Origin of the sequence: Proteiniclasticum ruminis DSM 24773 (genome assembly GCF_000701905.1) — a bacterium.
Classification (GTDB): Bacteria; Bacillota; Clostridia; order Clostridiales; family Clostridiaceae; genus Proteiniclasticum; species Proteiniclasticum ruminis.
Genome location: NZ_KL370832.1, coordinates 1 through 57,671, shown reverse-complemented (window position 1 = coordinate 57,671; position 57,671 = coordinate 1). Strand labels below are relative to the sequence as shown.

General features: G+C 38.9%; 47 protein-coding genes and 2 pseudogenes (1 of these 49 running past the window's edge). 9 read left to right on the top strand and 40 right to left on the bottom strand.

Annotated features, from left to right (window positions below):
• The 5 genes from T487_RS0113485 to T487_RS0113465 form a co-directional block, all read right to left on the bottom strand.
• On the bottom strand, positions 1–214 hold the 5' end (the start) of the coding sequence (locus T487_RS0113485; protein WP_031577655.1) for an ABC transporter ATP-binding protein. It extends 494 nt beyond the left edge of the window; 214 of the gene's 708 nt are visible here — the first part of the coding sequence; its start codon is at positions 212–214; its stop codon lies beyond the left edge, outside the window.
• Position 215: 1 nt separating this feature from the next.
• Positions 216–977 carry an ABC transporter ATP-binding protein gene (locus T487_RS0113480; RefSeq protein ID WP_031577654.1) on the bottom strand — a complete coding sequence of 254 codons (762 nt, stop codon included), beginning with the start codon at positions 975–977 and terminating at the stop codon, positions 216–218.
• Positions 978–1,991: a branched-chain amino acid ABC transporter permease gene (locus T487_RS0113475; protein WP_031577653.1), complete on the bottom strand. Its 1,014-nt coding sequence runs from the start codon at positions 1,989–1,991 to the stop codon at positions 978–980.
• The gene (locus T487_RS0113470) at positions 1,991–2,860 is read right to left on the bottom strand and encodes a branched-chain amino acid ABC transporter permease (RefSeq protein ID WP_031577652.1); all 870 of its coding nucleotides are present in this window, start codon (positions 2,858–2,860) and stop codon (positions 1,991–1,993) included. Before T487_RS0113470 ends, T487_RS0113475 begins: the two co-directional genes overlap by 1 nt.
• A 108-nt stretch (positions 2,861–2,968) precedes the next feature.
• Complete coding sequence (locus T487_RS0113465; RefSeq protein ID WP_031577651.1) at positions 2,969–4,159, bottom strand: ABC transporter substrate-binding protein; 1,191 nt, start codon at positions 4,157–4,159, stop codon at positions 2,969–2,971.
• A gap of 279 nt (positions 4,160–4,438) precedes the next feature.
• Here T487_RS0113465 and T487_RS0113460 point away from each other — a divergent pair, with 279 nt between their 5' ends.
• The 7 genes and pseudogenes from T487_RS0113460 to T487_RS0113430 all read left to right on the top strand — a co-directional run bounded on the left by T487_RS0113460 (position 4,439) and on the right by T487_RS0113430 (position 12,242).
• Positions 4,439–6,220, top strand: a complete 1,782-nt coding sequence (locus T487_RS0113460; RefSeq protein ID WP_031577650.1) for a sensor histidine kinase — start codon at positions 4,439–4,441, stop codon at positions 6,218–6,220.
• Positions 6,198–7,742 carry a response regulator transcription factor gene (locus T487_RS0113455; RefSeq protein WP_031577649.1) on the top strand — a complete coding sequence of 515 codons (1,545 nt, stop codon included), beginning with the start codon at positions 6,198–6,200 and terminating at the stop codon, positions 7,740–7,742. The genes T487_RS0113460 and T487_RS0113455 overlap by 23 nt, the downstream gene beginning before the upstream one ends.
• Before the next feature lie 85 nt (positions 7,743–7,827).
• Positions 7,828–8,478, top strand: a complete 651-nt coding sequence (locus T487_RS0113450; protein WP_031577648.1) for a helix-turn-helix domain-containing protein — start codon at positions 7,828–7,830, stop codon at positions 8,476–8,478.
• A gap of 50 nt (positions 8,479–8,528) precedes the next feature.
• Positions 8,529–9,398, top strand: a pseudogene (locus tag T487_RS16310) (IS3 family transposase); the annotation flags it as partial.
• Positions 9,399–9,613: 215 nt separating this feature from the next.
• Complete coding sequence (locus T487_RS0113440) at positions 9,614–10,462, top strand: ketose-bisphosphate aldolase (RefSeq protein ID WP_031577646.1); 849 nt, start codon at positions 9,614–9,616, stop codon at positions 10,460–10,462.
• A 29-nt stretch (positions 10,463–10,491) separates the two neighbouring features.
• Positions 10,492–11,457 carry a 5-dehydro-2-deoxygluconokinase gene (iolC, locus tag T487_RS0113435; protein WP_423219176.1) on the top strand — a complete coding sequence of 322 codons (966 nt, stop codon included), beginning with the start codon at positions 10,492–10,494 and terminating at the stop codon, positions 11,455–11,457.
• Entirely contained in the window at positions 11,454–12,242 is a 789-nt protein-coding gene (locus tag T487_RS0113430) for a 5-deoxy-glucuronate isomerase (RefSeq protein ID WP_051651733.1), read from the top strand. Before iolC ends, T487_RS0113430 begins: the two co-directional genes overlap by 4 nt.
• 40 nt (positions 12,243–12,282) lie before the next feature.
• On the opposite strand, the gene T487_RS0113425 is transcribed toward T487_RS0113430, so the two are convergent.
• Complete coding sequence (locus T487_RS0113425) at positions 12,283–13,008, bottom strand: DeoR/GlpR family DNA-binding transcription regulator (protein WP_162178263.1); 726 nt, start codon at positions 13,006–13,008, stop codon at positions 12,283–12,285.
• Between the two features lie 252 nt (positions 13,009–13,260).
• Here T487_RS0113425 and T487_RS0113420 point away from each other — a divergent pair, with 252 nt between their 5' ends.
• Complete coding sequence (locus T487_RS0113420) at positions 13,261–14,772, top strand: CoA-acylating methylmalonate-semialdehyde dehydrogenase (protein WP_031577640.1); 1,512 nt, start codon at positions 13,261–13,263, stop codon at positions 14,770–14,772.
• A 149-nt stretch (positions 14,773–14,921) separates the two neighbouring features.
• Here T487_RS0113420 and pcp read toward each other — a convergent pair whose 3' ends face one another.
• The 17 genes from pcp to T487_RS0113325 form a co-directional block, all read right to left on the bottom strand.
• Entirely contained in the window at positions 14,922–15,566 is a 645-nt protein-coding gene (gene pcp, locus T487_RS0113415) for a pyroglutamyl-peptidase I (protein ID WP_031577638.1), read from the bottom strand.
• A gap of 356 nt (positions 15,567–15,922) precedes the next feature.
• Positions 15,923–20,737 (bottom strand): LPXTG cell wall anchor domain-containing protein, encoded by a 4,815-nt coding sequence (locus T487_RS0113410; RefSeq protein WP_031577636.1) that lies wholly within the window; start codon positions 20,735–20,737, stop codon positions 15,923–15,925.
• 320 nt (positions 20,738–21,057) lie between these two features.
• Positions 21,058–22,041 carry a hypothetical protein gene (locus tag T487_RS0113405; protein WP_143004659.1) on the bottom strand — a complete coding sequence of 328 codons (984 nt, stop codon included), beginning with the start codon at positions 22,039–22,041 and terminating at the stop codon, positions 21,058–21,060.
• Positions 22,042–22,158: 117 nt separating this feature from the next.
• On the bottom strand, positions 22,159–22,923 hold the full coding sequence (locus T487_RS0113400) for an ATP-binding protein (RefSeq protein ID WP_031577634.1): 765 nt from the start codon (positions 22,921–22,923) through the stop codon (positions 22,159–22,161).
• Entirely contained in the window at positions 22,920–24,479 is a 1,560-nt protein-coding gene (istA, locus tag T487_RS0113395) for an IS21 family transposase (protein WP_031577633.1), read from the bottom strand. Before istA ends, T487_RS0113400 begins: the two co-directional genes overlap by 4 nt.
• Before the next feature lie 323 nt (positions 24,480–24,802).
• The gene (thrB, locus tag T487_RS0113390; protein ID WP_031577632.1) at positions 24,803–25,657 is read right to left on the bottom strand and encodes a homoserine kinase; all 855 of its coding nucleotides are present in this window, start codon (positions 25,655–25,657) and stop codon (positions 24,803–24,805) included.
• Positions 25,650–27,131 carry a threonine synthase gene (gene thrC, locus T487_RS0113385; RefSeq protein WP_031577631.1) on the bottom strand — a complete coding sequence of 494 codons (1,482 nt, stop codon included), beginning with the start codon at positions 27,129–27,131 and terminating at the stop codon, positions 25,650–25,652. Before thrC ends, thrB begins: the two co-directional genes overlap by 8 nt.
• Positions 27,132–27,145: 14 nt before the next feature.
• Entirely contained in the window at positions 27,146–28,351 is a 1,206-nt protein-coding gene (locus T487_RS0113380; protein WP_051651732.1) for a homoserine dehydrogenase, read from the bottom strand.
• Positions 28,348–29,340, bottom strand: coding sequence for an aspartate-semialdehyde dehydrogenase (locus T487_RS0113375; RefSeq protein WP_031577629.1), 993 nt, complete (start codon positions 29,338–29,340; stop codon positions 28,348–28,350). The genes T487_RS0113380 and T487_RS0113375 overlap by 4 nt, the downstream gene beginning before the upstream one ends.
• On the bottom strand, positions 29,327–30,673 hold the full coding sequence (locus T487_RS0113370; RefSeq protein WP_031577628.1) for an aspartate kinase: 1,347 nt from the start codon (positions 30,671–30,673) through the stop codon (positions 29,327–29,329). Before T487_RS0113370 ends, T487_RS0113375 begins: the two co-directional genes overlap by 14 nt.
• 756 nt (positions 30,674–31,429) lie before the next feature.
• The gene (locus T487_RS16075; RefSeq protein WP_143004660.1) at positions 31,430–32,812 is read right to left on the bottom strand and encodes a hypothetical protein; all 1,383 of its coding nucleotides are present in this window, start codon (positions 32,810–32,812) and stop codon (positions 31,430–31,432) included.
• 247 nt (positions 32,813–33,059) lie between these two features.
• On the bottom strand, positions 33,060–34,724 hold the full coding sequence (locus T487_RS0113350) for a diguanylate cyclase (RefSeq protein WP_031577626.1): 1,665 nt from the start codon (positions 34,722–34,724) through the stop codon (positions 33,060–33,062).
• A gap of 72 nt (positions 34,725–34,796) precedes the next feature.
• The gene (locus T487_RS15585) at positions 34,797–34,925 is read right to left on the bottom strand and encodes a cyclic lactone autoinducer peptide (protein ID WP_036909555.1); all 129 of its coding nucleotides are present in this window, start codon (positions 34,923–34,925) and stop codon (positions 34,797–34,799) included.
• Between the two features lie 54 nt (positions 34,926–34,979).
• Positions 34,980–35,657 carry an accessory gene regulator ArgB-like protein gene (locus T487_RS0113340; RefSeq protein ID WP_031577625.1) on the bottom strand — a complete coding sequence of 226 codons (678 nt, stop codon included), beginning with the start codon at positions 35,655–35,657 and terminating at the stop codon, positions 34,980–34,982.
• Positions 35,629–36,114 (bottom strand): hypothetical protein, encoded by a 486-nt coding sequence (locus tag T487_RS0113335; protein WP_031577624.1) that lies wholly within the window; start codon positions 36,112–36,114, stop codon positions 35,629–35,631. Before T487_RS0113335 ends, T487_RS0113340 begins: the two co-directional genes overlap by 29 nt.
• Before the next feature lie 19 nt (positions 36,115–36,133).
• Complete coding sequence (locus T487_RS0113330; RefSeq protein ID WP_031577623.1) at positions 36,134–36,688, bottom strand: DUF5317 family protein; 555 nt, start codon at positions 36,686–36,688, stop codon at positions 36,134–36,136.
• Between the two features lie 347 nt (positions 36,689–37,035).
• Positions 37,036–38,046, bottom strand: a complete 1,011-nt coding sequence (locus T487_RS0113325) for a hypothetical protein (protein ID WP_155953276.1) — start codon at positions 38,044–38,046, stop codon at positions 37,036–37,038.
• A gap of 169 nt (positions 38,047–38,215) precedes the next feature.
• On the opposite strand from T487_RS0113325, the gene T487_RS0113320 reads away from it, so the two are divergent.
• Positions 38,216–39,172: an IS3 family transposase gene (locus T487_RS0113320; RefSeq protein ID WP_031577621.1), complete on the top strand. Its 957-nt coding sequence runs from the start codon at positions 38,216–38,218 to the stop codon at positions 39,170–39,172.
• 359 nt (positions 39,173–39,531) lie between these two features.
• Here the strand turns inward: T487_RS0113320 and T487_RS16070 are convergent, their stop codons facing one another.
• The 17 genes and pseudogenes from T487_RS16070 to T487_RS0113230 all read right to left on the bottom strand — a co-directional run.
• Positions 39,532–40,065, bottom strand: a complete 534-nt coding sequence (locus tag T487_RS16070; protein ID WP_051651730.1) for a hypothetical protein — start codon at positions 40,063–40,065, stop codon at positions 39,532–39,534.
• A gap of 536 nt (positions 40,066–40,601) precedes the next feature.
• Positions 40,602–42,113, bottom strand: a complete 1,512-nt coding sequence (locus T487_RS15580; protein WP_036909553.1) for an MATE family efflux transporter — start codon at positions 42,111–42,113, stop codon at positions 40,602–40,604.
• Positions 42,114–42,845: 732 nt separating this feature from the next.
• Positions 42,846–44,201: a hypothetical protein gene (locus tag T487_RS0113305; protein ID WP_031577619.1), complete on the bottom strand. Its 1,356-nt coding sequence runs from the start codon at positions 44,199–44,201 to the stop codon at positions 42,846–42,848.
• Positions 44,202–44,693: 492 nt separating this feature from the next.
• On the bottom strand, positions 44,694–45,956 hold the full coding sequence (locus T487_RS0113295) for a glycosyltransferase family protein (protein WP_031577617.1): 1,263 nt from the start codon (positions 45,954–45,956) through the stop codon (positions 44,694–44,696).
• Between the two features lie 19 nt (positions 45,957–45,975).
• Positions 45,976–47,085: a nucleotidyltransferase family protein gene (locus T487_RS0113290; protein ID WP_031577616.1), complete on the bottom strand. Its 1,110-nt coding sequence runs from the start codon at positions 47,083–47,085 to the stop codon at positions 45,976–45,978.
• Complete coding sequence (locus T487_RS0113285; protein ID WP_162178262.1) at positions 47,075–48,238, bottom strand: phosphotransferase; 1,164 nt, start codon at positions 48,236–48,238, stop codon at positions 47,075–47,077. Before T487_RS0113285 ends, T487_RS0113290 begins: the two co-directional genes overlap by 11 nt.
• A 4-nt stretch (positions 48,239–48,242) precedes the next feature.
• Complete coding sequence (locus T487_RS0113280; RefSeq protein ID WP_031577614.1) at positions 48,243–48,887, bottom strand: hypothetical protein; 645 nt, start codon at positions 48,885–48,887, stop codon at positions 48,243–48,245.
• A gap of 12 nt (positions 48,888–48,899) precedes the next feature.
• Positions 48,900–49,862: a glycosyltransferase family 2 protein gene (locus T487_RS0113275; RefSeq protein ID WP_242848074.1), complete on the bottom strand. Its 963-nt coding sequence runs from the start codon at positions 49,860–49,862 to the stop codon at positions 48,900–48,902.
• Positions 49,863–49,916: 54 nt separating this feature from the next.
• Positions 49,917–51,050 carry a non-hydrolyzing UDP-N-acetylglucosamine 2-epimerase gene (gene wecB / locus T487_RS0113270; protein ID WP_031577612.1) on the bottom strand — a complete coding sequence of 378 codons (1,134 nt, stop codon included), beginning with the start codon at positions 51,048–51,050 and terminating at the stop codon, positions 49,917–49,919.
• Between the two features lie 3 nt (positions 51,051–51,053).
• Positions 51,054–52,162 (bottom strand): annotated as a pseudogene (locus T487_RS15575) (capsular polysaccharide biosynthesis protein CapF).
• A complete protein-coding gene (locus tag T487_RS0113260; RefSeq protein WP_031577611.1) occupies positions 52,162–53,181 on the bottom strand; it encodes a polysaccharide biosynthesis protein in 1,020 nt (339 codons plus the stop codon). The pseudogene T487_RS15575 and the gene T487_RS0113260 overlap by 1 nt, the downstream one beginning before the upstream one ends.
• 17 nt (positions 53,182–53,198) lie before the next feature.
• Entirely contained in the window at positions 53,199–54,413 is a 1,215-nt protein-coding gene (locus tag T487_RS0113255) for a glycosyltransferase family 4 protein (RefSeq protein WP_207638320.1), read from the bottom strand.
• A 34-nt stretch (positions 54,414–54,447) separates the two neighbouring features.
• Complete coding sequence (locus T487_RS0113250) at positions 54,448–55,491, bottom strand: GNAT family N-acetyltransferase (RefSeq protein ID WP_031577609.1); 1,044 nt, start codon at positions 55,489–55,491, stop codon at positions 54,448–54,450.
• Positions 55,478–56,545, bottom strand: a complete 1,068-nt coding sequence (locus tag T487_RS0113245; RefSeq protein ID WP_031577608.1) for an aspartate aminotransferase family protein — start codon at positions 56,543–56,545, stop codon at positions 55,478–55,480. Before T487_RS0113245 ends, T487_RS0113250 begins: the two co-directional genes overlap by 14 nt.
• Before the next feature lie 10 nt (positions 56,546–56,555).
• Positions 56,556–57,074 carry a GNAT family N-acetyltransferase gene (locus tag T487_RS0113240; RefSeq protein WP_031577607.1) on the bottom strand — a complete coding sequence of 173 codons (519 nt, stop codon included), beginning with the start codon at positions 57,072–57,074 and terminating at the stop codon, positions 56,556–56,558.
• A complete protein-coding gene (locus T487_RS0113235; RefSeq protein ID WP_074542669.1) occupies positions 57,071–57,355 on the bottom strand; it encodes a sugar transferase in 285 nt (94 codons plus the stop codon). The genes T487_RS0113240 and T487_RS0113235 overlap by 4 nt, the downstream gene beginning before the upstream one ends.
• A gap of 120 nt (positions 57,356–57,475) precedes the next feature.
• Positions 57,476–57,671: zinc ribbon domain-containing protein (locus tag T487_RS0113230; RefSeq protein WP_031577605.1), on the bottom strand; the 196-nt coding region annotated here is incomplete at its 5' end.

Genomic DNA, 57,671 nt, shown 5'->3' with positions numbered 1-57,671 from the left:
GTGGCTTCTTTCCATCGATTCTCTCTCCCATAAATCGGACTTCTCCACTACTGATTTTACCCAGTAGCCCTGTAATAGAGCGGAGCATTGTCGTTTTACCTGCTCCATTTCCCCCAATGAGAGTCACTATCTCATTGCTGTTCACCGTTAAATTAACTCCTTTTAACGCATGTATTTCCCCATAGTGAAAATGCAGATCATTAATTTCTAAAATACTAGACAAATTCTCCACCTCCAAGATACGCCTCGATCACTTCTTTATTGCACTGAATGGATGCAGGATCGCCATAGGCAATCTTCTTTCCATAATTTAGTACACAAATATTATCTGTAACTTTCATCACAAGTTTCATGTCATGTTCCACCAGAAGAACGGTGATACCGAGCTTGTTGATTTTTTTGATGAGATCACTCAGCTCCTCCTTCTCTTTCCCGTTCATCCCTGCTGCAGGTTCGTCCAGAAGTAAAAGCTTCGGATCTGATGCCAGAGCTCGTGATATTTCAAGTCTTCTTTGTTCTCCGTAAGATAGGTTACTAGCTTTCATCATAGCTTTATGTTGAAGGTCCATAAACTTAAGGATATCAAGACTCTTTTCTTTAATTCTCTCTTCTTCCTGTTTTTGTGCTGGCGTCTTCAGTAAGGCACCCCAAAGTCCTTCTTTACTCTTAGAATGGCACCCCACCATAACATTCTCCAGAACCGTCATTTTTTTAAATAAGTTGATATTCTGATAGGTTCTCGCTATACCCAGCTGATTGATTCTGTAGGGTTGTGTCCCTTGGACTTCCTCTCCATCAAAAATCACCTTTCCACTTGTCGGTTTATATACACCGCTTACGATATTAAAGAGCGTAGTTTTTCCTGCACCATTGGGACCGATGAGCCCAAATATTTCTCCATCCTGGACTTCGACATTCACTGAATTCACAGCCGTAAGACCACCAAACTTTATTGTTAAATCTTCCAGTCTCAACATTTAGTTCACCTTCCTTTCCTTACGCCTTAGTAAAATCATACGCATCTTCTCATAGATTCCAACTACACCATTTGGCAGATAGAATAGAACTGCCAAAATGAAGAAGGCATAAATCAGCATTTGATAACTTACAAAGCTCTGCATAAGTTCTGTTACAATGACGAGAATTGCAGATCCGATCACGGGACCTAAATAAGATGCAATTCCTCCAAACAGCAGCATCGTCATGAAAATATTACTCTGATTGGACATAAAGGTATCTGGACTGATGAATCCAACAAGATGGGCATAGAATGCACCTGCAAGTCCTGTGAGAAATGCTGAAAGTGAAAAAGCAAGAATTTTATAATACCTGACATTGATTCCCATTCCTGCTGCTGCGTGCGGATTTTCTCTCAGTGCAATGAACGCTCTTCCAACTCTTGAGTTAATCAATCTTTTTTTGCTGATGATCACCAACAACGTCACAAGAGCAAAGAGGAAGAAATAACTTTGATTGGAAACAAAGGTATAGCCGAAAAATGTAATGTTTGGCACATTCATAATCCCAGAAAAACCATTGGTGATCTTATCTGTCACTGAAATGAACATGAACACCATCTGACCAAAAGCAATCGTTAGGAGAGATAAGAAGTGCTTCACAAGCTTAGAAGCAGGAAAAGCGATGATCATACCAAAAAAAGTAGCAAGGAGTGCTGCAAGGATTACAGAGAGGATCACCGGAATACCCAATTTCATGGAAAGAAGCGTGGATCCGTAAGCCCCAATAGCATAAAATCCAGCATGTCCAAAGGACACTTGTCCTGTATATCCAAAAAGGATATCGAGACCACTTACAGCAATGGAATTTATACATATGAAGCACAAAATCAGTGCTAGATATCTTTCCTGTAGCATATAAGCAACCACCGTACCTATGAATAGAACACCTATAACTGCTCCTTTATGTTCTAGAATGGTTCCTCTTAGCACATTCCAAACTGTGGATTTTGTTGGTTTTGATACTTCCTGCATTATTCCATAACCTCCTCATTGAATAGTCCTTTTGGCATAACTATCATCACAAGAATGAGAATGCCGAAGGTGATGAAATCCTTGTAACTCGATGTCAGATATGCAGAAACAAAGGTTTCCAAAAATCCGAAAAACAAACCACCAACTATAGCGCCATACATATTTCCATAACCGCCGACCACTGCACCAGCAAATGCCTTTTGCCCTATCATTGCCCCCATAGATGTGTAGACACCAAAAATCGGACCTACCACAACACCAATGCCTCCGGCGAGCATGGAGGCTATCCCCCAGGATGCTCCTTTTGTTGCAGGTACATTGATACCTAAAGAACTCGCAGCCATTTCATCCATGGCGGAGGCTCTCATAGAAGTACCAAACTTAGACTTTGTCATGAACAGATGAAGGCCAACCATTGCCACGATACCTACCCCAAGTGCAAGAAGATTCTCTGGTACAACACGCATCCCAAATACTTCAACCGTACTTTTGTTGAAAATGGAGGGAAACTGCATCACATTGGAACCCCAGGTAAGCATAGCTGTATTCTGAAGAATCATAGATATCGATATGGTACATAAAATGACATACACCACCTGAGCCCCTTTCGCAAGAAGCTTTGTCACCAGTACTCTTTCGATGAACATACCTAGAAAGAACATGAGAATCATTGTAAGCATCAGTGATACAATAAATGGAAGTCCCATATATTTATAAAAAGTCAACCCCAGAAATGCGCCGAACATCAGCATATCACCCTGAGCCAGCGTCATAAGACCGGAGGCTTTGTAAATCAAGCCATAACCAAGACCTACAAGACCATAAACACTACCGATCATGAGAGCGCCTATAATTAGTTGTGGTATCATATCTTTTCCCCTTTTCTTTTGATGAATTTTGTCAATTTCTCTATTTTTGGTAAAAAAAGGGAGGGGTTGAGATTTCCCTCATCCTCCCCCGTTCATTCAGCGTTGTAGTTAGTTGTTTTTCTTCCATTCACTGAAAAGCACATGCTTTCCACCCTGGATAATATAGCTTCTTGCTGAAGTCAGGCCATCTCCAGACCCATCTGTAAAGTCATAATTTCCACCAATGAGCGGGAAGTCCTTGATGGCAAGGAAAGATTCACGAATGGATTCAGGATCAGTGATGTCCTTTGCATTTTTCAGCGCTTCAGCGATGAGTTTCACAGAATCATATCCTCTATAAACTACGTCAGAGACTGGCAGAGCACCATACTCTTTAACGAAAGCTTCCAGCATTGCTTTTTCTACAGGGTTCGATGCATCTTCAACGGTTGCAGGAATGACTGCCCCAGATCCGAAAATCACATTATCAGATGCCTCACCTGCTACAGATAGAAGATCTGGTACACCCAATGCTTCTGGTCCGTAGATATATCCTTCATACCCATTTCTTCTGAACTGCTTAATAGCCAAAGCAGATTCATTGGTCATTCCATAAATTAGAATACCATCTGGATTCGCACTTAAAATCTTCGCGATTTGACCTGTATAGTCTGTATCTGTGGTCTGATAAATTTCTTCAGCAACCACTTCAATCTGGTCTCCCCATAATGACTTGAAACTTTCCACACCAGATTTTCCATTTTCTGCTGCAACACTTAAAATGCCCACTTTCTTTACTCCCATTTCCAGCATCGCTTCAACAGCTGCTGAATTTGGTAATGATCCGTTTGCTGTTCCTCTAAATAGATACTTGAATCCGGCATTTGTATAAGATGGACTTGTACCAGCTCCTACCTGAAGAACTTTTGCCTCTTCACTGATTTGTGTAGTAGCCAAAATATTCGGTGAGGAGTTTGATGCTGCAATTGCAGTAACCTTATCCACATCAACCAGTCTTGTGACGGCTTTCACTGCTCCTTCTGGCGATGACTTATCATCGTATACCACCAGTTCAAGCTTCTTTCCGTTGATGCCTCCCGCTTCATTAATTTCTTTCATGGCAAGCTTTCCACCCTTTTCCAGCATCTCACCTGCCAAAGCATTGGGACCGGTGATGGTGCCATAAAGACCGATTTTAATAGTTTCAGTGGAAACCTGAGGTGTTTCTCCAGCGGAAGGGTTTTCTGATTTATCCCCACATGCAGCCATGGATAGCCCTGTCATGACGGTGAGTATCAGAGCGATTACTTTTTTGTTCATTAAAAATTCCCCCTTATTTTGTTAACGTATTCATCACGTTGTATTTATCTTAGACGAAGTCGACATCGTTGAAAATGCAATTTGGTTAGCTGAAATAGCAATATTCTAAGTATGGCATTTTTTCTTTTGGTTTTAATTGCACTTTGATTAGGTTTTTGTACTTTCTATTATACGTTTACATTTCGTCTCAATATTTGATTCATTCGATTGTCAAATGATTATGAAATGGATTTCGTTTATGATATCATTCAACTAGTGATAAAAATTGAGGTATGTGCATTGAAAAATTATAAAAAACTACGCCTTTCAGTTCAAAACAAACTTTTCATGATTGTCTTTTTCACCATCGTGTTGCCTATGATTATTGCAGGTACTGTCATGATCAATCAGCAGCGTAAAATGATTCGTGATGAAGCTGTTCGAGCAGCACAAAAAGATATCAACCAGATTTCTGATATTATGTCAAATGAACTCAACCATTTGAAATCTATCTCCAATCTTTTCTACTTAGACTCTGAGATTATATCACTGCTTAGAGCAGAGAATGATTTAATTTCAGATGATGGATTTGCAACTACCATGAATACTGCACTTGATAGCTACAATGCCAGCATGGCAAGAATTGATTTTAAAACGGTCCTTCTTTCCAAAAATGACCGTATATATGGAAGTGCACCCAACATTCAGAAAATGCATGCATATTCATATAAAAACACTCGATGGTATCAGTCTCTAGAAGTTAACCCTTCCAGAATCATTTGGACTTCAGACCGATCATTAGACTTCATATTTTCACTAAACAGCATGACTCATATGTATCTGATACGTGAAATCCATGATCCTGAAACTTGGAAGTCCTTAGGTACATTGATTCTAGGTATCTCTGAGAATGAGATAAGAAAAATGTATTCGGGTTATATCACAAACCAGCAGAGTATTTTTCTGGTGGATGATGAAAACCGTGTGATTTCATACGAGAATAATCTTAAAATAACTACTGCAGTAGAGATGCTGGAGCCTTATCTTTATCAGGTATCAGGATATCAGCTGACAAAAGCTCTGGATAAGGATCTTCTGATGTCACATTATACGATTAACACGAACAAATGGAAGTTATACACTTTTAATGATATGGCATACTTAACTTTCCATTTAACAAAGGCCAATCAATCTTATATCTTTACACTTATTGTATTTTTCATTGTTTCTACTATTTTTTCACTTCTTTTTATCCGAAAATTCTTCTACCCTCTCAAAACACTCAACGACACCATGAAAACTGTGGAGAAAGGGAACTTGGAAGTGGAGGCACCTGTACTACATGATGATGAGATTGGAGATTTATCACTACAGTTCAACTCCATGATTCATCATGTGAAGGATCTGATGAGTGAAATTATGGAAGTGCAGGAACTAAAGAGAAAGGCTGAAATACAGAGTCTTCAGACTCAAATCAACCCACACTTTCTTTATAACACTTTTGCCACCATTAGGTACCTTATCTATACAGAGAAGAAAGAAGATGTGGATAAAATCATCCTTTCATTCATTAAAATTATGAAAAATATTCTTTCTGATACTAAGGAACTGATTTCCATCGAACGAGAAATTGACCTTTTGAAAGACTATGTCTACATACAAAATTATGCTTTCTCAAATAAAGTGCAGGTTCAGTACAATATTGATGAGAGAATCAAGTCTTTCCAAACCATAAAGCTACTACTACAACCCATCATCGAGAATGCATTCCTGCATGGACTAAAGCCAAAAAAGGAGAATGGAATCCTCATCATTAATGGATTCATCCAGGATCAAAAAGTAATTTTTGAAGTTATCGACAACGGTATAGGATTCGATACATCCATCGATTTCTCAAAAACACCCTCTGACTCCACAAGAATTGGATACCGTAATGTTCAGGACCGCATAGAGCTCACCTTCGGATCTCCGTATGGTGCATCGATTGAAAGTAAGCAAAATGAAGGTACAAGAGTTACACTGAAATTACCCATCATCGAGCAAAAGGAGGTTATAATATATGATGAAAATACTACTGGTTGATGATGATCAGCTGATTAGGAACTGGCTTAAACTCTTTCTTGAGCAGCTCGCAGATCAATATGTGTTTGATATTGAAGAGGCAAGTGATGGTATGGAGGCTGTTGAGCTTCTCGAAAGATTTGATGCAGATCTGCTGATTACAGATATTAAAATGCCTCGAATGGATGGCATGGAGCTCGTCCGCTATTTAAAAGAACATAAACCAAATACACGGAGCTGCGTTCTTTCCTCCTATGATGAGTTTGATTATGTTAAAGTTGCGCTTAGAGCGGGTGCACTAGACTATATCTTAAAAGCTGAAATGCGACTGGAGGACATAAGCTCGCTCCTTTCAAAAGTGGAGGCAGACTTAAAGAATGGGACTGAAGTTGAGATTGAAAAAGATATGCTAATAAAAATCAAAAAGCATGAGGAGCTATTTCAAGAAATGAAAAAGCAACCTACATCATATGAAAATTCTGCTTTTCTTTCACTTTTCTCAACAAATCTGACTACAGGCAATCTTCACATTTGCTCCTTTACCACCACTCGGTTCAATCCTGATTCAAGATTTGAAACCTGTGCATATATAAAAACTGTGCTTCACACTATGGGAAGGCATAGTATTGTCTTTCCTGTGGAAGATCAATTTCTCTTACTCTATTGTTCAGATACTCATATTCCTGAGATGCAACGAGAAGAGTTTATAAAAACCGTCACAATCTTAAGCCAAAACCTACAAAAGTATTTAAATATAAAAATCGGCACCATTGTTGATACCATGCTGAAAGATTCTGACGTGCTTTATCTTAAAGTAGTGGAATCTATAGATTTACTGAAGTGTAAAGCATATTATCTCTGGGAGAATTTCCCCATAAATTCAGAAGGCTTCGATTCCTTTAAAAGATCTTCAGCCATTATGCAACTCCAGAAACTCATAGATAATGGCTCATATCAGGAGGCAGTAACTTCTTTAGAATCACACTTAAAGAACATTCATGACGTGCACACTCATCCGAAGAAAGTGCAAGCTTTTCTATCTACATCACTCTCCCTTTTTATAACGAGTGAACTGGTCATAAAATCTGATGATGCGAAGATTGTAGAGCAGCTGGATGAACTTCTGAGAAATGTGCTCAATGCAAAAACTGCAGAAGGGGCACAAGGATCTCTTCATCAGTTTATGCAGATGTTCTTTTCTTTGTGCCAAGATAAACAGCTAGACCTATCCCCTCCTATCAAGAACGCTCTGCAGTATATTAATGCCCATTACCAGACAAAGCTCACACTAGAGGATGTATCTTCTCATGTATACCTTAATAGTTCCTACTTAAGCCAACTATTTAAGAAAGAGATGGGTATTGCATTTGGTGAATACTTGGAAAACATGAGAATCCGATACGCAAAGAATCTAATTAAATCCACCCATCTTTCAATGAATGAGATTTCTGAAAAAGTAGGATTCTCCAGCCAGAACTATTTTACACGTGTATTCAAAAAAGTAACCGGATTGAGTCCTGCTCGATATAAAGAGAAACACTAAGAAAACTGCTTCATCCTTAGTGATATGCTCCCCTTATAGTAGACAGTGAAATAACTAAACTGTTTATGATAAGGGGAGTATTTCTATGGGAAGAAAAGCTAAGTTCAGTCAGGAGAAGAAACTGGAGATAGTAAAGGCATACCTGGAGGGGAAGGCATCGAGCCTTGATCTGAGCAGGCTGTATGGCTGTAATGCCAGCACCGTGAGGTCCTGGGTGGAGAAGTACCAAGTTCTGGGAGAGGACGCTCTCAGGGAGAGCAGCAGGAACCAGTCCTACACTTCCGAGTTCAAACAAATAGTCGCAGAGGAGTATCTGAAAGGTGACATCAGCCTTCGAGCTCTGGCTGTAAAGCACAATATTCGTAACAATAAGCAGATTCAAGACTGGATAAAACGTTATAATGGTCATGAAGAACTCAAGTCCTACAAGAGGACAGATGGAGGAGTCGACATGGCAAAAGGAAGGAAAACAACCTACGAGGAACGGATCGAGATCGTGGAATACTGCATGAAGAACGGAAAAGACTACACTGCTGCTGCAACGAAGTATGAGGTGTCCTACCACCAGGTATACGACTGGGTGAAGAAATACAACAAGGGTGGCGTTGTCTCCCTGAAGGACAACAGGGGCAAAGGCAAGGACATAGAGAACATGGACGAGACAGAACGCCTTGCGGCAGAGAACAGACTTCTCAGAGCAAAGGTGGAACGTCTCGAGATCGAGATCGAGTTTTAAAAAAAACTGGAAGTGGTCCGTATGCGTCTGGAGTCTGGTACAAGGCGGAAGAAATAGCCTACGTGGCCATCCAGGATACTGTGGCGTGCAAGGGGCATCCGGTGTCCCTTCTTTGCGCGGTCGCAGGCGTAGCCCGATCCGGCTACTACAAGTGGCTTAAGAGACCTGAAGCGCAGGGCCCTTCGGAAGAGGATTGGCTGTGCGCGAAGATTCTTGAGTACTACCTGGCCCATAAAAAGACCTTCGGTTACCGCAGGATGACCATGCACATCAACCGGGACCACAAGTGCGCCTACAATCCCAAAAGAATACGCCGTCTGATGAGGCGCATGGGTCTCAAGTCGGTCATCCGACCCAAGAAGAGGACCTATGTCCCTAGCACGCCGGAAATCACCGCGGAGAATATCTTGGGCCGTGACTTTCACGCCGATATGCCGAACCAGAAATGGCTCACCGATGTCACTGAGTTCAAGTATGGCGTCGACAAGAAGGCATACCTCAGCGCGATCCTTGACCTTGGGGATAACAGTATCGTCTCCTTCGTCCTTGGACACAGAAACAACAATGATCTGGTCTTCAAGACCTTTAACCTGGCGGTGCAAGAGAACCCAGACGCAAGTCCGCTGTTCCATAGCGACCGTGGGTTCCAGTACACTTCCAAGGCTTTCCGAAAGATGCTGGACGAAGCAGGCTGCACCCAGAGTATGTCCCGGGTAGGACGATGCCTCGATAACGCACCCATGGAAGGCTTTTGGGGCACTTTGAAATGCGAGATGTACTACCTGAGCAAGTTCAGCACCTATGAGGAACTCGAAGCGGCAGTCGAGGCGTACATCCACTACTACAACAACGGGCGTTACCAGGCAAAGCATAAGAGCCTAGCTCCTCTTGAAGTGAGGAACCAGGCCCTTGCGGCATAGCATCTATTTTTCTTTTTTTCACTGTCCACTTGACAGGGAGCAGTTCATAGAGGACGAAGCAGTTTTCTTAGTTGATATAATTTTATTCAGTAAAATGATTATCTTTTGATTGTATTTTTGTCACATTGGTTATGGATTTGGTTAATTCATTGTTTTGTTCAATTTCAAATGCTACCATGAATATATAAAACAATAAAAGAAATGGCGGTGAATCAATGGCTCTCTATAATATGAAAACTCTGTTGTCTTATGCAGAGGAAAACAATCTCGCAATTGGTGCGTTTAACGTAAGTAACCTTGAAATGGTCTTAGGCGTACTAAAAGCAGCAGAAGAAACGAATACACCGGTGATTCTCCAAATCGCTGAAGGCAGGCTAAACCACTCCCCTCTATCCTATATCGGTCCGATGATGGTTGGTGCGGCTAAAAACGCAAAAGTTCCCGTAGCTGTGCAATTTGATCATGGTGAATCTATGAATCTCATCAGAGAAGCTCTAAATATCGGATTTTCATCGATCATGTTTGATGGGTCCCATTTGCCTTTAGAAGAGAACATCAAGAAAATAAATGAGGTTAGTGCTCTGTGCAAGTCCTATGGTGCTACAACAGAAGCTGAACTAGGAACCATTGGTGGAACAGAGGATGATGGCACGCCAAAAGACATCATTTACACAAACCCTGGTGTTGTTCCCTACTTCCTCGGAAAGACCTCTGTGGATGCTTTAGCCATTGCTATTGGAAATGTCCATGGTGCATATCAGGGAAATCCTCACCTTCAACTCTCTATTCTTGAGGAGGTTCACAAGGACAATAAAACTCCGCTGGTTCTTCATGGTGGCTCAGGGCTTAGTTCTATGGATTATAGAAACTGCATTGACAGGGGAATCCGTAAAATCAACATTGCAACTTCAACCTTTCAGTGCTATGTGAATGCCGTCCAGGAGTATCTTCAATCCCATGAACACTACAACTATTTTAAACTTCATGAACATGTTGTTTTATCCATCATGAAGAATACCATGGATCATATATATATCTTTAATAATAAGGGGGCTATCAATTGAAACAGCATTTTTTTGATGAGACAAGACCTATGGATCTTGTCCTTTTAGGTCGAGCGGCCATAGATTTCAATCCAGTTGATTACTACAAAACTCTATCAGAAAGTACGACTTACCGAAAATATTTGGGTGGATCTCCCGCAAATATTGCTGTTGGTCTTGCGAGACTAAAGAAAAATGTAGGTTTTATCGGAAGAGTATCTGATGACCAGTTTGGTGATTTTATTTTTGAAACATTCCGGTCTGAGTTGGTGGATACCTCACAAATCAAAAGATGTAAGAATGGTGAGAAACTTGGCCTGACTTTTACAGAGATTCTAAATCAGAATGAAAGCAGTATTCTCATGTACCGCAATGCCATTGCTGATTTACAGCTGAGTACGGAAGATATTCATGAAGAGTATATAAAGAATGCCAAAGCTCTTCTGATCTCAGGAACCTCGCTGGCTGCAAGCCCTTCCAGGGAAGCTGCACTTAAAGCTGTACTTCTGGCAAAGAAGACCGGAACACCAATCATATTTGATATTGACTACAGACCCTACAACTGGACAAACGAAGATGAAATCTCTGTGTATTACTCTATGGTTGCCTCCGAGAGCTTTCTAATCATAGGATCCAGAGAAGAGTTTGACTTAACAGAAAGGCTGATACAGCCTGGTATGAACGATCATGAATCTGCTGAATTCTGGTTCAACAGGAACGCTAAAATCGTCGTCATCAAACATGGAAAAGAAGGTTCAACTGCTTATACTGCCTTAGGAGAACATTACAGCATAAAACCTTTTCCAGTGCAGGCACTGAAGTCCTTTGGTGGTGGAGATGGTTATGGATCTGCATTTATTTATGGACTACTAGAAAACTGGCCTATTGAAAACTGTTTGGAACTGGGGTCTGCATCAGCATCCATGCTGGTGAAGAGCCATGGATGCTCTGCAGATATGCCTACTTTAGAAGAAATTAAATCCTTTATCAAATCCTACGAGGAGGACTTAAAATGAATAGAATCCAATTATTTGGCTACCCCATATGCGAAAATAGTGTGAAAACTATTGTCGAAACCACCGGAACCTATAAAAATATGATGATGGATGTTCATGTATATGATTTAAAGAAGGGTGAATCAAATCCTTTTCTCTACGAAAATGATGAAATGGCGATACTGCTCCTACATGGATCCATAGAACTTTCTTACTGTGATAAGACAGTTCTTACTTCGCGCAGTGGCATCTGGGAGGAGAGCGCATCCGCTCTTCATGTGCCAAAACATACTCCCGTCACTGTGAACGCAGTAGAAGACAGCAGTATTCTTGTACAAAGAACACAAAACTCTACAGTATTTAAACCGAAATTTTATGCGAAAGATGAGATTCGAATAGATAGGTTTGGACAAGACCTCTGTGCTGGGAAAGCTGTCCGTGATGTAACCACTATATTTGACTATAGAAACGCCCCTTACTCCAATATGGTACTTGGAGAATCATATACCCATCAGGGAAGCTGGTCCAGTTATATTCCTCATTCTCATGACCAACCCGAAGTATACTACTACCGTTTTGATAAACCTCAAGGGTTCGGTGCATGTTTTGTAGGAGATGAGGTTTTCAAGATAACAGATGGTAGTTTCTCCGCGATCCCTGGTGGAGTGGTACATCCACAAGTGAGTGCTCCAGGTTATCGTATGTATTATGTCTGGATGATCCGCCACTTGCCTGAAAACCCCTGGACGAGCCGAGTGGATGCTCCAGAGCACTTATGGATGATTGGACAACATTTTGTAGAATAAGTGACATTTTAAAAGGATACTTTTACAGTATCCTTTTAAATTATGTGTATAATTTAGTTTGGTTTTGATTCAGATAGCTTACATACTCTTCGGATAGGTTTTGATCTGTCACTAGTTTTTGGATCTTTGAAAAAGGCATATAAGTCATCAATGCAGTTTTTCCTGCCTTATCGCTTGTAGCTAAGAGTATTACTTCACTGCTTCTTTCTATGACTTCGGATTTTATATCAAATTCATCGATAGAAGAATTCGATACACCATTCTCGTTGGAAAAGCCTGTACAGGCCATAAATGCTTTATTGATGTTCATTTTTCTTATGAGATCAACACTGCTTGTCCCCCCCAATGACATGGTGTCACGGCATAGAAAGCCTGAAAGAGCAATTACCTTAATATTTCTAAATTTCACTGCATCCATAATAACCAGCAGGTTATTTGTAATAATTGTAAATGGAATGTCATTAAAATAACCACTCATTTTGCTTGTTGTTGTTCCAGAATCAATAAAGATCACATCTCCTTCTTCTATGAAAGTACTTGCAATCTCAGCAATTCTGCTTTTCTGTTCATAACTTTTCTCTTCTCTTTCACTGTAAGGTGTAATCCTCCCAGTACTTATATACTCCACCCCTCCATAAATTTTTTTGAACAGTGGATCTTTTAAAATCACCTGCAAATCTCTTCTTATGGTGTTCACTGATACTAAAAATTTCGCTTCCAATTCCTCCATACTTACATTTTTATGAAAAGCTATATACTCTTTCATTTTTTCGATTCTCTTTGATTTCATAACGAATCCCTTTCATTTACTCTATTTCTTTTTACCTATATCTAATCATATTTCGAACAATTTTACAATGAGTTGCTCATAAACTAATCAATTTCCACTAGTAATTTCAGTAGATTAACTTGCACTTTCTTTGGTTTGTCTTGATAACCTATTGATTGTGAACGTTTATACCCTATAATAAGAACATACTCATAAGGTAATCACAAAATGATCATTTAGGAGGTCTGTATGTCTGAATTAAAAAAACTGAGTCTCTTCATCAATGGTGAGTTCATCACTTCAAAAACAAAGAATTATACTGATGCATATAACCCCAGCACGGGCGAGGTAATTGCCAAGGTACCCTGCTGCACCAAAGAGGAAGTGCATGATGCGATTTCTGCAGCAAAAGCAGCTTATCCTAGTTGGTCAGAAACTCCTATACTGAAAAGAACACAAATACTTTATAATATGCGAAATCTTATCGAAAAACATATGGATGAACTGACACATCTTGTTGCCTTAGAAAACGGAAAAGTGTGGGACGAAGCGCAGGGAGATGTCCTGAAAGCGAAAGAAGGTACTGAACAAGCCATTGCAGCCCCTTCCCTAAATATGGGTGAAAGTCTCATGAATGCTTCAAAGGGATATGACACAGTAAGCACTCATGAACCTCTTGGAGTTTTCGCCGGGATTGTACCTTTTAACTTCCCTGCTATGATTCCGATGGGTTGGATGGCTCCCATCTGCATCGTTACCGGAAACACAATGGTCATAAAAGCAGCTTCTTTTGTTCCTCAATCCGCATTAAGGTTCGCGGAGCTCTGGAAGGAAGCCGGCCTTCCAGATGGTGTTTTGAATATAGTCACCTGTTCTAGAGAAGAAGCCGAAATACTCCTTACCCATCCTGACATCAGAGGAGTAAGTTTTGTTGGTTCAACAAATGTCGGTAAACATATCTATGCACTTGCAGCTTCTCACGGAAAAAGAGTTCAGGCGCTATGTGAAGCCAAAAACCATTCATTGGTGATGAATGATGCACAAATAGAGCGTACAGCGGCAGGTATTCTAAACTCTGCATTCGGTTGTGCTGGTGAACGCTGTATGGCCCTACCGGTTGTAGTTGTGGAAGACAAGATTGCAGATCGATTGGTCTCTGAACTGGTCAAACAGTCTAAATCCATAAAGATTGGACCAGCCTATGATAAATCATCCAAACTTGGTCCTGTCATAAATGAAATGCATCGAAAATCAATACTACGATGGATAGAAAAAGGTATAGAGGAAGGTGCAGAACTGATACTGGATGGTAGAGACGTAACCATAGAAGGTTATGAAAAGGGCTTCTACTTAGCCCCTACCATATTCGACCACGTAAAGCCTGGAATGTCCATAGGAGAACAGGAAATATTCGGTCCAGTTTTGTGTATCAAGAGAGTTTCCAGTTTTGAGGAAGGATTGGAAGTTATGAATAGTAACCCTCTGGCAAACGGCTCCGTTATTTATACACAGAGCGGCTACTTCTCCAGAGAGTTTGCCATGAGAACAGATGCTGGAATGGTTGGAATTAATGTTGGAATTCCAGTCCCTGTTGGTATGTTCCCCTTCGCTGGCCATAAGAACTCCTTTATTGGTGATCTTCATGCTTTAGGAAAAGATGGATACAAATTCTATACAGAAACAAAGGTGATCACTAGCCATTGGTTTGATGAAGTTGAAGGAAAAAGCACAGATGTTAGCACATGGGATGGTACGATCTGATATCCCATTATGAATAACTATAAATGAATAACTTCTTTTAATTGCACCCCTGCAAATAATCGAAAAGAACTCCTACATGTATTTTTACTGTAGGAGTTCTTTATTTACTTCAATATTGATCTATTCTTTTTTTCCGATATTGGTAATTCTTAGTCAATCTTCCCACCCACTGCCACAATATCCTCATCATGCTTCACAATGGCTGACACTGCCGCTTCCAAAGCTTTTGCAATATCCACCATGGATATGCAAGGTGCAGGTGCGGGTCTTCTTGCCACCTGCTTCGGAATAAAGGGCACATGGATGAAGCCTGCACGGATATTCTTTCCCATCTTTTCTATCTGATACAGCACTCCATACATGATATGGTTGCAGACAAAGGTGCCTGCTGAGTTTGAGAGTGAAGATGGAAGACCTGCAGATCTTATGGCCTCCACCATGGCTTTCACAGGAAGTGTCGTAAAGTAAGCAGGTGCACCATCTTCATAGATGGGCACATCAATGGGCTGATTCCCCTCATTGTCTGGAATTCTCGCATCATCCACGTTGATGGCTACCCTCTCAGGGGTCACTTCAAACCGTCCCCCCGCCTGTCCGATGGATAGCACCACGTCTGGATTCTCTTTTATAATGGCTTCCGCCACCTTATCTATGGACTTTCTGAATACTGTGGGAATCTCCAGCTTCACAATCTCCGCACCATCAATGTGATTTTTCATCAGCTTCACTGCTTCCAAAGCCGGATTGATGGATTCTCCACCAAAGGGGTCAAAAGCTGTGACTAGTATTTTCATCAGATGAAAACCTCCTTTTCGTTCTTTTCTTCTACGATACCATCATTTTTTAAAATTCTCTATGAAACTTAACAACCCATTCTTTTAAAATCTTTCTCTAAAACCCAACAAAGTAATGATGATGGCGTTGTCTTCGTCCGCATGGAACTTCATGTGTCCATTGTAGGAGAAGTTTTTGACTCTTTCCTTTTCAGCTTTATACTCTACTTGATCCTCTTCATGATATGGAAATAGATGGTTTCACCTCATCTCTTTTAATACTCCAGCCATTTCTTCACTCAGCAAGATTTTCACAAAAAAACAGCACTGGAACAGTGTCGTTTTGTTCCAATGCTGTCTTGTGGCTACTTTTTTCTTTATTCTTGTCTTTCTGCTTTCTGTCTTTTTTTATCGGCCTCAGCGAGAATGAATCCACCCAAGGCTATTGCAGCAAGGCCCATCCATAGAGGAGCGTCTTTTTTGCTTCCTGTTTCGGGAAGTTTGTTTTCAGCTTTGATCTTCTCGATCTCAAGAAGAAGTTCCTTAAGTTCTTCCATCTGATCTTCCACCAGCTTCTTTTCTTCAGCCGTTGCCTCAGTGAGATCTAAAGCGGAAAGCTTATCCAAAGATTCTTTTATGGTTTTTTCGTCTTCTATCTTCACCGTATTCTTTGTTAAGGTCTCGGTCTTTTCTGTCAGTGCATTTATTGGGTTCATATGGATCTCATAGACGGTGATGTTCCCAGCCTCATCCATGATTTCAATCTTGTAGTGACCTTCCTTGTTTCCTAACAGGATTGTACCATTTGGTACCACTTCTCCATTGACACGGATTTCTCCGATATTGTCATCGGTGACCATAAGCTTTTGGGAAGTATAGTATTCCCCACCATCTTTTAATCCGAAAACAGCAGGAGCTTCTGTATCAAAGAGCACTTGCTCTGAATGTATCACTATGCTGTTTCCTGCTTCATCTGTGATCTTTGCATAATAGATGAACTGAAACTTGTCTTCAGCCTTCACAGAAATGGCACCTGTATAGTCACTCCAGGTCACCTGAGCCAACTCTTCTTCTGTGAGCTTCTTATCAGCGCGGTAGATCTCTACCTTGTCCACGCCGCTTCGATCATCTTTCGCTTCTACCTTTACTTCTAGGTTGTCCTTAAAGAGTAGGTTCAATGTGAGTACTCTCAGCATGCTCTTCCAAGGAGTCTCCTGAAGTATGATGGTTCCTGTCGGTGCTTCTTTATCGATGCTTTTCACTTCGGTAAGATATGCTTTTGAGACATTCCCAGCTGCGTCTTTCACTAAGATTTCTACTTTTTCATTTTCAGTGAAAGTTTTCTCATTATCTTTCTGCCAGGTTTTTCCGCCGTCGAAGCTGTAGGCGTCTACCGCAAGGCCACTTCCTATATCATTTCCTGTGACTTCTATGGTCACAGATCCGTTGGTCCAGGTTTCTGGTTTTTGAAGAGCACCCACCACCACAGGTTTCACCTGATCGATCTTCGTGACTTCTTCCACTTTCACCTCTGAGAAGTTTCCAACAACATCTTTCACCACGATTTCTACGGCTTCGTTCTTACTGAAGACCTTAGAGTTTTCTTTCTGGAAAGTCTTTCCGCCATCGAAGCTGTAGGCTTCTACCGCAAGGCCGCTTTCCTTATCTTCTGCCTTGACGGTGAGTAGCACTTCGTCTTTTGTCCATGCTGTGGCATTTCCAGCCACTTCCAGAATCGTTGGTTTTGTTTTATCGATGTTTTCCACAGACACTCTTTGAATCTCCGTGATATTTCCCACCTGATCTTTTACTTGAATTTCAAGCACTTCGTTTACGGATATAGATTTTGAGGCTTCTTTCTGCCAGGTTTTTCCTCCGTCGAAGCTGTAGGCTTCCACCGCGAGGCCGCTTTCTTTATCTTCTGCGGTGACTTTTACCACGACCTGATCTTTTGTCCAAGTGTCAGGGGTTTTCTTGATTTCGCTGACAACAGGTGCTTTATGATCCATGTTTTTGATGTCGACGGTTTTGAGAAGCGATAGATTTCCTGCCTTGTCTTTCACCAGGATTTCTACTTTTCCATTTTCAGTGAAGGTTTTTTCATTTTCCTTCTGCCAGGTTTCTCCGCCGTCGAAGCTGTAGCCGTCTAAAGCAAGGCCACTTCCTGTATCATTTCCTGTGACTTCTATGGTCACAGAGCCATTGGTCCAGGTTTCTGGTTTTAGAAGGGCACCCACCACTACAGGTTTCACCTGATCGATCTTCGTGATTTCTTCCACTTTCACCTCTGAGAGGTTTCCAACAACATCTTTCACCACAATTTCTACAGCTGCATTTTTACTGAAGACCTTATAGTTTTCTTTCTGGAAGGTTTTTCCGCCATCGAAGCTGTAGGCGTCTACCGCAAGGCCGCTTTCCTTATCTTCTGCCTTGACGGTGAGTAGCACTTCGTCTTTTGTCCATGCTGTGGCATTTCCAGCCACTTCCAGAATCGTTGGTTTTGTTTTATCGATGTTTTCCACAGACACTCTTTGAATCTCTGTGATATTTCCCACCTGATCTTTTACCTGAATTTCAAGCGCTTCATTTACAGATACAGATTTTGAGGCTTCTTTCTGCCAGGTCTTTCCTCCGTCGAAGCTGTAGGCGTCCACCGCGAGGCCACTTTCTTTATCCTCTGCGCTGACTTCTACCACGACATAATCCTTTGTCCAGGTGTCAGGGGTTTTCTTGATTAAAGTGACCACAGGTGCATTATCATCAATGTTTTGGATGTCAACGGTTTTAAGTAAAGAATGATTTCCTGCCTTGTCTTTCACCAGGATTTCCACTTCTCCATTTTCAGTGAAGGTTTTCTTATTTCCCTTCAGCCAAGTTACTCCGCCATCGAAGCTGTAGGCGTCTAAAGAAAGTCCGCTTTCTTTGTCGTCTGCACTGACACTAAGAAGCACCTCTTTTGTCCACCCCGTAAGGTTTCCTGTGACGTCTAAAATCACAGGTGCTTTTTTATCAATGTTGTCCACGCTGATGGATACTACACTAGATTCATTTCCGGCAGCATCCTTTACCCTGATCCCTAGTCTATCATTTACGTTAAGGGTCTTACTGGGTTCTGCTTGATAGGTTATTCCTCCATCAAAGCTGTAAGCCATGGGAGACAGTCCACTTTCTGCATCCTTTGCGACCACCTGGACCACAACGGTACCATTGGTCCAGTCTGCGGGAGTTCTTACCATACTTTCTATGACAGGTCCTATTTTATCAATCTTGCTGACAATGATTTCTTTCGTCGCTGCATTTCCTTTGACATCTGTCACGGTAATGACATACCTTCCGTTTTCTTCTGCTGTAAAGGAATACTCTGATGTCTCACTGCTTAATGTAACTTCATCTTCTCCATCTTTAGATAGCGTCACTTTTTCAATGCCTCTGTTGTCTGTGGCTTTGAATGTGATGATGGCATTCTCCTTCACCCAGGTTTCAGGGTTTCCTGTGACTTCTTTAATCTCTGGTTTTATCGTGTCCACCGGGAGCCACTGGGCATAGACGGCGGTGGGACTTGTGATCCCTTTTGTAAAATCAAAAAGTTCTCCGCCTGTACTTTCTGTATACCATCCCATGAACTCCAGTCCTTCACTGGAGGGATCCAGTGGTTTCATGGGCTGATCTTCATTTTTCACGGTCTGCTTTCCAGGCATATTATGTACTACGTTTGAAGTGTTTTCTATGAAACGCACTTCATGGACGCTGGCTTCTACTGATACAACACTGATTTTTGCAATACCAGAGTCTACAATAGCGGTTTTCCCATCCATTTCTGCAGTGACTCTACAGAAATAGTAGATCTCTGTGTCCACAGGGAGATCCTCCGGCAGATCATAGCTGTTCCGAGTAGCTCCTGGAATCACGGCTGCTCCCTCTAGACTGTTTTCCTCATTCTGGTACCACTGGTAGGAAAGAGAACCACTTCCCGAAACTGCTCCATCCACCACGGTATTTCCCTGAACCATGAGTTTTCCCTCTACCTGTCCTACTGCATAGGTTCTGGAGGCAGGCTGCTTAGAGATGAACACCGCCAGGTTTTCAATGGCTTCCTGAGCACTTTCAATGTCTGGGTCTAGAGAAGACTCATAGTTGAAGGTGACGGTTTCGCCGGGTTTGATCTCAGGGAACTTAAACTCTAAACCCATACCCATATCAGCATACTGATGTGTTCCATACAAGCTTTCTCCTCTGCTTCTAATCGAAGAGTAATTTTCTGTTCCAACATAGCAACTGATGACCTGTGCTCTATAATCGTTGGTATAGAAAATAAATGGGTTCTGAACCTTCTGTAGCGTTGCCTTATGATTTTCTGGTGTTACGAGGTATGGCGCATCTATACGAGTGGAGGATGCAACAGCCCAGATGCCTCCTGTTCCGTCTTTGAAAAAATAATTATCTGTATTGCTGGATGTGAGGTTCTGATCCGGATCAAAACTCCGGATATAGCTGGCATTATAGAGGGTTTCATCTGTAGTATTTTTCAACGTAATCACCGTGGTGAATCGTTTATCCTCCCGTCCGAAGGAAACATTTTGTGTATATTCTAGCACTTCTGATATAAGTCCTTTATTTTCAGCCTGGAGTAATGACTCCGTGCTTTTGTCTGTAGAAGTTACTGGAGTGTATCCAGTTACACCGCCAGTACCGATCGTAGATACACGGGATTTTAAGGTTGTTTCTCCTTCTTTAGTTGCTGACCATCCCACCATAAAACCCTCATCTATGGTGCCTGGAAGAAAGAAGTCTCTTGTTGTAGGCGGATTTCCTACTTCCCACCCATCCCCATCAGATCGTAACCCGATTCGAGAACCCCAATAATCATTTGGATGAAAGTACTTGGTTCCAGAGATTGGTGCATTCATTGACGTTCCAAAGGAACCTGCCTTAGAAATACCAACTTCAATAAAATCATTGCCTAAGAAAATATCTCCATATGAAGTCGTGTGGCTTCTAGGTCCTATCCCACCTGTTCCGATCCCTTCCGTTCCAGCATCCATAAGCGACGCACCCATCAGAGACATGGGTTCTTTTACTGGCGTGATCTCTTGCGCCTCCGCTGCATGGGTGAGGGGAAGATAAGAGGTGAGGACCATGACAGACAGCCCCAGGGAGATCATCTGCTTTTTTGTGATTTCTCTTCTTTTCATATTCATCCTTCCTTCGATATAGCATTCATTTAACAAGCATCATCATTCAGAATAAATTTTTAACATACTACCTATGTGAAGATGATTTCTTACTCTATTTACTATAGCATTCAGTGAAGGGCTATGAATCTCCATGGCGTGAAATGCAGTTTTTACGCCTTGAATTGTAATCTGATACTTTCTCCTCTACCTTTTACAACGAGAAAAGACCATCATTTATGGTCATGATGGTCTCCAGGATTTACTTTTGCGATCCGTTTCTTTTTTCTTCTTCTAATAGACAGTCTAACTTTGTGATTTCATGAGATCATACACTTTCTTCATTTCTTCTTTTGTGTATTGTGATTCATTGCTAGGTAGACTGTGGACAGAAGAGGTGCTGGTTTCAGTCTGGCCTTTTCTTCCATGTTGAACATCTCTTCAGGAGTATACCCATTATTCTCCCAGATTCTCGTATTGTTCATGAGGTTCATGATGAGTTTTACTATATTATTCAAGTCTTTTTCGCTACTAAATACCAGTCCCATCTCTTCCAATCTCGATATTACTCCCTGAGTACTGTAATTGAACTGGCAAATGTCCACCACGTCCGAAACCAGATCCTCGGCTTTCTCCTGGTTCACTTTGTAATTCTTCGTCAGTTCTTGTACAAACTGATGATATGCATTGTTTTTCTCAAAATAGAAGCCGTCCAGGTAGTTCAGAAGTTCTTCTTTCTCTGGAATGTAGTAGGGCTTTGATCCCTTTTCCCGGATGAAGTAGAGAAACTCCCGATGCTCCAGGATGGAGCTTGAGACAAAGTAGCCTTGATGCACATCAATCCAGGCCTCATCTATTTCCTTGGGCAGTTTTTCTTGGATGCTCTCCACCTCTTTTAGCGTAATCTTTTCGGTGTTTTGCATATTATAGATGTCTACCACTTTCTTTTTATGTACCATGCCGTAGAGATTGCAAAGGGCAATGATGTAGTCACTTACTTCTTTCTTACGTGCTTTTTCTTTTTTTCTATGCGCTCTTTCCTCAGCATCATCCTGAAAAGTCCTTTCACCTACACCTGCATAGCCCCCCGCTCCTCTTAAGTAGTCGCCTTTCTCATTGATCTTGGTTCTCTCTATGGTGAGGTCTGTAAGAATCTGCAAGGCTTCCTCTATGCGGTTTTCCCCATCCACGGGCTTATACTTCCTTTCCATGGAAACCAGGTGGTCTCTTACTTCTAGAATCTCTTCCACACTCCTATCGCCTGTTTTCTCTTCCATCACTTCTTCCATGAAAGTAAGGCATTCATCCATGAGGGTTGTTATCAATTCCTCCTGCTTCCAGTCTATTTCAATTCCGTCTTCTATTTGATTATTTCATCGCAATGATACCGGTCTTAGTGTCAACTAAGACCGGTCATTTACAGTCTGGAGTCCACTAATATTCTATTTGGAGTCCATGTTTAAGTACTCTCTTTTAGCAGAAAAGTACTCCCTCATATTGAACGTCCCTGTTTCAACAAAGATGGAGTTATAGATGATGCGGTCCATCATAGCGTCCGCATGGGCGCCCCCACCAAGCCGTTTATGCCAATTCTCTTTCTTAAACTGGGTGCAGAAAATCGTAGAGGCTGTATCGTGTCTTCGCTCAATGAGTTCAAAGAGGAAAAACTGTTCATTTTCAGAGATTTCCTCAAGCAGCCATTCATCCAAAATAAGCAATGGATTTGTAGAGTACTTTCGCAGTATTTTCTGTGGGCCATTTTTTAGAAGAGTTGATTCATCATACTCCATAAGTAAGTCAGGAATTCGGATATACTTTGTGCGGTACTGTAGCTTACAGGCTTGTTTCGCTACTGCGCAGGCCAGATAAGTTTTTCCGGATCCAGTATACCCTTGGAATACGATATTCATGTTACGGTCCATAAACTGACAGGTACCCAATTCCAGTATCATAGTCTTACTGATACCTCGATCAGCATAATAGATATCATTAATCTCAGCTTTGGGTAATCGGAGGCGTGCGTTTTTCAAAAGGCGATGTACCTTATCGGTGTACTTCTCCTGGTAGAGATAATCAATCATCATCTGGAACCTTTCATCAAAACTCAAATCGTGTGATTGAGTTTCAATATGTTCCATTTCCAAGTATTGGATGAGTTCTTCCAAGTTCAGGTCACGGAGTTTTCTTCTAGTTTCTTCCCGTATCATCGTTTCTTCCTCCCATAATACTCTGCTCCTCTGATATATCCTTCAACAGATGTCTCATTGACAGAAGCCTTGTCTGACTTATAGAGCAGGTCTTGATTGGTGGAGAGGATTGATTTAAGATGATTGTACCGAGGCACTTTGATTTTACTCAGAGCTATTTCGCAGGCGGTTTCCAGACGAGCCTCCGAATAGAGATTGCTAAGGCGAAGAACGGACAGGGAAGAATTATATCCCTGTTCTTTTATTGTGACAGAAGAGAATATTCGATTGATTACCACAGTAGTCGAAGGACCGATTTTACTCGCCCAACGCGTAATTCTTTCGTCATACCAGTCATTTATCTTCAGTTTATCCGGCATATCCTCCTCGTGAGTAGAGTATCGGTTGGTTATGTAGGATGGGAACTTGTTATGAGTCTGCAAACGTTCATTTCGATAGTAGATTTCAAGCTGCGTATCAGTAATTCTCAGATCAACCTTTTTACCATAATACTGATACGGGCAAGAGTAGCTGTTCTTCGCATAGATCACATGGGAGTTCAGACCGATGGCTCTTCCATACACCCATTCGGCTATTTCATAAGGAATGTCAGGTAAGCGATGGAGATAGGATAGTTCTTCTTGAAGAAAAACCTCATATCGGCTACCGTCTCGTTTTTGGAACGGCGTTTTGTTGTAATCTTCAAGTGCTATAGATATATGGTCTTTCAGTGCTTCAAAGGAACCAAACCGTTGATGTCTTAGTCTTGCGATAATTGATGTTGCAATATTTCCTACCGTACCTTCCACAGAAGCCTTGTCTTTTGGCTTTTTTATACGAGTGGGCATGATGGCTGTCATATAGTGATGTGCTAAGGCATCGTATTCGTCGTTGAGAATAATGTCGCCTTCTCGTGGGTGTTTTACAACACCGGTCTTCAAATTATCACAGACAGTCCGGATGGGAACTCCTCGGAAGTACTCATACATATGCACATGGCACCTTAGCCAAGTCTGTTGTTTCATGTTCAGGCAAGGCTCTACGTAGCTATATTGGCTGTATGGAAGAGTGGCGACTAATAGATAGACTGTTATAATTTCTCCTGTAGATTGAACCACATAAGACATCGTGGGACCTGACCAATCCACTTCCACAGTGTTTCCTGGTTTATGGGTTAAGTGGCTGGTGAGTTGGCTGAGCTGTGTATGCTCTCCATAACCTTTGCAGTATTTTGTGTAACCCATGGGAATAGATCCTTCTTTTGCACACTGATTCTTATACTCGTGCCAAAGAAGCTTCAATGTTACGCCGACACGTTTAAGTTCCTTGTGGACATGGTCATAATCTGGAGGCGCAAAAAGCGACTCAATGGTATGACGCTCAGGATAGAATAATGCATAAACATCGTCAGGGCTCTTGTTCTTCACATCATCGTAGGTGATTCCCAACTGCTTTGAACGTTTGATAACATCAGAGACTGAGTTTCTGGACATACCACGTATTTCAGCGATACTATTGCGCGACATGTTCTTTGACCGCAGTTCCAGGATCAACTTGACTTGAATTTTGTTAGCCATAATAGACCTCCTCTAAAATTTTCGTAGCTTTTCACTACACTTTCATCATAGAGGTAAGTAAGTGGTCTTTATAGGTATATTTACGGACTTCATGTGCGGAATTAGGACTAAATCACGTGGACTTCAAGAAATATATCGTCGGACTTCATTCGAATATTGGGGGTATCTAAACCGCGAAATATTCATAAAAAAGCTCAGGAGGTTCCAGTTTTCACTGTATTCCTGAGCTATCCTTCTGATTTGCTATGTTTCCTTACGAGTCTGGAGGCAGTTCTCTCAGCCCTTCCTGAAGATTTCTTTATTATGGGCATCATCTGTGCCTCTTAAGGGATTCTTCTGGCACCCTTCTCCTCCAGATGATGGACACCCACCTGCCAGGTCGGGAAGCTTCTCTTCATATACTCTTTGATTCTTTCCACTGTTTCTTCATCTTCTTCTTTTACAATGGCAAGGATGGTGGGTCCTGCACCACTGAGACAGGTGGCAAGGGCCCCAAGTTTACCAACGGAAGTCTTTACTTCTTGAAACCCTTCGATGAGTTCTCCCCGGAAGGGTTCGTGCATCTGATCCTCCATCCCCAAGGCCAAGCTGTCATCTTCTCCGGTGAGAAGCGCTGCTGTTAAGAGGATGGCTCGGCCAACATTATGGACACCGGCTTCATAGGACAGTGCCTTCGGCAGCACCGATCTTGCTTTCTCCGTGGAAAGAGGAAACTCCGGAATCAGCGTCATGAGCTGATACCGATGCTTCACTGGAATCTTCTTTGTATAGATCTTCCCTTCGATTACAACAGAAGCCACGAGACCGCCCAATAGAGCTGGCGCTACATTATCCGGATGCCCTTCCAGTTCAGTGGCCAGGTGTAGAATCTTTTCAAGTGGTAAGGGATTGCCCAAGAGTTCATTGGCGCCAAGGAGCCCTCCCACAATACAGGCTGCTGAAGACCCCAGACCTCTGGACATGGGAATCTCTCCTTGGATCTTTATCTCTACAGGAAAGGGGTCTATCTCCAGATAGGAAAACACTTTGAGATAGGCCTCATGAACCAGGGTGTCTCTCCCCATGGCTTTCTCTGTTTTTTCGAAAACGAAGGTATTATAGAGATCCAAAGCCAGGCCCAGCACATCAAATCCTGGCCCCAGATTGGCACTGGAGGCAGGGACTTTAATCTTAATCATTCATCTCCCCTCCTGATAAAGCATCCAGAAGGACCTCTGCCATGGCATCCAGGCTGGTGACCCTCTTATGAAGTATGGGCTTTATTTTAAGATCCGAGATTTCTGTCGGCACCTCTCCGTCTAGAAGCATGGCGAGGGCTTCTATGTTCTCAAAAAGATCTTCTGACACCGGTGCACCTAAGGAAGTCAACACCTTATGCGGGAACTTGAAAGGACTTGCTGTGGAGGCCAGAAGAAGCGGTTTTAGATCTCCCGTCGTCTTCCGGTATTTTTCACTGACGCTGTAGGCCACAGCGGTATGAGGATCCATAAGATAACGTTCCTCTTTATACACCTTCTCGATGCACTGGGATACGTCTTTCTCATCGGCATACTCAGCGTAGAAATCCCCCGGTAAAGCGCCGTTCCATTGGAAGAGGCCCTCCGCCTTTAAAGAGTCCATGTGGCGTTTCACCAGGTCTTCATCTTTTCCGGACACCTCATGGAGAAACCGCTCCAAATTGCTGGAGACCAGTATATCCATGGACGGTGAAGAGGTCAGAAAGAGATTTCTTCTCGTATCATAGGTGCCATGTAAAAAGAACTCTGTCAGGATGTTGTTGTCATTGGATGCGCATAGAAGCTTTTCCATAGGCAGTCCCATGTTCTTTGCGTAGAATGCCGCTAAGATGTTCCCAAAGTTCCCTGTGGGTACAGCGATGTTCATCTTCTCTTCCATCCTCAGGTCTCCACTTTCCACCATGCGCAGGTAGCCATAGACATAATAGACGATCTGGGGAATCAGTCTCCCGATGTTGATGGAGTTTGCCGATGAGAGCACATAACCTTTCTCTTTCAGTTCTTTCCTGAAATCTTCATCTCCAAAGATCTTCTTGACCCCGTTCTGGGCATCATCAAAATTCCCTTCCAGAGCCAACACATGGGTATTTCGCCCTTCCTGGGTCACCATCTGGAGGCGCTGCATATCACTGACGCCAGTCTTCGGGTAAAAGACCACCACCTGGATGCCTTCCACGTCCCGAAAGCCTTCCAGTGCAGCTTTCCCTGTATCACCGGAGGTGGCGGTTAAGATCACCACTTCCTCCTGGATCCCTTTCTTTTGAAGGGCTGTCTTCAGGAGATGGGGCAGGAGGGTCAGTGCCATGTCTTTAAAGGCCAGGGTGGGTCCATGAAAGAGTTCCAGAAAATGGACCTCTCCTTTCTTCACCACCTCCACTGGATGCTTCCCATGGAATTTCTCTCCATAGGCGCTGGATACAGCTTTTTTTAACTCTTCTTCCGTGTACTCCTCAAAGTACAGCTTCAGAATCTTCAGAGCCAGTTCTTCATAGCTGAGGTCCATAAGACTTTGAAGCTTAGGAAGCGCGGGAAAGTACTCGGGCACATAAAGTCCTCCATCCTCTGAAATTCCCTGGATGATGGCCTCCATTCCGGAGACCTTCTTTTTTCTATCTCTTGTACATAGGTAGTTCATCTTCTTCTCCTCCCCTAGGCAAGTGCAATCAGAACAGGCGGATGCTCTGGATCCTTTGGCAACTGCTTTTTCAGGACCTTAAGGCTTACTTTCTTTGTGAGAAAAGCCAGCTGATGCTCATTTGTGAGAAGCACCTGATCTGACAGTTCCTGAACGTCTGTAAACTCTGAACTTTCTTTTTGCATCCGCACATAGAAAACCCCTTCCAGATGCTCATTTTTCAGGGATAAGACCCGTTTTCCCAAAGGGCTCTCTATCCTTTGGGTTTTCAGCACACAGTCCAGCACATCCAAAAGGACACTGTTTGCTGTGGGGTACATGCCAGCCCCTGGTCCCTGAAACCCCAGGACTCCTCCGTATCTGCTGCCGATCTGGACTCTGTTGTCTGCACCTTTCACGCCGTAAAAAGCACTGGTCTTTTCCACGGCCGTGGGAAATACCCATGCCGATACGTCTCCCTCTTTTTCTTCTGCTCTTCCCAGAAGCTTCACTTCCCGACCCAAGGATCTGAGAAGACTGATGTCCAGGTCTGTGATGGCGCTGATGCCTTGGCATAGGATGTCCTGTTCGGCCACAGCGCCGCCAAAGGAGAGGGTGGAGAGAATCCTCAGTTTTCTTCTGGTGTCGGCGCCCTCCACATCCTCTTTTGGATCAGCCTCTGCACACCCCATTTCCTGGGCTTTTTTCAGTGCCTCACCATAGGTCAGGGACTCCTCTGCCATCTGGGTCAGGATATAGTTGCATGTGCCATTGAGGATCCCCTCGATACAGTTCACCTGTCCTATACGGGTCTGATCCTTCAGGGCCTTTAGTATCGGAACGCCTCCTGCCACGCTGGCTTCATAGAGAAAAGAGACGCTGCATTCTTCTGCTTTTTTCGAAATCTCTTCAAAATGCCTAGAGACCATGGCTTTATTGGCCGTGACCACATGCATTCCCCTTTGAAATGCTTCCAGTGTCAGGTCATAACTTAAAGACAGATCCCCTGTCACTTCTACCAGGATGCCGATGGACTCATCGGACAGGATCTCTGATGGGTCTTCTGTAAGAAGACTCTTCGGCACCTCGGTGTCTCTCTTTTTATGCACATCACGCACCAGGATCTTTCTGATCTCCATGGGTTCCTGTAAAAGGGCTTCCAGTTCTTTCTCTCTTTCTTTCAGGATCCGATATACACCTTGTCCCACGGTGCCAAACCCTAACAATCCAATGCCAATCATCGTTCTTCCTCCCATTTCTTCACCACAAGCTCTGCAATCTGCACTGCATTGGTGGCTGCGCCTTTTCTGAGATTGTCTGCCACCACCCATAGATTCAAGCCGGATAAAAGGCTCGGATCTCTTCGGACTCTCCCCACATAAACCGTATCTGTGCCTTCCGCTTCTATGGGGGTAGGATAGTCTCCCGCTTCTTTAGACTCTATGACCGTCATTCCCGGAAAGGCCGATAGTTTTCTTTTAACATCCGTAAGGTTAAAGTCTTCCATAAGTTCCACATTGACGGATACGCCGTGTCCGTACCGCACGGGTACCCGTACGGCGGTGGCGGTGATTTTAAGATCCTTCCCATGGAGTATTTTTCTGGACTCCTCCATGAGCTTTTTCTCTTCTTTGGTGTACCCATCCTCTAGAAAAACATCGATCTGAGGCAAAAGGTTTTCTCTGATTCTATGAGGATAAAAGTCCTGCCTGTCTTCATCCAGATCTTTCAGTCCTCGGGTCCCGGACCCGGAGACGCTCTGGTAGGTAGAATAGACGATTCTCTTTATACCATAGTTCTCCTCTAGCACTTTTAAAGGAAGCATACACTGGATGGTGGAGCAGTTGGGATTGGCTATGATTCTAGATCCCTCTTCAAGATCCTCCGGATTCACTTCAGGCACCACCAAGGGCACCTTAGGGTCCATGCGGAAAATGGAGCTGTTGTCCACGGCTACGATGCCTTTTTCTGCTGCCAACGGCACATACTTCTCGCTGATCGCACCTCCTGCTGTAAAAAAGGCCATGTCCATATCTTCTTGAAACGCAGTTTCTGATAAAGTCTCCACCGCATAGGACCTTCCGCCAAAGGTGATGTGTTGCCCGTGGGACTTTTCCGAGGCCAAAAGCATCAGCTTACCCACTGGAAACTTTCTTTCCTCCAGCACTTTCAGGAGGGTTCTGCCCACAACTCCCGTGGCCCCTACCACCATAATATTATAAGTTCTCATGCGTTTCTTCTCCTTTCTCTGTGAAGGCTTCATAGATGGCCTCTATGGCACTTTCAAAGTCGTCGTTCTCTAGTCCGATGAGGATGTTCAGTTCACTGGCCCCCTGGGAGATCATCCTGATGTTGATTCCCCTTTGATACAGGGCGGTGAAGACTCTGGCCGAAACGCCTTTGGTTGCGATCATCCCTCTGCCCACCACCGCAAGAAGTGCCAGCTTTCCTTGGGCGGACACCTGGTCCGGATTCAAGTAGATTCTGATTTCCTCCATGATCTTGGAGAGCTTCCCGTTCATTTCTTTTTCCGAAACGATGACAGAAACAGAATCGATGCTGGAGGGAGTATGCTCTATGGTCACCTCATTGGCTTCAAAAACCGACACCAGTTTTCTGAGAAACCCCTTTTCTCCATTCATCTGTGTCTTTTCCACCGTGATGACTGTGAAATCTTTTTTCCCGGCAAGACCTGTGATGATATAGGGACTGGGTTCTCTATGGAGATCCTCCACAATGAGCGTGCCTTCCTCTTCAGGCGCATTGGTGTTCCGGATCTGGATGGGAATGCCCAGTCCGCGCACCGGGAAAATAGCCTCCTCATGGAGTACCGGCGCCCCCATATAGGAGAGTTCCCGGAGTTCTTTATAGGTGATTTCTTTGATGGTCCTTGGATTCTTCACAATCTTCGGGTCTGCCATGAGAAACCCTGAAACATCTGTCCAGTTCTCATAAAGGGAAGCTTCTATACCCTGAGCCAGAATGGAACCTGTGACATCTGAACCGCCTCTGGAGAAGGTTTTGATGTTTCCTTCTTCGTCCGCCCCGTAGAATCCAGGTACCACCACTCTACCGGCATTCTGCATTCTCTTTTTCACCAGTTCTTCTGTTTCTTTTGGCAGAAACTGTCCATTGGGATGGAACCGGATGATTTCACTGGCATCCATGAACTTCGCATTCAGGTAATCCGCCAGGATAAGACCGTTCAGGTACTCTCCTCTGCTGGCGCAGTAGTCTCTTGTCGCCCCTTTGCTGATGTTTTCTTTGATGTTCTTCAGCGCCTCAGAAATGGGGACTTTTAGATTCAGATCCCTTGCAATTTCCAGATATCTTTCTTCCAGAATCTGGAAGACTTCATCGAAGCTCAGAAGGTGGGATGCCAGCTGATGACACATATAGAGAAGATCTGTAACCTTATGGTCTTTATTGTGCCGTTTTCCCGGTGCCGAAGGCACAATGACCCTTCTCTCCTCTTTTTCCAAAATGATCTTTTTTACCTTTTGAAACTGCTGGCCATCTGCCAAAGAGCTTCCTCCGAACTTCGCTACAATACTGCCTTTCATGGTTTCTCATCTCCTCATTTTCTTTTGTGCTCTTCTTCTCCTGGCTGAACTTGCCCTTTTTTTCGGTGAAATAAAACACCCGTCCTAAAAAGGACGAGTGCTGTACCCGTTTCCACCTATATCTCTTGCTTCATGAAGGCCTTAACGCGTGCCAACGCAATTCCCTACTCTTACTTCAGGATTGAACTCCGAGGTGGTCTTCTGACCTGGGTATCACAAGAAGTCTTTCAGCCGGTGAACTTCTCTCTCTTTTGACCCTTCAGGACATACTCTTCCTCTTCCTCGTTTTCATTATAATAATGCTCCTTCGCTGCAATGTCAAGATTAATGTTCAAATTTTCTGTTATTTGAACTGTTTTTTCAGTGCTCCCTAAAACCTTCAGCGCATCTTTGCCATGTTAGTAAAAATACTGGATATGACTTAATATGGGAAAGCGCTGAAACGAGATGTTTCTCCTCGTTCAGCGCTTCCATAGAAGTCACATATTTATGATCATTGGATGCATTTCTTTCTCTCTGCAGCCCTATAGAATGCACCGCCAAGGATCAGTGCCAGAAGTCCCACAGGCACTGGCGCTTCTTTTGCGCTACCTGTTTCCGGAAGTTAGTTTTTTGCCTTGATCTTTTCAATCTCAAGAAGGAGGTTCTACAGCGTATCCATCTCATCTTCCATCATCTTTTTTTCGATGTAGCAGCGGTGAGATCAAGCTCAAGTTAGAGAACAACTTCTCTTCATGAGTTCTAGGCCTTTCTTCCTCATCTTTTCTTTCCTGTCTTATCGTCTGATGTCAGATAGGATGTGGACAGAAGTGGCGCAGGTTTCAGCCTGTTTTTTTCTTCCATGGTGAAAATCTCTTCGGGGGTATGCCCATTGTTCTCCCAGATTCTCGTATGGTTCATGAGGTTCATGATGAGCTTCCCCATCTTTTTGATGTCTTTTTCGTCTCGTAAAACCAAGCCCAACTCTTCAAAACGCCCAAAAATCCGCTGTGTGCTGGAGTCGAACTGGCAAATGGCCACCAGATCTTCAGCCACATCCTCCGCTTTCTCCTGATCAATGCCAAAACATTTTTTCAATCCCTGTACAACCTGATGGTACTCCTTGGTTTTCTCAAAGTAGAAGCCGTCCACGTATTTCAGAAGTTCTTCTTTCTCAGGAATGTAGTAAGGCTTACTTCCCTTTTCTCTGATGTAGTAGAGAAACTCCCGATGCTCCAGGATGGAGCTTGAAACAAAGTATCCTTGATGCACGTCGATCCAGGCTTCATCCACCTCTTTGGGGAGGTTCTCCTGAAGGTTTTCCACATCCTTCAGTGTAATTTTTTCCGTGTTCTGCATATTATAGATGTCCATGACTTTCTTTTTATGGACCATGCCGTAGAGATTGCAGAGGGCGATGATGTATGCATTCAGTTCTTTCTTCACGGCTTCTTCCTTCTTTCTTTCTGTTTCATCCTTCTCTTTTCTAAGCGCATCATATTGGGCCTTTCTTTCATCCAGACCTGCATAGTAGGCCGCCCCTCTCACATAACCCCCTTCCTCATTGATCTTGGTCCTGTCTCTGGTAAGGTCAGTGAGGGTCTTTATGGCCTGCCGCATTCTATTTTCTCTGTCCACTGGCTTGTATCTTCTTTGCATGAAAGTGAGATAGTCTTTTACTTCCATGATCTCCGCTGCACTCATATCCCCTGTTTTTTCTTCCATTTCTTCTTCCAGAAAAGTCAGGCATTCATCCATGAGTGTGTTCAAAAGATCCTCCATTATTTGGTCTCTTTCGATCCCATCCATGAGGATATCATTGAGGATGAAGATGATGGCTGTGTAGACTTTACACTGAACCAGTAGGCTCACCTCTTCCTCTGCCTTCTCCATGAGGTCTTCCGTGAAATAGATCATGTCACTTAGGGAGGGCGCATCCTCTGTCCGTTCTTCTTCCATGTAAGTCAGATATGCCGCAAAGTACTCTTCTGTGGTCATGAGTTCAGGAAAGAGGCGGTAATAGGCTTCTTTTGAAAACTTCGGGTTCCCCATGACCTTAATCAGGATAAACTCCACCAGTTCTTCTTTTGTTTTCTTTTTTAGATGCGCTTTCCAAGCAATCAGTTCTTCCGTCGTTACCGGGTATTCTTTAAGTTTCATGATCTTCCTCCCTGTTTTCGTTCTGGACTTTCCTCTTTTCAAAATCGCTTCCAGCTTCTTTTTCTCAAATTTCTACACCGATTTCTTCACTTCATATGATAAAGGAAATTATCCTCTGTGGCGAGAGGCCTGTTCCATATTTTTCCCCCGTTCTCCTACCTGTCATTTGCTGCGATAGTATAAGATGCCCCATGGCTTTGCATTCTTTCACAAGGCCATGAGGCATTCATAATATGGAGCGCACTCCTTAAAACTCTTTCAGAGCTTCCATGAATTTGTCTGCTAGGATCGGGTCAAAATGGGTGCCTTTACACCGCTCTATTTCCTCAAAGGCTTCCTGGAAGGATTTCGTTTTCTGGTAGGGCCTTTGGTTGGTCATGGCGTCAAAGGAGTCTGCTATGGTAAGGATCCTTGCCAGATAATCAATCTCTTCTCCTTGTAAGCCCAGAGGGTATCCAGATCCATCATATTTCTCATGATGCTGCTGCACCACGGGAACGATTCGTTCAAAGCCTTTGATCTGACTGACAATGTCCGCACTGTCCTGGGGATGCTTTTTCAGTTCCTCCCACTGCTCTTTTGTAAGTCTTGAGCTGGTGATGAGGGTTTCCTTGGAGATGTTGATCTTCCCCAGATCATGAAGATAGGCACCAAATAGAAGTGTCCTTTTATCCTCTGGAGAGAGTCCCATGTATTCTGCTGCGATTCTGCAGTAATGGAAGACCCGTTCCACATGATTGAAGGTATAGGTGTCTCTGGAGTTTATGACGGTCATAAGAGTTTTCAGTGGCTTGATCTCCTCCAACAGGTTCTCATTGGGTTCTTTCTCCATGATGTGATCAAAGATGGAGGAATATACTTCTACTTTGTTTCTTCTTAGGAATTTAGCCCGGTATAATGCCATGTCTGCATTCTCAATGAGGTTTACATGTCGTTCCATCTCTATACTGCTGGTTGAGACACCAATGGAAGCGGTCATCATCATATTGTTCATATTCTCTTTGCCATGGTACTCATACCCACAAATGACTTCCCTGAACTGATCTGCAATTCTTATGGCTTCATCTTTATCTGTATCCGGTAGGATTACACAGAACTCATCTCCGCCATAACGGCAGAGAAGGTCTTTCTTTCTAATGACACCTTTTAGGATTCCCGCAACTTCTTTTAGGATTGCGTCTCCCTGAGCATGTCCATAAACATCATTATACGTCTTGAAATTATCAAGATCGAGCATCACCAGCGAGAGCGGTGTAGTCTTTTCTTTGCTTTCCTCAAACATCTTTTCTAATACCTCATAGAAATACCTATGGTTATAAGTTCCTGTGAGGCCATCAATGTTCGCAAAATCCACCAACTCTTTGATATGATTCTCTTCTAGTTTCGCATAGTGACCTATGGTCCAGGCTACTAGAAAGAACATGGCAAACAATGCTAAGTCGTTTTCAAACTGGAGGTTCACGGATGTATTGTCTCCATATATAAGGTCCATGGCGGCAATAACCCCAGTGGCCACGCCGGAAATAATCAGGCCTGTTTTCATTCCATATTCAATGGTATAAGAGATGATGAGAAAGATAAAAATGTATTTGTTTTCACTCCTATTTGCTCCACTCACATAGATGGAGAATACAAAGACCGCGACAAAAATGACAATCTCCAGTATATAATAAAATTGGCGTTGCTGCTTCCTGGTGAAGATGAACATGAGTAACAGCATGATGATACTGAAAATCATGAAGGTCATACCAATGTAGTAGATATTATAGATGTCGTAACCCTGGTATCTGGCATTGTAATACTCCAGTATAGGAATGGCACAGAAAAACAGTGCCAGTATTTTCACGGTGAAGAACATGATTCTGATCTGTTCCCGTTTCTTGCTGTTTAGTATTGGAAGCACATTCCACATGATTTTTCTCCTGCTTTCTATGTATAAATGATGAAAAGACTTGCCTCAACAAGTCTTTTCACTTTTTTCATCCTACTTCTCTCTTAGAGATTCTGGTTCTTCTGGCTGATAGAAAAAATAAATACAAGCGGATGTTGCCATGGTGGTTGCAAAAACAGTTGCGACTGCAGCCAATAAGGTCCATAGATTTTTCTTTTTCATAACCTCGCCTCCTCTCCGTTATATTTCTGTATTGATGACTTACAGCGATGGGACTCAGTTTCTCCGATTTTCTCGTTGAAAAACGAGATCCAGCAACTCATTTACTGCATGATCCACTCGAAGTAGAAGAGATGATCCGGTTTTTGTCAGTGTGATCATCTGCCACACTAAGGCCAGCCGGATACTCATGGAAATGCTATAGAATCGCACCTCGATATTTGCTCTGTCAATAGCTATCAAGGTAAGGAGAAAAAAGAGCAGGAGCTTCATATAGCTCTCTCTACGGAGTCTTTTAATCTTCTCCGGTGATACAATCGGTTTGTTGGGACTATCTACAGGTACATACTTATGGAAGATGAGTAGCCCTGCCATAAATAGCAGCACTGCAATTCCATAATTTATCTTTGGGTCTATAAGGTTCCCTAGAAGAAATCTAGAGAATATTGCAAGAATACTAATGGAAAGGACACTCACAGCATTGCATCCCCACATGGTTCTAGAGTGAGCCCCTCCAGTTGATTTACGAAGATATCCCACAGTGAAAAACACAATGTAGTTTTCAAAGAGGGTGCCAGTTACGGCACCGATGAAGGTGATGAGCAGAAAGAGTGTGATCACTTGGAGGAGTCCAATGAGTCCATACCGGATCACAGCGCGTCTCTCTTTGTCCAGCTGAAGCTTTATGGTGAGTACATCTGCGATTTTACCTGCTAAAGATTCGATGCCCCTCACCCTTTCTCTTAAAAATAAAGTGTACCGTCAGGATCATCAGTGCAAAGACGACATTAGCGAAACATCCGATATAGTTCCTTTTCACAGAATCCTGAATGATCATCTGAAATTCATCCTGTCCAATTAGGAGTACTGTTATCGCAGTAATAATCATTTCCGAGAGTAGGATGAGAACTACACATAATGAGGTAGACCTTATGGTCACATATGGATTCATCTTCAGATATATAACACAAATGAGATAAAGGAACAGCATATTCATGATGGTCTGTACCCCTACGCTAATAGGTAATAGTTTCATGAGTGCTGAGATGAACGTAACTGAGAGTGCAGTTTTCATATAGTTTTTCGCATCGAATTTTTCTCTGTTTAAAGTATAGATACCCAACACAAGAAGAAAGCTTTGCAGGGTAAATCCGAAGATATATTTAGTCAGAATGATTTCCAGTAATTCCATGGAGCGGTTCCTCTTCTTTCTATGATTTTATTATGCTGATTTTTGAATTTACTTCTTTTATCGTCTCGTACACCACCAGGAAGATGAAGCCATGGATGAGCACATCTCCTATACTCAGGATGCTGTAGCCCACATCGATGAAGTCTGTTAGAATCTTGTATTTTGTTTCTTCGGTTCCTAAGATATGCACCTGATCTATGGTGCCAAGGACGCTTTCATCAAAGTATCCTGTGTACTTTGACAGGGTGGCATAGACGGGCATTTTACCGCCATTTTGGCTCATGACGAATCTATTGAAAAAGGAGCCTATAGTGAGCATGACGGATCCAATGAATCCTACCTTATAGAGTCTGTGCACCACAATGGGCACGATGAGTGTGTAAAGATATAAGGTTTTAAAGGTGCCTGCATAGGGAATGAATCTGTAGTAACCAAGAAATACTGAAGTCTGAAGAAAAAGATACACGATTTCCGCTATAAACAGTGGGTATAGCGATTTGTCTTGAAGTACAGGTTTTATCCTGTACCCTTTTATTCTTGCAATCAGTACTGCCAGGAAAATATAAATAATCATCCTTTACCCTCAACGTTCAACGTATATACTCTTATGAACAAGTTGCAATTTTATGCAATATAATGTAATTTCTCTATAAGCATAACACACCTTATAGATAGTTATCAATCATTATGTAGTGCTTTTCACAAATCGTCATCGATTGTCTGGTCTATGTTGTATGTCCCCAGGTGGTAGTTTTAGCTAGTGATTGGTGAGTGGAGAGAGCTGGTATTCTTAAGGACAGTATATCCGTCTATTGACAGACAAACAACTCCGTCATATTTATGTCATTTCACGAGAGCAAAAACACTTCACAATGAATATCCTAGCTTTTCACAAGAGGAACCATCCTCTAAATCGAATATTCATTCATAATAGAGTTCCAGTTCAGAATTGAGACCTTGAACTTTTTCTGAGTTGCTGCTGTACCACTTAAGACCTATGGTCATTTCGAGGATTCTGGGACTTCTGCAGAAAGTCATCTCTATACCGTCACCTCTATCCACTCTGATCTGAAAGGCCCTTGCAGCTGTTCCAAAATCATATAGAATCCCTTCTCTTTCAAGATCCCGAACCAGGAGATATCTGCTTAGAAAATCTGTAAGTTCTTCCTGTCTTCTGATGGTGTATGCACTCTCATCTTTTGTAAACGTATGTTCTTTTTCCGGTAAAAAAGAAGACATCGTGTCATGCATACCGGATTCAATGATATCCTCATAGTCATCCATCCAGTATACATCGATATCCAATCCTAAGAGTAAGCCTATGATTTCGTGCAGCTGACAGGTAGGAAACCATTCAGGAATCGCCATGATGACAGTGTGATTCTCTTCCTTCCTTCTGAAGCGGATCCTGAACTCATAGGCTTTCTGATTGATTACAGGTCTTTCATATCGTTCTTCCAGGTATGTTATGAGACGCTGGGAAGGTATGATGAGATCCTTACCTTTTTTCACCGGGATTCTGTTGATGTTCTTTTGCACCAGGTTCTTAAGATAACGCTTATCACCTGCATGCTCCATCAACTCTTTCAGGATTTTGGCTTTCATCTTCATGGGCTTTACGTCCATCTTGTTAATAGGATTATAAAACGTTATTCCTTGATCCACACCTAGAAAATCTCTTGCAAGATCATCTGGGATTCCTTCTCTTCTTAAGGAATTGTATGCTGCATCCAGGATCTGTTTCTCCAATTCAGCTTGTGAAAGGTTGGATTCGATATTTACTGCAATGGAGTACTGCGTCTCTCTATGGGTAAGGAGCAGATACTCTTTTATTTCAATCATGATCTTCTGTCCCGTGAACACATCTTTTGGTTGCCTAGAAGTCATAGGATGCGATACTTCCAGCAAATGGTTCTCTGCTATAGTATTCATTCCAGATATGATATGGATCTTCACAAAAATCTTACCTCCATCTCATAGATTAACAGGAATACTATTTCTTTATTCTTCAATAGAGTAATAATATTTGATTTATTAGCACTATTTTGGTATATTGGTTCACGTTGTCTTGTTTTTTTAATTTGCAGATGAGGTTGGTTACATGAAGAAAAAGTTAAAGAATAATCCTATTCTAGGGATCTTGAACACTTTATACGAGAGCGGAATCAAGCCGAGAAAGCGTGCTTTGTTTCTCCTGGTTCGAAAATACGCGGAATACCTTCCGATCAGAACGCTGTGCAGATATTTTTCCGTTTCCCGTTCTGGGTACTATAAGTGGTATAAGCGCAGTCAGGAAGATAATCCCTATGAAGATATCATTCGCATGATGAGAAACATCAAACATGCACATAAATTTGAAAGCTATGGGTATCGCAAAATGCATAAAGTTCCTGAGAAATCATTTCCTCTTCTTGGAGAGAAGAGAGTCTACAGACTGATGAAGGAGAATGGTCTTCTCAGCAGCAGTATCCATTCCAGAAAAAAGTCAATTTTCAGAAGAGCTTTGAAATCCTATTCGAATCTTGTCAACAGACATTATTTCGCTGATGCCCCCAACCAGATTCTCTGCACCGATATCACTGAGCTTATCACTTCGGAAGGTAAAGTCTTTCTCTGCACCGTACTGGATCTTTATGATCGCAGCATCCTTTCCTTCCAGATTTATAAAGATCAGTCTGTGAGGCTTGTAAAGGCCACAATCCGGAAAGCTCTGGAGAAAACTGGAACATCGGCTTCAACAATACCAGTTATTTTTCATTCCGACCGCGGTACCCAGTTTGTTTCCAAACAGATTCGTGATCTGATCTCAAAGAGTAATGGGAGAACATCCTATTCAGAGCCCGGGACTCCTGGTGATAATGCGGCGATGGAATCTTTCTTCGGTTCTCTGAAGAAAGAGTTTGTCTACCTCTATGATTTCGATAACATTGAAGAAGTACAGCTGGGCATTTCAGCCTATGTCGACTTCTACAACAAGATCAGAATTCACAGTTTCAATGATTACAAAAGCCCCTATGAGAAGCGGATGGAGTATTATGCCAGCTTGCCTTCCATCTAGAAAATTGAACCCGTAAGTTCGCTTCTTGAAGTATGAAAAGCCCTATCATTGTATAAGTAAGTTTATTTATCGAAGCACTCTCAGCAAAGGACTCCTTAACTGGGAGTGCTTCGGTTGTATTGACTTATAATTTTGGTGCTTCTCTTAACTAAATAGCATGCCTATAGCTTGGATCAAGTATCTTTTTATGTGAAGTGTAGATGAAATTCTCACTTCTTTTTTATGCATTTTTCCGCCCTAGAAAAGTGGACACTTTGCAGATAGTACGTAAAGAATTATGTTTTTCTCAAATAGAAGATGCTTACTGCAGGGCTTCACAGAGGTTTTTTTTCGAAACTTTGAGTGTCCACTTAATTAGGTTAGACCCCATTGTTGGCTAAATCCATTACCAGTTTCAGCACCTCATTGATTTGCTTTTCATCTTTGAAATTGATTTCAAATCTATTGAATATGTCAAATACTCGCTGAATGATAATACCATCTATGCATTCCCATCTTATATTTTGTGTTAGCATCTCTGCTTTTTCATAATCTCCATTAAAGAAATTATTCTGGGCATACTTTAGCAAATCATGGTACTGTTTGGGCTTTTCGTAGTAAGCCATATCTGCATATTTCAGTAGTTCTTCCTTGTCCGGAATATAGTATGGCTTGTCTGCTTTCTTCTTCCGCAATGACTTGAACTCTTTGTGTTCTGTAATGGCTTCATGAACAAAATGATCTCTATAACCATAGACATATTGCTCGCTCAGGTCTTCGTAAAGATATGACTCAACGTCCTCGAAATCAATCTGTTCCTCATTTTGGCCATTATAAACATTTGTAACCACTTCAACTGAAACCTGTCCATATAAACTAGTTAATGCTAAAATGTATTGCTTTATTAAATCCATTGCATCACACCTTTATTCATCTAATTTTCTGACTAATATCTTCCCTAAAAACGGACATCTCTGCAACTAAAAAGGCCCCTTCTCTTTCACTGCTAATCATGGTATCTAACTGCTCAACCAGAATCACTGCCTGAAAATTAACCGTCACAGCTTATCTGAAAAGTTTCCATCACTGCTTATCTGGGATGTTTACCATCACTACCGATCTCGGTGTCAAAGTAATCACGATATCAACCAGATTTAGCTAAAATGACCCCATCTCTAATGTCATCGTCACTACCGATCTTGATACCAGCTTATTTGCCTATCTGTTTATTCTGTATAGCTGCTCATCTCATTATCCCGTATATCAACTTGTCCACTTGTCCGTGCCCGGCACCTCTCAAATCTAAGCTTTAGTTGATGTATCCCTTATTACTTCTAACGCCTCATCATATAAGATTCCAAAAATTTACTTATGTAGAGGAATGGGATCTTGGAGAGTTGGGGATAATTGGGGAGAGTGGGAGTCTGTAGTTTATTTATACCATACCACTTCAAATTTTACTATTAATAGTTGCCCTCAATCTCGTTATAACATCAAACATTACCACTCTATTAGTAAAATAATTTACAAGCAGCAAAATAATCGAGTTTAAGGCTACTATAACTATCCCAGCAATAAAAAATTCTATATATGAGTGTAATTGGGGTAACAACTTTATCTCTAGCAGTATCACAGGTACAATAACAGCTAAATTTGGTAATAGTAATTTTAAAAAGTTGAAAACTGATCCTATGAAATATCTACTATGAATATAAATAATTTCAAGAAACGCTAGTAAAATTGCAGTTACTAAAACCGATAGTAATATACCGTAGAAACCGAAAATCTTATTCCCGATTATCATTACGATAACTAGTACTATGCTTGCAAGGGTTTGTATTTTTCTTCCCACTTTAAATTTACCCGCCATGTTTATTATATTTCCACTGGGTAAATGAATAATCTCAAAAAATGTTATGCAAATGAGGAATAGAGCAATTATCCAATTGTAATAGTTAGCATCTGTAATTCCAATGGTATATAAGCTAATAAAGGGCATTATAAGAACTGCAGCAGTAGATAATAAGGTAAACATAACAAAGTTTACAATGAATTCATACTGCAAAAAAACTTTTAATACATAATCAGAATCTCTCTCTGCTATTAATTTACCAAACCCCATTCTAGGGGAATTTATAAATGCATATATGATACTTTTAAGTAAAAGAAAAACATTGTTATATACTATATACACACTCGCATAGATCGTGCCAGCAGTTCCTGAGATAAATAGAACTGGTATTGTAGAATAAATCATACTAGTTATTTTTTGTACAAAAATATCTCTAGAACCACTTATTGAGCCATAATCGGGTTCTTTGTAATAATTAATGTTTGTGTACTTTTTTTTCGTTACACCTGCAATAAGTAAACTATTAATAATTGCTCCTAGCATCATAAAAAATCGAACCCACAACATGTGTCCTCTTACAAAAATAATAACTAGAATTAACAATTGGCTTATTATAACGGTCGTAATTTGGATACTATTTAAAATATACTCCTTATTCTCAGATTGTAACAATATCCTATATTTTGTTGCATAAAACAAGTTAAATGATGTGGCTATTGTTGTCATGAAAAACACTAAGAAGGATATTAGATAAGACATGTCACTTTTTATAATCAAAGCATAAATAAGTGAAGCTGCAGAACTAATAATTAAAAATGTAAATCCTATTTTATTAAATATTTTGCGAGTAGCTGATAAAATACCATTTATCGCATCATAATCATTATCAGATATAGGTTTAAATAATGCTACATTAGAAGCAATTGTAAATCCTCCTTCAATAATCAATAACATACTTATAAATTGACTTGCTGTAGAATTAAGTCCATTAAAATCCGATCCATAATTAACAATTATTAACTTTGTAACTCCCAATGCAAATAAGCCATTAGTCAAAGTCAATAGTATTGCACTTAATGCCGTATAGAAGCTACTCTTACTCTTATCCATAAACATTGTTCCCCTATCTATTTTAAAAAATATATTCTGAATTAGACTGTCAAAGTTAGTTGTTTTTACTGAAACAAATATTAAGCATTAATTAACTGATATAAAATAATTATTTCTACTAAATCAATTAGCACTAAAATATAACTTGAAAATTAATAATATTCACACCCAGTCGCAGTCAATTATTACATCCTGCAAGCTGGCCTCTCTTATAGCACCCTCTTTATTCTCGAAAATGCGTGTGAGATAAACGCGTCAGCCATATTCTTTAATTTGAAGTCAAGAGCCTTCATGATATCACCAGTTTTTTAATGAAATAAGATATAAAGTCAAGGACTAAACCGATTGTCATAATTTGCTATGGTTTGTCCAGCATAGACATTATATGCGGATAATCAATCGATTCACTCTATTGAGCCTTCTCATATGCATCCAGGTATTTATCAAATGATATAGCACTGTCCACATACGGGGCAGAGATCGTGCTGAGTGGCGGAACACTGAGCTACCTACAACCTACACACCTTAGAGCTACTAATAGATGGGCCATTCATATATCGATGCCAGCCCTACCATGTGTGAACCACGTTATGATCCATATTGAGATTCTGTTTGCACTCGTTAAAACATTGCTCTCTAGACTAGCGCATAAGATCAGGTATGCAGATATCCGTTATAATACCTTGATTGATTCGTTGCACAGGGCATATTTCAAAAATCCAAACTATTGACTTAAACTACAATATGATTAACATTATTCTTAATTCTTAGTCTATTATCTGAAAAATACATCTCTATTGCATATGCTAAAACAATGCTTAAATAAGCAACATCTATGGCACTAGTATAAATCCAACATAAAGTAAAACAAGATACAATGGAAAAATACTTGGTGTTAATTCGAATATTACCAATTTGTTTAAATATAATATAATACCACACAAGTGTTCCTGTTAATCCCATTGTTGCAAGTATACTAGGAATAAATCCGTATGCAAATGTTGTTCCTAAACCGATACCGAATATCGGTCTTTTGAGAAATACTTTAAAACTTTCAATAACAGTATTAAGTCTAGCCGCTTCTGATGAATCAGTAGAAATTGTTCCCTTTGAAACAAATGTTAAAACCCGTTCAAAACGAGTTAAAAAATAGTCTAAAAAACCAAAATAGTATGCTATAAGGGTACTTAGTACTATAAAAATAAATATACCAATAACCTTATAATTGACATCCTCTTTAATTAAGTAAATAATTATTATCCATGGAACTAAACCTATAAATCTAAATGACCCAGAGAAAAACATTAAGATGACACTTGACCAAATCAACATATTTAACCAAAATTTATCTTTTATAGCATTATCACTAATTATGTAAAACACCATAAAATAAAATAAAATCATTGCCAACTGTGAAGGTTCACTTGCTAACCCATGGATTGTAAATAGATTATTTCTAGTTAACAACATATCATTTTTTATAACATTTCCAAATAATGCATCTGTTAAAGGCTTTAAATTTATATTAAATATATTCTTTGTTATGAATTCAAACCAACAAAATATGATTATAAAAATTCCAAATTTATTTATTTCTCTTTTGACATTTTCCCATTTATCTTTAGTTATTATTAATTTTAATATTAAAGCGTTGTAAATGAATAAGAGAATTCTTAAAGCTGATTTAAATGATTGAACATTTAACTCTGGTTTACTATACCATTCTAATGATATTCTATCTAGTGCATCAAAGTTTCTAACTAAACCTTCATAGGGGCTAAGTTTTAAAATTGTCAAATTTAATAATATTACTATAAATAATAATAAAAATGATATACTATGTTTTGCATTAATAGTTCTTCTCTCAAAAATAACTAAAATAGATAGCAATGCTAATATGACTTGTAAAAAATCTGCTGTTTTATAAATTGTCCCCTTTACAATAAGAAAGTAACCTGTATTTATGAATGTTTCTACGATTATACATATCATAAAGACATATATATATATTGACTCAAATGATTTACTTGATAGTAATTTGATGAAAATAATAAATATTATAAATACACTAAATATAGAAATTGACATTTAATCCTCCCCTTGAACCCTGCAAAAAATTTTGTGTGAATTCCAGTTCCTTAATTCGAAAATATCGCATTGGTGTGTGATTTCTCTGCGTGCGACGGTCAGTTAATCTACAGATCACTCTTTATACAAGAGGGAGAATGATTCAAGATGACAACCAAATCATGATACAGTTGTATCCATTTATGAAAATAATAACTACCGCTATAATTTCTCGAAATACATCTCTGAATATATTCTTGATGATATTCATTAAATTAGAGGTGCTTGTGAAATTCTTCTATCTGCTGAGTTGTTTGATAGTCACCTTTATCATTCCAATTTTATCTTTTACTCTTTCTCTAAAGTATTTATTCTCATTCTTTAAATTATTAAAATTTTTCATTTTAAATTTACACAAATTTTTCAGTGGTATCTTTATTAAGAAATTACATTTTAATCTAAAAAATTGATTAAATTATCTATATACTACAAAAACCTATGAAAAAACTGCATTTAGTGTTTCTCGATTGCTGTTAATAATAATCCCTTTATATAATCATCACTATGTTTTAAATATAATTCATCAATTAGTTTTTTATCAATATATGAGTTCTTTGACTTTTGAGAAAATTCTTCAATTGACTCGGCCGATAGCTTCTCATCATCTTCAGTATTTATCTGTAAAATCAACGGATATTTATCAAGTACTTCATCATAACATCCATTGTGATAAAAATTAATTATTGGTTTACATGTAGATATATACTCAAATGTTTTACTAGGTTTAAATTCTGGTATAGAGTTTCCAACATTAAGTAGAATATCTGCACTATTAAGAACCACTTCAATCTCATCAGGTTTCACTAAATCATGTCTCACTATTCTTCCACCTGATTGTTTCACATAGTGGTTTATTAATGTTTCACAATCACTTGATGCATATAGATGCATTACAAGATTTTCGTTTTTTGTCTTTAAAAAGGACTTTAGTAAATATTCTGGATTCCTTATATCCTTGTAAAACCTGCCAGCGTATACTAAATTTACTTTTGTTGAGTCAAATAGTAAGTCACTTCTCTTCCTATAATTATTAGGAAGTAAGTAAGGTAATGAAAAAGTTTTGTCTTTTATCAACTCATAAAGCTCCTCACAATTTGCATATACTTCTTCCGACAAAAAATTAACATCTGCTTCATCAAGCACTTGTATTTCGGCATTAATTGCTTTTTGATATTTCAAATTGCTCACAAAATTGCTCCTATTTCTATACCTAACATGAAAAGGATCCGCTGTATAAGTTATCCACTTTACATTGGGGTATTTTTTTTTAAAATCCCTACCTGCAAGGTGTGCTGCAAAAGGAGAATTTACTGTAAAAATCAAGTCAATAGGTTCTCTTTTATGTATACTGCAAAGTGTCCTAAATGAACTTTTATAGAACCATCTAAGGTTATTTGGAAATAACAATAAACTCTGCACTCTTCCAATTGCCTTCAATACTATTATACCTTTTATACACATTCTCTTTAAAACTCTATTCTTAGAGTTTTTTTCATGTTTTATTAACCAGTCTTCTATTCTCAAGCGCCAATTTGATAAACTATATAGAGTTTGTCCTTGATCAATATGGCCATTATATTTCGTAAAGCCTGATTGAATAAAAACAACATCAATTTTATAGTTTTCTCCAAGTAAAGAAACATACTGATTAGCACATTTTCCCGTAGCAGAAGAGTGAGGATAGTACATACCTGCCAACATTACTAAATGCTTCATAAATTATCCCCTCTACTATTTACAATATATTTTTGAAATGTTTTATATATCCCAAAGCTAGATTCCCTTTGCTTCCTACATAAAAATCTCTAACCCATTTAGAATCTGGTAAAACTATTCCTTTAATCCCCAAGATCATATTCATGTCATTCATTAAAGCTTCAATAAATAGAACTTTAAATCTTTTAGGCTCATATATTAGGCTATTGTTTTGTTCAGAGTATACTAGTTTAAGCAACCTTGTTATTGATTTATTGTATTTCATCCTATAGTCTAATATGTGTTGTGGTATCTCTACATCTAAAAGTTTCTGGGCTAAAATACATGCAGTTAATAATCGAACCATCGTATTGTCACGTTGTGCTAATTCAACTAGTTTATTCCAATTAATTGGAAGAAGCGAAAGATTGTTAATATCTATATATAATCTTATATCTGGAGCTCTAGAAAAGCTATGCAATGATATGTGTAATAAACATATATACATTAACGCTTCATGATCCGGTAGTTTTATAGATGTATCTTTATAATTCCATAGTTTATCCCATTCTACAAAATCATCTGCATTAACGAATGACGGTAGCTTCAATCTTGATAACGGATTCCAAGCTACACCAAAATGAAATCCGTTTAAAAATATATCATCATTATAAAAACTTGTACTAATAAGTTTGTTATGAGAGTACCGTTCTTTTATTGTGTATCCAAGTTCTTTGAAAGACCTATATATTCTTTCTTTCTCTGAGATATCTGCATACATATCTACATCACCAGAGGAAAAAAGAGAGATATCTCCATCTATTGATAACAATGCTCCGAAATTTTCTGTTACAAATACCTTGTTAACGCTATTTTCAGCAAACTTACTAAAAATCAAATCAAGACTACTAATAACTCCTTCATTACGCCTTATATACTCATCTTTTATAATTTTCCAAAATTCATTATCTATGCATAATTTACACATTAGATTTGCAACAAAAGGTAATATTTTCTTTTGCTTTGCAAAGTTATAAACTTTATCTTGACCATCATGATCATACAGCGCTTTAATATTATTTATTTCCTCCAGTGATAACTCACAATATTTGAATGACGCATTAGTTAAAACATCATATCTATTTGGCATATATACTCCTCCAACCCATCTTATCAAATTCTCTTGCTATTCTATTAAAAATTTCACCACCAAAATCCTTTGGTAGTTCAAGCATATCTTCAATGTAGAACAATAAATCTTCTAAGGTAATAATCCCTATAACACTTTGCATATTATAATCTTTTCTACTATCATTCACTAGGATAGCATTTTTTACTGCCTCTGTTTTACAATTATCCATCATATATTTAAGTTTATTTGCTCTTCTTATTGATAATAAAATAGTCGCACAATCGTACCAAACGCTCCTTCTCCCATGAGTTTCCCAGTCTATGATATATGTTCTTTGACTATTTATATCAACCCAAACATTTCCAGACTGTAAATCTCCATGACTCTCAACTGTAGGGATAGGATTTTCAAGTAATACTCCTTTTTTATAAGCTTCTGCTGCAATTTCAATAATCATATCATAACAGTCAATATTTTTATTAGCTTTAGCAATGACTATTTTCCTTAAAATTTCATCATATAGACTCTTAGAGTAATCTAATGCACTAACATATTTCGTCGTTTTTTTAGCTATTATTCCCATATAACCAATCGTATCTTTGATACATTTGTTATATAATTTTTCATCCCTTAGCCTTGCAAGTGGTTGACCAGGTAATATTTTTTCACGATACCAGTCTTCCCCATATGCTATTATGGGTGGGACAAACTCATATGTGCAGTTAACTCTAAATGACACCTCATTATTAAAATATCTCTTAGTAAATGTATCCTTTACAATTGCATCAACATAACCTGTTTTAAAATTATATACCCTGATTTTCCTATTTGCAGGTATTACTACAGTGTGGTTATCGAATATATACTTGTCACTAACACATAGTCCTTTGCTTGAAAGTAAGCCTACAGTTAAAAAACAGGAAATGACATAAGTCTTAGACAAAATATTCTTTATGGGTTTATTTCTGATGTTATACTCATTGAGTAAATACCTTAAAGCTTTAATATCTGGTAATCTAGTCATTATTGTCCCTATATGAGGATAAATAAATATGCTATTTATTAAACTGTATTTTTTAGTCTTAATACATACTTCTTTTCCATATACTTCTTTATAATACTTTCTAAGAGTTATTTCATTTATCTTATAGAAATCTTCTCTATCTATCATACTTTTAATATTCATATTTGTTTACCTTCTTTATACTGTTGAATATACTCTCAATAGTCTGGTTCCCATCTATTACTTTTGACCATTTACCTTGATGAACAAGTTCAAGATATAATTGAATTTTTTTAGTTTTCTGTTCGATTGTTTCCATTCCGGCTTCTTTTTTTTGAATACCTCGTCTGATTGATTCCTTTGCAGATATTACAAAAACATATGACTCCTCAGGTTTTATAATTAGCTTAAGAAGTAGCTTCCAAATTAACCAGTTTTCAAAATTGAACTCTGAGTAGTCAACCTTAAAATCAATATACGTATCCCAAATATATCTATCACAAATGAATTTTGGGTATAATACATCCAAAATCCTATAATATATGCCGAAAAACCAATACAAGTCAAGGATTGATGCTATTAAAAGCAGCCTGCGTTTTGAAGTGCTTTTATGTATATTATTACGATATTCTATTTTTTCTTTTTGATTAAGGTTTTTATCTTTTCTTACAATATTCTTTATCAATACTACTCCAGGTGTACAGCGCCCTCTTGCCCACATTTTTTTAAATTTGATTCCATTATCTACACAATATTTTTCAAACAGTAATATTTGTGTAGTTTTTCCAGCCCCATCTATTCCACTAAAAGTTATCATATTACCCTCCAATCATTTCCAACGCAATATTAAATAAAAAATCCAAAAATTAATGTAATAGAGCTTTATCAAAAACGACTGTTTTCTTCTTAATTTATCACTTTTTAACCTAAAAATAGTCTTAATATCTAATTCTTGGGATAACAACCTAAAATCATTATAGTTTAGTAGTTTAGCTGCTGAATGCATTATCGCAAAAAAGTATCGCGGCAAAAAACTTTTCTGAAAAGTCTCCATATTGTCAACCTTGCTAATATAATCGTCAAATAGCCTGATTATTGCATCGCGACATGTTACTATTTTATTATAATTTGATGATGTCATTGTTGAACCGGGGTGTATAATGTAGTTATATAATGGTTCATCAATAAATCTTATGTCCTTTGAACTGCAAAGAATTTTCCATATATATATAATATCTTCAGAATATCTGCAATCTTCATCAAAATAGATTTTATTGTCCATAATATGCTTTCTATTTACCATCATTGCTGTAATAATAAATTTACAATCTCTATTCAAAAATGCCCACAATACATTTTTTTTATTTAACTTATTTGTCTCATTAATCCATCTTTGCTGTTTTTTTGTATTTTTATAGATAAGATTATAGGATGAAAAGACCACAGAAGACGAATCGCTTTTATTAATTGCCCTATATAATTTCGATAAATATTGAACATCTATAATATCATCTGCATCTACAAAACAAACATATTCTCCAGTTGCTGCATTTATACCATCGTTTCGGCTAGCTGATACTCCTTTGTTATTTCTACTAATCATCTTATATTCGACACTAGAATTGCTTAGTACTCTCTCACATATGCTTTTAGAATTATCACTTGAACCATCATCTACAATTATTACTTCGAAATCAGGATAATCTTGTGTGATTATTGAACTTATGCAAGGTGTTATATGTTTTTCTACATTGTACAATGGTACTACGATACTTATTTTCGGATAACTCATCATCACAGTCCTCTCTGTTTTATTTAGTGACTAACCTTTTTCTATTACATACTGTTATGGATTGTTTATCCCCCAAACAACTCTATTTATATAATCTGTATAAGACAATATTATTCTTAAAACTTTATCTGATACGTTTGGCATACTATAATCCGCTACCAATCTTAATACGTCTTTCTCTTGTGTCTCAAGCACTTCTAACCCTTGAAGAATTCTTTCCTTCTTAAGTCCAACCATCATTACCGATGCTTCTTCCATCGCTTCTGGTCTCTCATGAGCCTGCCTAATATTAAGCGCTCTAAATCCTAAAATTGATGATTCCTCGCTAATAGTTCCGCTATCACTTAGAACAGCCCTAGCATACTTTTGAAGCTTTACATAATCATTAAATCCAAGAGGTTTCATTGTCTTTACTAATTGATTAAACTCAATTCCTTTAGCTTCGATCATTTTTCTTGTTCTTGGATGTGTACTTACGATTAATGGCTTTTGATATTTTTCAGCTATTGTATTTAAACTTTCTACCAAATCCATAAAATTTTGATCAGAACTAATATTTTCTTCTCTATGAGCTGAAACAACAAAATATTTCCCTGCTTCAAGTCCTAATCTTTCAAGTACATCTGATTTTTCGATGTCATCTTTTCTTGAATTAAGAACCTCAAACATAGGGCTGCCTGTTTTAATCACTCTGTCTGCTGGAAGACCTTCTTTTAATAGATATTCTCTTGCAATGTCACTATATGTTAAGTTGATGTCTGCAGTATGATCTACAATCTTTCTGTTCGTCTCTTCTGGTACTCTCTGATCAAAGCATCTATTTCCAGCTTCCATATGGAAAATAGGGATATGCTTTCTCTTAGCTGCTATTGCACACAAGCAGCTATTAGTGTCACCTAAAACTAAAAAGGCATCCGGTTTTACTTCATCTAAAATCGGATCAATCTTTACTAGAATATTTCCTATTGTCTCTACTGCTGTCCTTGTAGCAGCATTGAGAAAATAGTCTGGTTTCTTTAGATTAAAATCATTAAAGAATACTTCATTTAATTCATAGTCATAGTTCTGACCGGTATGAACAAGAACATGCTCTATCGCTTCTGATTCATCTAATTTATTTATAACAGCTGACAGTCTTATAATCTCTGGTCTAGTGCCTACAACTGTCATGACTTTTAATTTCTTCATCAGTTATACCTCCAAAAAGTAAGTGTCTGGTTTTTCAGGGTCAAAAGCTTCATTAGCCCACATGATTGTGACCATATCCGCATCCCCTAGATTTTCAATATTATGTGTGTAGCCTGTAGGTATGTCTACGACTTCCATCTTGTCTCCACTTACAAAGTACTCTATTATTTCTTCTGAATCTATTTTCCTAAAACGAATAACCCCTTTACCACTTACCACTAGAAATTTTTCATTCTTTGTGTGGTGCCAGTGATTACCTTTTGTAATTCCAGTTTTTGATATATTTACAGATACTTGTCCTCTATCAGGAGTTTTAATAAACTCTGTAAAAGAACCTCTCTGATCTACATTCATTTTCAGTTCATAACTAAATTCATCTTCAGGTAAATAACTTAAATAAGTGCTATATAATTTTTTAGTAAATTTGTCTGCCATATTTGGAACTGATCTATCTTCTCTACTTTTCTTAAATGAATAAATTAAGTCTACTATCTTACCCAAAGTGATTGTATGTACAACAGGTACTTCACAAAACTCTTCTGCTTTATTCTCTTTACCTTCTAAAGCATTAATAAGATCATTTACTACATCATCTATATAAATAAGATTCATCACTGCACTTGGATCATTCACTTGAATAGGTAGGTCGTGAGCAACATTATGACAGAAAGTAGCTACTGCGCTGTTATAATTAGGTCTGCACCATTTACCAAACACATTAGGAAATCTATAAACAAGAACTTTAGCGCCTGTTTCTTCGCTATAAGAAAACAGAAGGTCCTCTCCTGCTTTTTACTCTCGCCATAAGGATTATCAAGCTCAGCTTGAATAGATGATGAAATCATTACAGGACAAGTATTCTTGTGTTTTTTTAAAGTAGTTAATAACTCTGAAGTAAAGCCAAAGTTTCCTTCCATAAACTCCGATTGTTCTTTTGGGCGGTTTACCCCTGCAAGGTGAAATACAAAGTCAGCTTCTTTACAGAAAACTTCAAGTAATGAATGATCCGAGTCTCTGTCGTATTCAAATATCTCAGTGTATTTTCTATTCTTAAGTTCTGCGATTAAGTTTTTTCCTATAAAGCCCTTAGCTCCAGTGACTAATATTTTCATTATTTATCCCAACTTTCTAGTTCTTCTCTAACATAATCAAGTTGTAATAATCTTTCTTTAATCTGCTCTATGTTAAGCCTTTCTGTGTTATGTGAATTGTACTCGTCATCAGATGATAATTTTTCATCTCCTTCAACAAAGTACTTGTCATAGTTTAAATCTCTCTTATCAGCAGGCACTCTGTAGAATCCACCCATGTCTTTTGCTACCACGTGTTCTTCTTTTGTAAGAAGGGTTTCGTAAAGCTTCTCTCCGTGACGAGTTCCTATAACTTTAATCTCATTATCTGCATTGAAAAGCTCTTTGATAGCCTGAGCTAAATCTCCTACTGTAGACGCAGGTGATTTTTGGACCATGATGTCTCCTGCTTCTGCATTTTGGAAAGCAAACACAACAAGCTCAACAGCTTCTTCAAGGCTCATTAAAAATCTTGTCATATTAGGATCTGTAACAGTTAAAGGGTGTCCATTCTTAATCTGTTCAATGAACAAAGGAATAACTGATCCCCTCGAAGCCATAACATTTCCATATCTTGTTCCACATATAAGTGTTCTTTCAGGATCTACAGTCTTTGCTTTAGCCACAAATACCTTTTCCATCATTGCTTTAGAGATTCCCATTGCATTGATAGGATAAGCAGCTTTATCTGTAGAAAGACAAATGACTTTTTTTACTCCCATCTCTATAGCACCTGTAAGAACATTATCTGTACCAAGTACGTTGGTTTTTACTGCTTCAAGTGGGAAAAACTCACATGAAGGTACCTGCTTAAGAGCAGCAGCATGGAAAATATAATCCACTCCATGCATTGCGTTTTTAACACTTGCAAGATCCCTTACATCTCCTATGTAGAACTTCAATTTATCATTTTTATAAAGCTTTCTCATATCATCTTGTTTCTTCTCATCACGAGAAAAGATACGAATTTCTTTTATATCTGTATCTAAGAATCTTTTCATTACGGCATTACCAAAAGATCCTGTTCCACCTGTAATTAATAAAGTTTTATCTTTAAACATATCATTACCCCTCTCGCTTATTCAATATTATTCATAATTTGATCATATGAAATTTCAGCGATATAATGTTTTTCTAGATAATCTCTAGCATTTTTACCTTTTTGAGAAATTGAACTATCTGTACATATTTTATCGATTAAATTTGTGCAGATTTCTAAATTATTACTTGGGCACCACCAACCGAAATTTCCTTCTTCAATTTTAATGCCGATGTCAGTATTACTGTCTGTGCAGGCAAATATAGGCATTGAGTACTCCATATATGGAAGTATTCTTGATGGAAAATTTGGAATTGTGAAACGATAATCTAAAAACAACATACCAATATCACATGCTTGTAACAAGTTATCATACTCCTCTTTAGGTAAACCCTTAATCAACATGATATTTGATTTGGGATTGTTGCGAATTAATGATTCAATAATGTGGTAATCTGTACCATCACCACATAGCACAAAATATCTATCATTCTTATTTAAATTATTTTCTAACACTTTGGTTAGAAAATCAATTCCTTGTGGTTTTCCAAAATTCCCTCCGTAAAAGAATACTGTAGTATTAAGTGGTATTCCATATTTGCTTCTCAACATATCTTTGTTAACCAAATTCTCATCCATTGGTATTACGCTATTAACACATAACCCTACATTATCTGGAGATAATTCTGGATTGTGTGAAAGTAAGTAATTAACATTTGCTTCTGACATGCAACCTATGTAATCCGAAAACTTATACAGTTTCTTTTCTTTATTCCTAAAATAATTATAAATAATAGACTTATAACCAATTCTAGACATCATTCCAAGGTCAACAGCATTTTGTGGAAATATATCCTTTAGCATAAGATATGTTTTCGCATTGTCTCGTGTTTTGATATATTTAATTGCCTTACCTAATGTTATAGGTGGTGTAGAATATAATACTAAATCAAATTTTTCATCATTTAAGAACTTCTTGACTGCTCTTATATACCAATCTTCAAGTGCTATGATATTAATCGCTTTTTTTATTAGATTTTTATTCGTTCCGCTAAGTATTCTTATCTTAACCATTTGATAATTAGAGTATCTTAATAGCTCATATTTTGGCTTATCTTTCGATGTTGTTGGTGAAACAATTGTAACCCTATGCCCATTTCCTATGAAAACTTTTAGCAATTCTGTATATATATAGCGACTCTCGATATCTTGAATATCTGTCATTGTTAAAAATATAATATTAATATTACCCACCTACCTTTTCAGTTTCAATACTATTTATTGCTCCTTATGCTCGATACGTAGGAAAAAAAGCCACCTTTTCTATTGGTTCTGAATCCATTACTCTAATTTTTACCAATTCATCATATTTTTCTTTTGAAAAGATCTTTTTTCCTACATAGAAGTCATAAACTCCATGTGGAGCAAAACTTTTTTTGTATTTAAATATTCCATCGTCTGTACCATAACCCCCTCCTAGAATAAATCTTCTAAGTCCCTTTTCTTTAGCCCATTTAATAATCTCGTACTTCAAAAAATCATTAGGGCGTAGATCAAAGTAATCTGGGTTAGTTCCGCCTAAAAATGAATAGCAGTTTTCACTGCCATATAAAACTAGTTCAGTAGATATAACCTTTCCCTGATATAAAACATGTATATATACATAATTATCTTTCATTTCATTAATCTTTTCAAAAAACTCGCGAGTAAAAAAGTAGTTGTCTTTTGCATTTGCTCGTTCCATTGTTCCATAATAAATGTCTAAAAATTCATCTAATTTTTCTCCAATATAATCTATTTCTACTTCTAATTCATATTTATTTGCTTTCTTAAGATTTTTACGCACCTTATGTTCGAAATCCATTAATAATTCATCAAAAGATAAATCGAGTGTACGGACTATGTTCTTTGTATGAGTTTCAATTGACCCATCATAGAAATCTCTATAATTGCTGAGTAAGTGAAATCTTACAAATTCACTTACAAATCCTTGCTCTCTGCAATAATTATCATAAGCACACATAACAGTCTCATACTCTTCACCTTTAATCCAAAACCCTCCATAACCGTAAGGAGTGGAAATGTCAAAGAAGGTGTTTTGAGGCAAAATATCTTTTAAGAAATGACTTTTTGCAATATCTCTTTTCATTACTACATTAATCGCTTTTGTAATGCCGTCATTGTAGTAAAATAAAAATGGTTCACCTTCACCGTGTAAGTAGAATGCTTTAGCATATCCATTAAGATAATTAACATCATAGTCTATAAATCCCCTAACTATTTTGTCCCACTTATCTTCTTCATTTATTGAAACAATCTCAATATAACTCATTTGGAATTTCCTTTCTATAAAACTCGTTTATTGTGTTAATTATAGTTTTCATATCTTGTACACTATACCTTTGATCACAAATTAGTGATAAACAATTGTCATATATGTATTTATCATGAATTGTATGAAGTTTGGATACTTGCCAATGAACTGGACAATATATATTTTTATTAATTAAATGCTGTCTTAATTTATCCCTCTTCCCATTCAAAACAATAATTGGTACAAATAATGGAACATCATCGTTGTCAACCTTTACACAATCAATACCGATATTACCTTTTAATCCTTTTATTAATACTGTTGCATTTTGCTTTCTTCTTTTGCGTATTTTTTCAAAATCTAAACATGAAATTAAGTGTGTAACCGAATCAGGTACTGTATAGTCTATATAATCTTCTTCTAATAATCTTTCAGCTTCATCAAACATGTTTAGAAATACTTCCTTAGTCCCTTTTCCTGCTTCAATATATTGTTTTTTTAAATTCGCTGCTTTTTTTCTAATACCTACATATTTTTCGTTGGTTATGCTTGGGAATGGTGCGTGGAAATCATCATAACTTTTCATTACAATTGATCCACAAGCTAGGCCTGTCCACTTTCTTAAGCTTGCAAATACATAATCTGATTTTAAGCTGTACCTATTTTCTGAAAACCAAGAATGTGTGGCATCTTCAATAACTATTTTCTTTTTTTCCTTAAAGGTTTCTATTATCTGTTCCACTTCCACATTGCTATAACCGAAATATTGCATTATCAATATTGCATCACACTTGGTATCAAAGTCTATACAATATGTAAACCTCCCATCTTTAAAGCTTATATCATAAAATTCTACAGTAATTCCATTATCAATAAATGGTTGTATCATTGTATGACAACAATAAGATGGTAAGTATACACTATTAAAATGGTTTTTTATTTTTATATCTTTAATTATATAGTCTAAGGAAGTCCTTCCAGTTAATAGAATTTTTTGTTTTTCTTCTTGAATAGACTTAATGCCTTTAATTTTATCTACTTTCCAAAATTCACTTCCGATTTCTATACTCAAAATTATCACCCTATTCGTTTTGATTGATTATTGAGAAAGAAATTACATCAATATACCCGCCTTTTTTAAATAGGCGACTTTTTAATGTACCTTCATTCTCAAATCCACATTTAATAAACAAATTTTGGGAGGCTTTGTTATGGTCGTTTACACGTGCATAGATACACTTTAATCTCAACTCTTCGAATGCATACCTAACGATAGTCATGAGAGAATCTGTGCCATACCCTTTTCCTCTTACATTACCAATTGCTAATTTTATATGAACTTCAGCATTTCCATTTTTATAATCAATGTTAGTAAGCATTACAACACCGACTGCGTTACCGTCATGTTCAATTGTACATCTTAAAGTATTCTGGTCATTTTTAAGTCTATTAGTCCATTCTTCTTGGTTTTTTTGTGATACAGGAAACGAAAAACCTCCAAGCATATATTCAGTAGCGTCATCATTTATCATTTCCAAAAGCATAGGATTGTCTTTTGGTTCAATAGCTCTTAATATAACTTCTTCACCTTTGATATTCAATCTGATGTGCCTCCTATTCTAACTTTTTCTCTATACTTATCAAAATCAGGTGGTGAATCTAATCCCCTCTCACCAATATCACTTCTTTTTACAGCTTTTAATATTGTTAGTAATATAATTTTGATATCTCCTGTAAAACTTATATCATTTACATATTTTATATCATATAGAAATCTTTGTTCCCATGTAGTTTCATTTCTTCCGTTTATCTGTGCTAAACCAGACAAGCCAGGTCTTATACTATGTCTTACTCTTTCTTCATTTGTATAATACGTTGACACTCCCACAGCTAAAGCAATGGGATTCTTGGGTGATTAAACGCCAGTCTGTTTCCAGTAGGCGAGTATGACCCCAAGCTGAGGGCATGCCATTGCCCCTCCTAAGACAGTACATTTAGTATCTTAGGCTGATAGACTTTTACCATCTATCACAGGTGCTTTCATGATATTCATTGCACCAACTCTATCTCTATGTGTTTTGAAGCCACATGAGCATTTATATTTTCTATCTCTTGCCTTGTTTTTTTCTCCACACTCTGGGCAGATTTGACTGGTATATTCGGGGCCTACATACTCTACTTTTATACCTGAAAGACCT

What these genes read in the sequence shown, in the direction of transcription:
- T487_RS0113480 (WP_031577654.1), bottom strand. Translation starts at nt 977, where the DNA reads ATGTTGAGACTGGAAGATTTAACAATAAAGTTTGGTGGTCTTACGGCT.
- T487_RS0113475 (WP_031577653.1), bottom strand. Translation starts at nt 1,991, where the DNA reads ATGCAGGAAGTATCAAAACCAACAAAATCCACAGTTTGGAATGTGCTA.
- T487_RS0113470 (WP_031577652.1), bottom strand. Translation starts at nt 2,860, where the DNA reads ATGATACCACAACTAATTATAGGCGCTCTCATGATCGGTAGTGTTTAT.
- T487_RS0113465 (WP_031577651.1), bottom strand. Translation starts at nt 4,159, where the DNA reads ATGAACAAAAAAGTAATCGCTCTGATACTCACCGTCATGACAGGGCTA.
- T487_RS0113455 (WP_031577649.1), top strand. Translation starts at nt 6,198, where the DNA reads ATGATGAAAATACTACTGGTTGATGATGATCAGCTGATTAGGAACTGG.
- T487_RS0113450 (WP_031577648.1), top strand. Translation starts at nt 7,828, where the DNA reads ATGGGAAGAAAAGCTAAGTTCAGTCAGGAGAAGAAACTGGAGATAGTA.
- T487_RS0113440 (WP_031577646.1), top strand. Translation starts at nt 9,614, where the DNA reads ATGGCTCTCTATAATATGAAAACTCTGTTGTCTTATGCAGAGGAAAAC.
- iolC (WP_423219176.1), top strand. Translation starts at nt 10,492, where the DNA reads ATGGATCTTGTCCTTTTAGGTCGAGCGGCCATAGATTTCAATCCAGTT.
- T487_RS0113430 (WP_051651733.1), top strand. Translation starts at nt 11,454, where the DNA reads ATGAATAGAATCCAATTATTTGGCTACCCCATATGCGAAAATAGTGTG.
- T487_RS0113425 (WP_162178263.1), bottom strand. Translation starts at nt 13,008, where the DNA reads ATGAAAGAGTATATAGCTTTTCATAAAAATGTAAGTATGGAGGAATTG.
- T487_RS0113420 (WP_031577640.1), top strand. Translation starts at nt 13,261, where the DNA reads ATGTCTGAATTAAAAAAACTGAGTCTCTTCATCAATGGTGAGTTCATC.
- pcp (WP_031577638.1), bottom strand. Translation starts at nt 15,566, where the DNA reads ATGAAAATACTAGTCACAGCTTTTGACCCCTTTGGTGGAGAATCCATC.
- T487_RS0113410 (WP_031577636.1), bottom strand. Translation starts at nt 20,737, where the DNA reads ATGAAAAGAAGAGAAATCACAAAAAAGCAGATGATCTCCCTGGGGCTG.
- T487_RS0113400 (WP_031577634.1), bottom strand. Translation starts at nt 22,923, where the DNA reads ATGATACGGGAAGAAACTAGAAGAAAACTCCGTGACCTGAACTTGGAA.
- istA (WP_031577633.1), bottom strand. Translation starts at nt 24,479, where the DNA reads ATGGCTAACAAAATTCAAGTCAAGTTGATCCTGGAACTGCGGTCAAAG.
- thrB (WP_031577632.1), bottom strand. Translation starts at nt 25,657, where the DNA reads ATGATTAAGATTAAAGTCCCTGCCTCCAGTGCCAATCTGGGGCCAGGA.
- thrC (WP_031577631.1), bottom strand. Translation starts at nt 27,131, where the DNA reads ATGAACTACCTATGTACAAGAGATAGAAAAAAGAAGGTCTCCGGAATG.
- T487_RS0113380 (WP_051651732.1), bottom strand. Translation starts at nt 28,351, where the DNA reads ATGATTGGCATTGGATTGTTAGGGTTTGGCACCGTGGGACAAGGTGTA.
- T487_RS0113375 (WP_031577629.1), bottom strand. Translation starts at nt 29,340, where the DNA reads ATGAGAACTTATAATATTATGGTGGTAGGGGCCACGGGAGTTGTGGGC.
- T487_RS0113370 (WP_031577628.1), bottom strand. Translation starts at nt 30,673, where the DNA reads ATGAAAGGCAGTATTGTAGCGAAGTTCGGAGGAAGCTCTTTGGCAGAT.
- T487_RS16075 (WP_143004660.1), bottom strand. Translation starts at nt 32,812, where the DNA reads ATGAAACTTAAAGAATACCCGGTAACGACGGAAGAACTGATTGCTTGG.
- T487_RS0113350 (WP_031577626.1), bottom strand. Translation starts at nt 34,724, where the DNA reads ATGTGGAATGTGCTTCCAATACTAAACAGCAAGAAACGGGAACAGATC.
- T487_RS15585 (WP_036909555.1), bottom strand. Translation starts at nt 34,925, where the DNA reads ATGAAAAAGAAAAATCTATGGACCTTATTGGCTGCAGTCGCAACTGTT.
- T487_RS0113335 (WP_031577624.1), bottom strand. Translation starts at nt 36,114, where the DNA reads ATGGAATTACTGGAAATCATTCTGACTAAATATATCTTCGGATTTACC.
- T487_RS0113330 (WP_031577623.1), bottom strand. Translation starts at nt 36,688, where the DNA reads ATGATTATTTATATTTTCCTGGCAGTACTGATTGCAAGAATAAAAGGG.
- T487_RS0113325 (WP_155953276.1), bottom strand. Translation starts at nt 38,046, where the DNA reads ATGAATACTATAGCAGAGAACCATTTGCTGGAAGTATCGCATCCTATG.
- T487_RS0113320 (WP_031577621.1), top strand. Translation starts at nt 38,216, where the DNA reads ATGAAGAAAAAGTTAAAGAATAATCCTATTCTAGGGATCTTGAACACT.
- T487_RS16070 (WP_051651730.1), bottom strand. Translation starts at nt 40,065, where the DNA reads ATGGATTTAATAAAGCAATACATTTTAGCATTAACTAGTTTATATGGA.
- T487_RS15580 (WP_036909553.1), bottom strand. Translation starts at nt 42,113, where the DNA reads ATGGATAAGAGTAAGAGTAGCTTCTATACGGCATTAAGTGCAATACTA.
- T487_RS0113305 (WP_031577619.1), bottom strand. Translation starts at nt 44,201, where the DNA reads ATGTCAATTTCTATATTTAGTGTATTTATAATATTTATTATTTTCATC.
- T487_RS0113295 (WP_031577617.1), bottom strand. Translation starts at nt 45,956, where the DNA reads ATGAAGCATTTAGTAATGTTGGCAGGTATGTACTATCCTCACTCTTCT.
- T487_RS0113290 (WP_031577616.1), bottom strand. Translation starts at nt 47,085, where the DNA reads ATGCCAAATAGATATGATGTTTTAACTAATGCGTCATTCAAATATTGT.
- T487_RS0113285 (WP_162178262.1), bottom strand. Translation starts at nt 48,238, where the DNA reads ATGATAGATAGAGAAGATTTCTATAAGATAAATGAAATAACTCTTAGA.
- T487_RS0113280 (WP_031577614.1), bottom strand. Translation starts at nt 48,887, where the DNA reads ATGATAACTTTTAGTGGAATAGATGGGGCTGGAAAAACTACACAAATA.
- T487_RS0113275 (WP_242848074.1), bottom strand. Translation starts at nt 49,862, where the DNA reads ATGAGTTATCCGAAAATAAGTATCGTAGTACCATTGTACAATGTAGAA.
- wecB (WP_031577612.1), bottom strand. Translation starts at nt 51,050, where the DNA reads ATGAAGAAATTAAAAGTCATGACAGTTGTAGGCACTAGACCAGAGATT.
- T487_RS0113260 (WP_031577611.1), bottom strand. Translation starts at nt 53,181, where the DNA reads ATGTTTAAAGATAAAACTTTATTAATTACAGGTGGAACAGGATCTTTT.
- T487_RS0113250 (WP_031577609.1), bottom strand. Translation starts at nt 55,491, where the DNA reads ATGAGTTATATTGAGATTGTTTCAATAAATGAAGAAGATAAGTGGGAC.